This is a genomic window from Sphingopyxis sp. (assembly GCF_050725615.1).
Taxonomy (GTDB): domain Bacteria; phylum Pseudomonadota; class Alphaproteobacteria; order Sphingomonadales; family Sphingomonadaceae; genus Sphingopyxis.
This window is the reverse complement of sequence record NZ_JBOHHU010000019.1, coordinates 1-53,546: the sequence shown is the minus strand read 5'-3', so window position 1 is coordinate 53,546 and position 53,546 is coordinate 1. Positions and strand designations below refer to the sequence as shown.

The window sequence follows — 53,546 nt, the reverse complement described above, 5'->3', positions numbered from 1 at the left end:
GTCGAAGGGCGCTTCTCGGATAGGCGCCCTTCGACAAGCTCAGGGCTACGGTGTTTTTAGACTAGCGCGCCTCGAAATGCGTCGCCGGTTTGGCGTCGCGCGTCGTGACCAGATAATCGAAGCCGAGCAGCAGGAAGCGCGGGAAGCTTGCCAGCTCGCGCAGCGCCTTGCCCTGCAATTTGTGGCGCAGCGGCGCGAGCGGGATCAGTACATGGCCGGTCGCGGGCAGGCTGTCGCGCGCGATGCCGGCGGCATCGAGGATCGGGCCGATCGCTTCGTCCTCATAGGGCGCGACGGCGGTAAAGGCGGTCGGCGACGGCTTCACCGTGCGGACGCGGCCCGCCATCGGCACATAGGCGATGTGGAGCGAGGTCTTGCCATTGGCGGCGGCGAGGCCGGGGAGCAAAGATCCGATGTCATAGATCGACGTCGGCGTCGTGCCGCGCCCCATATGATAGGCGCCCATCTTGAACAGCACGGCCGGCCGGTTCGGCGCTGCATCGCGAAAAGCGCGGAGGAAAATGTCGCGCATCAGCGCCGCGCGCACCTCATTATTCTCCAGATAGCGGCCGCTGTCGTTGAGCTGGTAGATGGTGGCGCTGTTCGCGAGCGCGTCGATGATCGCCAGCGCCTCGACATCGCCGGTGAAGCGCCGGCGCAGGTCGGCGAAGTCGGCCGGCGTCGCGGTCTGGAGCAGGATCGTGTCGAACTGGCCAGCGCCCAGCGCCGCCTTGTCCTTGTCGCGCCAAGCGGCCAACAGATCCAACGTCGCCCGGTCCTTCGTGTGTTCGGCGAGCAGGTCGAGCAGGATGGCGGGTCCGCCGACAAATTCCTGGTCGATGCCCCATAGCCGCCCCGCGCGCGCGAAAGGCAGCGCGAGCGCCGCATCGTCGGCGTTCGACAGGAAGGGCATGGCATAGGGGCGTCCGGCGAGCGATCGGCCGAGCGCGTCAAGCCCGCCGTCGCGCAACCTGTGCGCGGCCCAGCGGGTGGTGACCGGTCCGACCTCGACGACATGATAGAGCGGGCTGGCACCCGGCAGCGCGGCGGCATCATGCGCCAGCGCCATGCCGAGTTCGGGCGACCCCGCAAAGCCATGATCCTCGCCGAGCGCGATGAATTGCGCATTGGCCAATTCGGCGCGCAGGCGCTCGCCACCCGGCCCCGACAGGCCGTCTGCGGAAAAGGCGATCGGCAGGATCTCGACGGGCTCGGCCGGGGCGGGATCGGCGGCGGCGAGCGAGGCAAGGGGCAGCGCCGCGACCAGCACGGCGGCGAATGCGGATTTCCAAATTGTCATGCCGCGCTCCTGTTTTTGCCAAACTGTATTGTTATAGCAATACAGTCAAGCGAAAAGCGGGGCGTGTCAGTCGCGGCGATGCGCGAGCGAGCGTGCGGTGGCGAAGCTCTGCGTCACGAACAGGGTGACCAGGATGCTCGAGATGACAAGGCCGAACAGGTCGAAGGGCGAAAAATTGGTGCCGCCGACGTCGGCGCCGCCGATGACCGGCATCAATGCAGTCATCGTCATCAGCATCAGCCGGAGTTCGGTGGGCCCGCCCGCCATGTAGGACAGGCGGAATTCGCCAACGACCTTCGCGGCGAGGAAGCTGTGGATGGCAAGCAGCAGATATCCGATCACCGCGATCAGCGCGACGTCGAAGCGCATATAGGGGCTGAGCCCGATGCTGCCGACCATGATGAAGATGGCGAGGCCGTCGACGCTATGATCGACGAAATAGCCATAGGAGGGCCGTTCGATGCGGCGCCAGCGGGCGAGGCTGCCGTCGAGCGAATCGCCGAACCAATGAACAAAATAGCCGCCGATCGAAAGCGAGAGCCACGCGGGACTCAGCCAGCTGAGCATATAGCCCATCGCGACCATCACTGCGCCGAGGAAGCCCAGCGTGGTCAGCTGGTCGGGGGTGACCCAGGCGGGAAGGCGCGGGCAGATCCAGTTGAGGACGCGGCGTTCGCCGCGTGCGAGAATATTCTGCTGGATGCGGACAGTGGGGGTCGCCGCCTGCGGGGGGATGCTGCTCATGTCGGCCTTTCGTCGGGACTGTCACATCTGTGTCAGCCAGACGTCACGCCCCTGTCATAGGCGCAATCCTGGGGCAGGGGAAGGGCAGCGCGGGCGGCTTCGTCGCCGCATCGTCCCGGTCGGGCGCGGATGACGGGGGTTTCGGGGGAATAGCCGATGCGCGGACGCGCCAGCACGCCCGGCGTCAGCCGTTTCGGGCCAGAGACCGAATGGCGCCGCTCAATCCTGCCAGGGGCCGATTTCGCCGACGTCGCCGATGACGCGGTAGCGCACGCCGTCGCCCTGCCAGGCCACCTCCCACATCGGCGCCGGGCGCGCCCATTCGCCGATGACGAACAGTGGAATCCGGTTGGCGGCGACGAAAGCGAGATCGTCGGCGGTCGGCCCGGGCACGACCGTTTCGGACCTTTGGTGCAGCCGGACGATCGCCAATGTGCCCGCAGGCGGCGCGGGCAGCGACTGGCGCACCGGCATCGCCAGGCTGCCGCCGATTTCGGGATTGCCGCGACCGTCGCGCGACAGGATCAGGATCTTGTCGGCGGTGGGATAGGGGCCGCCGACCGGACGCCCCGCGACCTTGCGCCCGTTGAGCGCCGCGAACAGGCGCATATCTTCCTCGGCGATCGCGGGGATCGCGACAGGCTGCGATACGGTCTCGACCACCGGCGGCGGTACGGGCGCGGGGTCGGCGGGCGACAGCATGGCGAGAAGCAGGGCGATCATGGAACGGGCCTTGTCGCGGCTTACATGAGCGCCGGCAAGATCTTGCTTGCCTGCGCCTCCGGTATTTCGGTCAATATCTCGTACAGGCTGCGCTTCGCGATGCAGACGTCGGCGTCGGGCGCGGTGTCCGTCCCGATCGCCGCGCGCAGCCGCGCTTCGGACAGGCCCGAACGATCGATGATCTTGCCGACGACCTCTCCCGGAATGCTGAAATTCTTGTGCACCAGCGGCCATTCGCGCGCGCCATATTCGTCGTGGACGACCGAGAACATCTGATAATCATAGTCGGGCGAGATGCCGGCATCATTGTTGACCTGCCGCAAATAGGAGCGCGGATTGGCGAGGAAAGCGGCGCAGGCTTGCGGGTCGCTCTGCAGTCCCTTGAGCGTGGCGGCGCGGAATTTGGCATCGGCGACCTGCAATTTATACGGCAGCTTATCGATGATGTAGAAATAGATCTCCTGGATTTCCTTCATCATCAAACGATCGCGTTCGTCGCCCATCGCGTCGAACCGGGCCCCGGCCTCCGCCAGCTTTTCATAGCTCTGTGGACTGTTTTTCTGCAGCGTGACGATGGTGCGCCCATCTTCGGCGGCCTGCGGAAACCGGCTTTGCAGGAATTGCAGGACATTGGCCTCCGCCGCAGCGGTCTTCGCGAGGCTCGACGCGGCCATTTCCTGCGAGCGCGTTGCCGCGTCCTCGCTGCCGATCATGCGGCCGACCGCCGAGAGGAAAAGCGCGACGAAGACCAGCCAAACCCATGGGTTCGGGCCGCTGGGCGTGCCGCCCGCCACCTTCTTTTCCCAGCGCGCGACCAGTTCGGGCTGCCAATGCTCCTGTTCGAGCCAGGGATAGTCGCGGCGGATCGTCCCGATCAGATTGGCCATGCGCGACTTGTCGACCGCGCGCGTCCACAACGGGCCCTGCGGCTTGCCGCGCGTGAGTTCGACCCATTCGCGGTGATAGGTGTGACCGGGGGTGCTGAGCTCGCGCACCAGGCTCTGGCCCTCATGCGCGTTGAACAGCCAGGGGATGGCGGGATGGATGCCGAGTTCGTGCGCGCGTTCGCCCCAATCGAAATGGGCGGCAATGCGCGGGAACAGGTCGGCGCCGCGCGGATAGCGGTCGGCCAGCAGTTGCGCGAGCCAGACTTCGACGCGCGCATAATGACCGAGGTCGCCCAGTCGGTCGTCGGCGAGCAGGGCGTCGAGATGCTGCCGGAGTTCGAGCGATTCGTCGCGCGTAAGCTCGCCATCGCCGAGAAACAGCGCGACAACGCGGTTGAACCTCTTGTCGTCCTCGTCGCTATATTCGACCGTGAAGACCGGTTTTTCGGCGGGCTCGGGTTGGGGAATCGGTTCGGCGGCGCGCGGCGCGTCGCTTTCGCCGTCGGGCAGCGGCGTGCCGAGCCCGAAATCATCCTCCTCGGCGCCATCGCCGGGGGGCAGCAGAAATTGCCCCGACAGCGCCGCGTCGCGGGCGTCGCGCAGCGCCATATAGGCCTCGGTCTCGGCCTCGTGGTCGAGCGCCTTGAGCTTGCGCGAATAGGTTTCGCGGATTGCCTTGCGATCCTCGGTCGGTTCGATCTCGAGGATGGTCCATGGCCAGTGCGGCGCGGTCACAGCCGGAAATCCTTTTCGAGCTCCTCCAGCGCGGCGGAGAAGGCGGTGCGCGCCTGTTCGATCGTGCGCGGGTCCTGCGTTTCGATCGCCCCTTCGAAATCGAGCAGCATACGGCCGATATGCTCGCGCCGCTCGTCGATGAATTCCTCGTAAAGCCGCGCGGCCCAGCCGAGCACATATTGATTTTCCGCCGCGTCGCGCGGGTGGGTCTTGAGCGCGGCGAGCTGGCCGCGCCGCGCCTCGAGCTGTTCGGGGCTCAGCGCATCGCTGTCGTCGGTGATCAGCATCGACCGGGTCTCGCCGGTCTCCGGGATCGTGACATCGACATCGAGCAGCCCCGAGGTGTCGTAGGTGAAACGGCAATCGATCGAGACATGCCCGGCGGGCTTCTTCGGGATCGGGAACTCCATCGTGCCGAGCAGGATATTGTTCGCGACCTCGCGCGATTCGCCCTGATAGACGTTGAGTTTGATGTGCGTCTGATTGTCCGACATCGACGAATAATTGTTCGTGCGGCTGATCGGCGTCGGGCTGTTGCGGCTGATGATCGGCGAAAACAGCCCGCCGCGCAGCCGTCCGTGGCTGTCATATTCGGTGACCTCGACCCCCAAAGTGAAGGGGCAGATGTCGGTCAGCCGCACCTCTTCGAGCGCGACATTGCGTTCGACCAGCCCGGCCTGGACCGCCGCGCCGATCGCGACGGCATGGTCGGGATGGACGACATGGTTCGGGAATCGCCCGAACATCTTGGTGATCGCCTTGCGCACGATCGGCATGCGCGTCGCGCCGCCGACGAGGACGATGTCGCTCAGCGCCTCGATGCGCAAATTGCTGTCGCGCAGCGAACGCAGGATCGGATCGCGCAGCCGGACGAGCAAGGGCTCGGCGAGTTTCTCGAAGGTCGCGGCGTCGATCGCCAGCTCGAACTGCCGGTCACCCAGGGTCAGCGTGACATTCGCCGCGTCATGGTCGGTCAGCGTGCGCCGCGCCGCATCGGCGGCCTGGAACAGCCGCGCCTGCAGCAAATTGCTGCGGATGTCGGCGGGGAATTGATAGGCGTCGGTCCAGTGGGTGACGATCGCATTGGTGAAATCGTCGCCGCCCAGCCGGTTGTCGCCCGACGAGGCGCGGACCTCGACGATCGAATCGAACATCTCGACGATCGAGACGTCGAAGGTGCCGCCGCCAAGGTCGAAGACGAGGAAGGGTTCGCGATCCTCGCGGTCGGCGATGCCGAAGGCCAGCGCCGCGGCGGTCGGTTCGTTGAGCAGGCGCGCGACCTTCAATCCGGCGAGCTCACCGGCGCGGCGCGTCGCCTTGCGCTGCTTGTCGTTGAAATAGGCGGGGACGGTGATGATCGCCTCGGTCACCTCTTCGCCCGTCGCGGCCTCGATATCTTCCTTCAGGCTGCGCAGCACGATCGCCGACAGATCCTCGGCGCGGAAGGAAAAGCGGCCGATCTTGATGGTGCGGTTGGTGCCGATGAAGCGTTTGAAGCTGGTCACCGCTTCGCTCGGCTTGACGGCCCAATGGTTGAGTGCGGGTTTGCCGACGAGCGTCGTCCCGTCGGGCAGGATCGCCACCGCCGACGGGGTGAGCAGGTCGCCGAGCGCGTTGGGGATCAGTCGGGCCTCGCCATCGTCGAAAACTGCTGCTGCGCTGTTGGTCGTTCCCAAATCGATGCCGACGATCATTCTACCCCCGCAATATCCCTCAAGCGCTGCGCCGCAAACCGGCATAGCCGCGCCATGGCGCGGTCATGCCTTGCGACCTGCAATATGTGGTGGCGGCAATCAATGCAAAGTTGGCGGCGAAATCAATGCGCTTCGCCCCAGCTTTTGCCGGTGCCGATCTCGACCTCGAGCGGGACCGACAGCGTCAGCACGGGTTCGGCGGCGCCCATCATCACGCGGCGGATCACCGCGCCCGCCGCGTCTGCCTTGTCCTCGGGCGCTTCGAAGACGAGTTCGTCGTGGACCTGCAGCAGCATCTTGACGTCGGCGAGGCCCGCTTCGGCCAGCGCCGCCGGCATACGCGCCATCGCGCGCTTGATCAGGTCGGCGCTGGTGCCCTGGATCGGGGCGTTGATCGCGGCGCGCTCGCTGCCCGCACGCTCATTCTGGTTGGGCGCCTTGATGCGCGGGAACCAGGTTTTGCGGCCGAACAAAGTCTCGGTGTATCCCTTGGCGCGGGCGCTTTCGAGCGTGTCGGTGATATAGTCCGAAATGCCGGGGAAACGCTCGAAATAGCGCGCGATCAGCGCCTGTGCCTCGTCGGGGGTGACTTCGAGCCGGGCCGCGAGGCCCCAGCGCGAAATGCCGTAGAGGATCGAGAAATTGACCGTCTTGGCCTTGCCGCGGGTGTCGCGGTTGCTTTCGCCGAACAGCTCGATCGCGGTCGCGGCGTGAATATCCTGCCCTTGGGCAAAGGCTTCCTTCAGCTCGGGAACATCGGCCATATGCGCGGCGAGCCGCAGTTCGATCTGGCTATAGTCGGCGGCGATCAGGACATGGCCGGGCGCCGCGACAAAGGCGTCGCGGATCTGGCGCCCGGTCTCGGTGCGGATCGGAATATTCTGAAGGTTCGGGTCGGTCGAGGACAGGCGTCCGGTCTGCGCGCCGACGAGGCTGTAGCTGGTGTGGACGCGGCCGGTTTTCGCGTTGATCTGTTGCTGCAACGCGTCGGTATAGGTCGATTTGAGCTTTGCCAGCTGGCGCCATTCGAGGATCTTGCGCGCGATCGGCACGCCGTCGCGCTCCAACCGTTCGAGCTCATTCTGATCGGTCGACCAGTCGCCCGACTTGCCCTTGCGCCCGCCCTTCAGGCCGAGCTTGTCGAAGAGGATTTCGCCGAGCTGCTTGGGGCTGCCGATCGCGAAGGGCTGGCCCGCCAGCTCGTGGATCTCGCCCTCGATGCGCAGCATTTCGGTTGCGAACTCGCCCGACAGCTTCGCCAGGTAATCGCGGTTCACCATGATGCCCGCGCGTTCCATCGTCTCGACGATGGCGGCCAGCGGCCGGTCGACCATCTCATAGACGCGCGTCCCGCCTTCGAGAGGCAGGCGCAGCTTGAGCAATTTCCACAGCCGCCACGCGACCTCGGCATCCTCGGCGGCATATTCGGTGGCGCGGTCGAGCTGGACTTCGGCGAAGCTGATCTGCGACTTGCCGGTCCCGCAGACGTCCTTGAACGCGATGCAGCTATGATCGAGATGAAGCTTCGCCAATTCGTCGAGCCCGTGTTGATGCTTGCCCGCGTCGAGCGCGAAGCTCATCACCAGCGTGTCGTCATAGGGCGCGACGGTGATGTCGTGCTGCGCGAGCACGCCGATGTCATATTTCAGATTATGACCGACCTTGAGCACCGCATCGTCGGCGAACAGGACGCGCAGCCGATCGAGCGCGTCGCGCATCGGAATCTGCTCGGGCTTCTCCGCGAACATGTCGGTGCCGCCATGACCGAGCGGGATGTAACAGGCCTTGCCGGCGCCGGTCGACAGGCTGACCCCGACGAGGTCGCCGGTGACGCTGTCGAGCGTCGCGGTTTCGGTATCGACCGCGACGACATGCGCGGCGCGGGCGTCGGCGATCCAGCGGTCGAGCGCTTCCACTGTCGTCACGCATTCATAGAGCGAGCGGTCGATCGCGGGCATCGGTGGCAGCGTCGGGGTCGAGGGCGCACCCGATGCGGCGACCGGCGCGGCGCTTGCGCGCGGCAGGGTCGGTGGGCCACCCGGGGTCGCGCCGACATCGATCTTGGCCGACAGCGAGCGGAAGCCATGTTCGTCGAGAAAGGCCTTGAGCGGCGCGGGCGGGATCGCGCCGAGCTTGAGCTGGTCGAGCGTGTCGGGCAGCGGCGTGTCGCGTTTCAGCTCGACCAGCACCCGCGACAGTCGCGCCATATCGGCATGTTCGATCAGATTGTCGCGCAGCTTCGACGCCTTCATCGTCTCGGCGCCGGCGAGAGCGCTTTCAAGATCGCCATATTCGACGATCAGCTTGGTTGCGGTTTTCGGGCCGACCCCGCGTACGCCGGGAACATTGTCGACGCTGTCGCCCATCAGCGCCAGCACGTCGCCGACGCGGTCGGGGGTGACCCCGAACTTCTCGTTGACCCCGTCCAGCCCGATGCGGACATTCTTCATCGTGTCGAGCATGTCGACGTGCGGCGAGCCGTCGGTGGGTTCACGCACGAGCTGCATCAAATCCTTGTCGGACGACACGATGGTGACGTCCCAGCCCGCCGCGACGGCGGCCTCGGTATAGCTCGCGATGAGATCATCCGCTTCGAATCCCTCGAGCTCGATACACGGCAGCGAGAAAGCGCGCGTTGCGTCGCGGATCAGCGGGAATTGCGGGCGCAGATCCTCGGGCGGCTCGGGCCGGTTCGCCTTATACTGGTCGTAGATGTCGTTGCGGAACGACTTGCTCGAGTGGTCGAGGATCACCGCGAGATGCGTCGGCCCGTCGGCGTCGTGCAGGTCCTTCGCCAGCTTCCACAGCATCGTCGTATAGCCATAAACCGCGCCGACCGGCGTCCCCTGCGGGTTGGTGAGCGGCGGCAGGCGGTGATAGGCGCGGAAGATATAGCCGGAGCCATCGACCAGATAGAGATGATTCTTTTCGGGCATGGCGCGGGATGTAGCAGGGGCGATGCGGCCTAGCGATAGTCGATCCGCAACTTTGCCGCCGCTACGACCGCTGCGGCGCGCGCGGCGTCGGTGGTGCCGCCCGCGACCTTGGCGAGGGTGACGCCCATGCGGCGGTACGGCCGCGTCACCGGCTTGCCGAAGATGCGGGCGTCGACCGAGGTTTCGGCATCGGGCGGGGTGAGCGCCTCGGCGAGGCCGGTGATCGCGAAATCGCTCGCGTCGCGGTCGGCGAGCAGGACAGCACTGGCGCTGGCGGCGGGAACCGCGATCGCGGGGATCGGCAGGCCGAGGATCGCGCGGGCGTGGAGGTCGAATTGCGTCAGCGACTGCGAGATCAGCGTCACCATGCCGGTGTCGTGCGGGCGGGGCGAAAGTTCGGAAAAGATCACCGCGTCGCCCTTCACGAAAAACTCGACCCCGAAGATGCCATGCCCGCCGAGCGCGTCGACGACCTTGGTCGCCATGTCCTGCGCCGATTGCAGCGCGGCGGTCGACATCGCCGCGGGCTGCCAGCTTTCGCGATAGTCGCCGCGTTCCTGGCGGTGGCCGATCGGCGGACAGAAGGCGACGCCCTGCGTGTGGCGCACGGTCAGCAGGGTGATCTCATAATCGAAGTCGATGAAGGCCTCGGCAATCACGCGCAGCCGGTCGCCGCGCATGCCGGCGGCGGCATAGTCCCACGCCGCATCGATGTCGGCCGCTGTCTTGACCGTACTCTGGCCCTTGCCCGACGAGGACATCACCGGTTTGACCACGAGCGGAAAGCCGATGCGGTGTGCGGCGGCGACCAGTTCTTCGCGCGTTTCGGCATATTCGAAGGTCGAGGTGGTGAGGCCCAGTTCGCTTGCGGCGAGGTCGCGGATCGCGTCGCGGTTCATCGTCAGTTGCGCGGCGCGGGCGCTGGGGACGACATGAAAGCCCTCGGCCTCGACCTCGGCGAGGATTTCGGTGCGGATCGCCTCGACCTCGGGGACGATATGGTCGGGGCGGTGCTTTTCGATCGTGGCGCGCAGCGCCTCGCCGTCGAGCATCGAGAAGACTTCGAAGCCATCGGCGACCTGCATCGCGGGCGCGCCTTCATAGCTGTCGCAGGCGATGACGCGGCAGCCGAGGCGCTTCGCCGAGATCACGAATTCGCGCCCGAGTTCGCCCGAGCCGAGCAGCAATATGGTGGCGGTGGGGGTCATGGCGCGCTCCGAAGCAAAGGACATGCCCGCGCTCTACTGAGGCGCGGGACGATTGGCCAGCCGATGCGTCACAGCGCGACGGCGCGAATGTCGGGAATGAGTTTCCACCACAGCAACGCGCCCAGCGCGGCGAGCGCGGCGGCCGATGCAAAGGCCCAGCCATAGCCGCCGAGATAGTCGATGATCAGTCCGGTGACGATCGGTCCGACGATGCCCGACACATTGCCCAGCGCATTTTGCACCCCGATCCAGCTGCCTGCGGCGCGCGGGCCGGCGAAGATCTGGCCGATGGCGAACAGGTTGGTTGCGATCAGCCCGGTGCCGACCCCGGCGAGCGCGAGCCAGGCGGCGAGGGCGAAAGCGCCGTCGCTGGCGCCGATCCCGGCGATCGCCGCTGCGGTCGACAGATGGCCCGCGATCATCAGCTTGCGGCGCAATTCGCCCTCTTCGGCGCCGCGCGCGACCATGCGGTCCGACAGCCATCCCGCGCCCAGCGCCACGATGCCCTGCGTCGTGAAGCCGAGCGTCGTCAGCGCCGTCATCTCGGGAATCGAATAGCCTTCGGTGTTGATGAGATAGAGCGGCAACCAGGCGAGGAGGAAGTAGAAGCCATAGTTGGAGAGGAAATGCACCGCCCCCATTTTCCACAGCGTACCGATGCGGAGCAGGTGCGCGAGGGGAACGCGTTCGGTGGCGGGCGCGGCGATGCTCCTGGCGCGCAGCGGCGCCGAGGCGATCTGCCAGGGGATCAGCCAGAACAGGGTGCCGAGGCCGAAGATCCAGAAAACCGGCCGCCATCCCCATTCGCCGAGGATCGCACCGCCGAACAGCACCCCCACCGCGGGGCCAAAGGCGAGCGCGGCGGAGACCGAGGCGTTGGCGATGCCGCGGCGCTCGGCCGGAACTTCGGCGGCGAAGATCTTGCTGCTGCCGGGAAAGGCGATGCTCTCGCCGAGGCCGAGGAACAGGCGGAGCAGGATCAGCGAAGCAAGCCCGCCGACAAAACCGGTGAGCGCGGTGCTGATCGCCCAGATGGCGACGCCAAAGGCAAAAACGCGGTAGACGCAGAAGCGGTCGCAGAGCCAGCCGACGAGCAGGCAGGCGGGCGCATAGACCCAGAAAAAGGCCGACACCGCGACGCCGAAACCGGTCGCCGACAGCTTCAGCTCTTCCTTCATCAGCGGCGCCGCGACCCCGATCGCGCCGCGATCGACATAGTTAAGCAGGACCGACAGCGCGATGAGCACGACGACCCAGGTCAGCCGCGCATTGCTATGGCGAGTGCCGTCGATGGTCGTTGCCATATTTGTCCCCTGCCCGGGGCCATGGCTATCACAGCGGCACGCCGAGGCCAGAAAAATCGGCCACAGGATTGGACGCAAGATACGGGACGCCATGGGCGTCGGACCTTGCCATAAGCCGGGCAACGCCGTTCAAGGATCGAGAGCATGACGCATATTGCCAAAACCATCTGGTCGCCGGTGGGCGAATTGACCCTCGTCGCCGACGCCGCGGGGCTCGCCGCCATTCTGTGGGAGAATGATCGGCCGGGCCGGGTGCCGCTCGGGCCGCTGCGGGAAGGGGGCGACCATCCCGTCCTCGTCGAGACCGAACGCCAGCTTGGCGAATATTTCGCGGGGGCTCGCCGCCGCTTCGATGTGCCACTGTCCTTTGCCGGGACCGATTTCCAGAAGCGCGTCTGGGCGGCGCTGCTGACCATCCCGTTCGGCGAAACGCGCAGCTATGGCGAGATCGCGACCCAGCTGGGCAAGCCGAGCGCCTCGCGCGCGGTCGGCGCCGCCAACGGCCGCAATCCCATCTCGATCATCGCGCCGTGCCACCGCGTCATCGGGTCGGGCGGGCAGCTCACCGGTTTTGCGGGCGGGCTGGAGGCGAAGAAATATCTGCTCGAACTGGAAGGATAGCGCGCCGCCACTCAGTCGATCCGACGCCAATGCCCCTTGCGGTCTTGAGCGGCGAGTCCGGCGCGTTGACCGTCTATCCGCCGAATTGGTCGCCCTGGAAGGTCGTCGAATAGGTCATCGCACGGTCCTGCATCTATCCGTCCGCATTGCCGACCCGCGTCGTGAAGCCGCCATCGACCGGCAGCAGCGCGCCGGTGATATATTTGGCCTCGTCCGACGCCAGGAACAGCGCGGCATAGGCCGTGTCCCATGCGTCGCCCATGCCGCCCTTTAGCGGCACGCGCGCGTCGCGCGCCGCCCGCGCCTGGGCAGCGGATGCGGAGGTCGCGGCCGCCGTCGCCGAAATCGCCATCGGCGTGTCCATCAGCCCCGGCAAAATCGCGTTGCAGCGCACGCCATGCGCGGCGTTCGAGCTCGCGACCGCGAGCGTCAGGCGGTTCACCGCCGCTTTCGAGACCATGTAGGCGATCGCGGTATCGCCCGCGACCGACGCGAGCGAGGAGATGTTGACGATCGATCCGCCGCCGCGCGCGCGCATGATCGGGATCGCCGCCTTGATCGTCAGCCACATGCCCTTGAGGTTGACGTCGAGCGTCGTGTCGAATGCCGCCTCAGACGCCATGTGCGGCGGGCCGTCGGCTTCGGCGCCGGTGATGCCGATCCCGACATTGTTGACGAGAATGTCGATCTCGCGCCACCGCGCCAGCGCAGCGTCGAAGATACCCGCGACATCATCGGCGCGGACGATGTCGGCGGCGTGGCTCCACGCCGTGCCGCCCTCGGCGGCGATCGCCGCGACGGTGTCGTCGGCGCGCGCAAGGTCGCGGTCGACGCACAGGACGTCGGCGCCTTCGCGCGCGAACAGCATTGCCATCGCGCGGCCATTACCGATCGTATCGCCCGGGGTTTGCCCGGCGCCGATGATGATCGCGGTCTTGCCTTCCAGTCTTGCCATCATACTTAACCTTTCAGATCGGGATCGAGCGTCAGGCCAGGGTCGAGCTGGACCCCGAAGCTGTTCAGGAACATCGACACCTGTGTGTACTGACCCGCCGTATAGACTGCGTCCATGCACTGGGTTTCGTCGAACTGCGCGCGCAGCTGCGCCCAGGTCGCGCCGCTGACGAAATGATCGGCGATCAGCTCGTCGGCCATATGGATCAGCGCGGCTTCGCCCGGTTCCCATCCCGCCTCCGCGCCTTGCTTGATGCGTGCGATCTCGTCGGCCGACAGCCCCGAATGGAGTCCGATCTGCTCATGCTGGGCGAATTCATAGCCTGATTTGCACAAGAAACCGACGCGCAGGATAACGATCTCACGCTGGCGCGGGGTCAAACTGCCGTTCGGGGCGAGGATATAATTGCCCCAGGCGAGGAACGCCTTCAGCGCTGCGGGGGTGCGAACAAGGGTCGCGAAAATGTTGAGCAGCGGCATTTGAGCGAGCAGCGGCGCGAGGATCGCACGTTGTTCTTCGGTCAGTTCGTCTTCGCGCAGCGGCGCGATGCGGGGGGCGTCTAATCGCATGAATCTCTCCGTATCTTTATGTCAGTGGGCGAGGCGGCGCGCGATCCACGCGCCGGCTTCGGCGATCGCGGCGGGGCCTGATGTGGGCAGCGCGAGGTGGAAGAGCGGCCAGGCGTGGACCATCTCGGCCCAGACATGCAGCTCGACGTCGAGCCCCGCGAGCGCGGCGCGCTCGGCGAAGGCGGTGGAATCGCTGAGGAACAGCTCGTCGGTCCCGACCTGGATGAGCAGCGGCGGCAGCCCGGCAAGATCGGCCTTCACCGGCGACACCAACGGATCGTCCGCCGAAGCGCCATCGCCCAGATAGGCGGTGACGCATCGGTCGAGCGCCGCGCGCGTGATCATCGGGTCGTGCGGCGCGCGGGCTTCATAGGATTCGCCTGCGAGGGTCAGGTCGAGCCACGGGCTGAGCAGATAGGCCCCGGCGGGCAGCGGCAGGCCGAGTTCCCGAAGCTTCAGCAGCAGCGCGACGGTCAGATTGCCCCCCGCGGACTCGCCGCCGACAACCAGCTGGTCGGCGGCGAACCCCTGACCCAGCACATAGCGATAGGTCGCGACCGCATCGTCGAGTCCCGCCGGATAGGGATGCTCTGGCGCCAGCCGATAATCCATGTTGAACGCAACGACCCCGGCTGCGACGGCGAGGCGCGACACCAGATGCCGGTGGCTGAGCGCGCTGCCGAAAATGTGGCCGCCGCCATGATGATAGAGCAAGGCGCGGCTCGTGTCGGCGCCGTGCGGGGTGATGCGCTCGCCGCGCACGCCGTCGGCGACGATCGGCTCGATCACGCAATCCTCTGCGAGCGGCATCGCGCCATGGAAGGCGTCGAACTGCGCCCGTTCTTCTTCGACACTCACGGGCTCCGCCGCGCGAAATGCGGTCATCGCGGCCATTTGTTCCTTGAACGCGGCTATGTCTGGATCACGTCCGATCATCTCACCCTCATATATGTTTTTTACAATTGAGTGCAAACAGTCTCCTATTCGATATTTCGTGTCAAGCGAATAGACGCAGCCCGGCTATCCGCGCCGGCGATATGCTGGCGCGGATAGGAAAAGATCGGTTCTTGGCGTGTGAGATCAGATCGCGCGGAGGCCCAGCCGGATCAGGTCGGCAATCTCGCGCGGCGCAATCTCCCGCTCGGCGGGGGAGAAGCTGTCGTGCCACTTGGGCAACCACTGAAAAGTCCCGGGCGCCATCGCCATGAACGCGCGCGCGTTGGGCACCGCGATCGAACCTTCCTTCTGCCCGGTCGTGTGTATTTGCAGATAGGCGTTCATCAACCGGATGGCCGATTCATCGACTTCGGTACGGGCTTCCACGGGCAGCGCCTCGAAACCCGCGAGCGACGATAGCGGCGCCCAATCCTCGCGCAGGCTGGCTTCGGTGTTGGCGTACATAGCCATGCACATCGCCTCGAGCCGTGACCCGTCATAAGATAATGCCGCCTGCGCGATATCCTCCCAGATACGGAACGCGCGGCGATTGCAGGCGACGAGCAATGTCTCCTTGTCGCCGACATTGTGATAGATGACCTTTTTGGTCACCCCGACGCGCATCGCGATCTCCTCAAGCGAGGTCGCATCGACCCCTTTGAGGTTGAACAGCCATGACGCCGACGCGAGCAATGCCTCCTGCTTCGCCGCCGCCATCGCTTCGGCGTTGAAGACATTGTCGGCGCGCATCGCGCTGCGCGACATGTCGATCGGGCGATAGGCGACCAGCGCCTTGCGATCGGCGGCGATGCCGCCGTCGAGCAACGCCTTGATCGCGGCGACCATGTCGGCCTGCGTCAATTCGGTATTGGAACCCCAGCGCTTCGCCATCGAAATCCACGACACCAGGCCGATGATCGCCTGCGCCGCGATGCCGGGCGCACAGGAACGCAACTCACCGCTGCGCGCCCCGCTGTTCAATATCTCGACGATGGTCGCGAGGATCGCTTCATAGAGACCGAGGATCGTGTTGCGCTGGTCGGGGTGCAGAAACGCCGCTTCGCTGAGCGAAGCGAAGTCGGGTTCGTCGACGCCGAGCATCCCGTCGATGAAATCATTGAGGATCGTCAACGCGCCGCCGCCGCGATGCACCGCCTCGCTCAGTCGCCGCGCCATCATCTCGCACGAACGGCGATAGCTTTGGAACACCAGATCCTGCTGGTCCTCGAAATAGTAATAGAGCGCGGCGCGCGACACGCCAATCGTCTGCGCCAGATCGGCGAGCGAGGTCTGTGAAATGCCGCGACTGTTGAGCGCGCGCGCCGCCTCTTCCAGGAACAGCGCGCGCTTGCTGCCTCGCGTCGCGCGCGCCTTGCTTTTGGATGCTGTCATGGGACGCGTCTCACCACGCATATTCCCTTACGTCAACACGTCCCATGACACCCATATGTCAGAAACTGGCGCCTATTGCGGCACGCAGATCATCCCCGGGAGGTCGCCCGCAGCGCGCCATGCGTCGATCTTGTGCGTGAACAGGATCGGCCCGCCGCCATAGAAACCGGCGCGCGCGGTCTGGTCCGACGGCATGCCTTCATTGTTATAATAGCCCGGCGTGCATTCCTCATCGAAGGAGCGGCGCATGCCCGCGAAGGAGAGGACATCGGCGACCCACGCCTGCTCGGCTTCCTCGCTGGGTTCGACCGACGCCAGTTTCCGGTCGGCGCAATGGCGCACAATATAGGCGACATGGCGGCTGGAGATGTTGAGCATGTGGGTGAAGTTCGGCGTGTTCGCGGTCTGCGCATTGCCGAGCACGAACAGATTGGGGAAGCCGTGCGTGGTGAAGCCGTGCAGCGTCGAAATCCCGTCCGCCCATTTCTCGGTCAGGGTCAACCCGCCGCGACCATAGGTCTGGAACCCCGTCCGCCGCGCATAGTCGGTCTGGAATTCAAAGCCGGTGCTGTAAATCAGGCAGTCGAGTTCATATTCGACGCCATCGACGACCACGCCGCGCTCGGTGATCCGGTCGACGCCCTGTCCCCTGGTGTCGACCAGCGTGACATTGGCGCGGTTGAAGGTCTCCAGGTAGCTGTCGTTGAAGCACGGCCGCTTGCACATCTGGTCATAATAGGGCTTCAGCGCCTCGGCGGTCGCGGGATCGGCGACGATCGCGTCGACGCGGGCGCGAATCCGCTCCATCCGTTTGAAGTCGTTCATCTGGATGCGCGCGAGTGCGTCGCCCTGCGCGAGCAACTCGACCCCGACGCCGCCCAAAATCTCGGTCCAGCCATCGGCGACCAGATCCTCGTCGGCGACCCCGCCGCTGACCAGCGCGTTGAAATTGTCCATCCGCCGCTGCTGCCAGCCCGGCGTGAGGCTCCGCGCCCAGTCGGGGTCGGTCGGCTGGTTATGGCGCGCATCGACCGACGACGGGGTGCGCTGGAAGACATAGAGATGCCCGGCGGCCTCGCCGAGGTGCGGCACCGCCTGGATCGAGGTGGCGCCAGTGCCGATGATCCCGACGCGTTTGCCGGCGAGGCCGGTCATGCCGCCTGTCGCATCGCCGCCGGTATAGGCATAGTCCCAGCGGCTGGTGTGGAACATATGCCCCTTGAAGCTTTCGACCCCGGGGATGCCCGGCAGTTTGGGGCGCTGGAGCGGGCCGGTCGACAGGATCACGAAGCGCGCCTTGATCGCGTCGCCGCGATCGGTCGAGACAATCCAGCGGGCGATGTCCTCGTCCCAGCGCAATTCGGTCACCGCAGTCTGGAAGCAGGCCTTGTCATAAAGACCGAAATGGCGACCGATCGCCTGGCTGTGCGCGAAAATTTCGGGCGCGCGGGCGTATTTTTCGGTCGGGATCGCGTTCAGTTCCTCGAGCAGCGGCATATAGACATAGGATTCGATGTCGCACGCCGCGCCGGGATAGCGATTCCAATACCAGGTGCCGCCAAAGTCGCCGCCGCGTTCGATGATCCGGACATCGTCCACCCCCGCTTCGCGCAGCCGCGCCGCCGCCATCAGCCCGCCAAAGCCGCCGCCGACGACCACCGCCTCGACGTCGTCGGTCAGGGGGGCGCGCGTGAAGCCCGGTGCGACATAGGGGTCATCGAGGAAGTGCGCGAAGGCGCCATCGACCGCGACATATTGCGATGTGCCCTCGGTGCGCAGCCGCCGGTCGCGCTCTTCGCGATATTTCGCCCGCAGCGCAGCGGGGTCGAAAGCCGGTTCGGCGGTGTCGCCGTCCTTGTCCATGTGCGTCATTCTACTCTCCTCATTGCCGCGCATTGCGTCGCTGTGTCCATTTCTACATATGAGTGCATATGATCCCTTATGTATATAATTTCGTCAAGAGCTTTGCGTGAGGACGTCGGCAAGGATGGATTTTCTCTCCTCAACCAGGTGACCATCCTTCAGAATATCGTGGGAAGTCAGCCAATAAGCGACAGAACGGCGACCGGGGAGAAGAACGGATCAGGGTCTAATTGCACTCATTCGTAAAAAATTATTGACTCAAGGCTGACATTTTGAGTTATGAAGGTCCCGAAATGTCAAAAGCCCTGTAGAGGCGAATCAGGAGAGGGATGTCATGCGGCACAAATCCAAAATCATGTTGAGCGGCGCGGTTGCCACGATGGCACTGGCGCTTTCGCCCGCGGCGCTGGCCCACGCAGCCGACGCGGCGGATGCCGCTTCGGCGGACAGCGAAACGGCGGCGGCGGAAGCGCCCGCCGACAGCGGAGAAATCGTCGTCACCGCCCAGAAACGCTCGGAAAGCGTCCAGAAGGTTGCCGCCTCGATCACCGCGATCGGCGGCGAGGTGCTGACCCAGCGCGGCATCACCAGCGCGGCGGACCTGCAATTTGCCGTGCCCAGCATGCAGGCAGGCAAGATTCTCGGCAATACCGCGATCAACATCCGCGGGGTCGGACTCAACCAGGGGGCGCCGGGCGTCGCGATCCATATCGACGGCGTCTATCAGGCGCAGCCGACGATGGGCGACCTCGCACAGGCCGATATCGAGCGCGTCGAAGTGCTGCGCGGGCCGCAGGGGACACTCTATGGCCGCAACGCAACGGGCGGCGCCGTCAATTTCATCACCAAGGCGCCGACCGACCGGTTCGAGGGCTATGCGCTCGCCGGCTATGCCGAATATGATGAAACGAAGCTGCAAGGGATGATCAACGTCCCGCTCGGCGACCGGGTCCGGGCGCGGCTTGTTGCCGACTGGACGCGGCGCGGCGATGGGTTCGTCAAGAATGTGACGCCCGGCGGTCCCGATCTCGACAAGGGCGAGACGGTCTCGGGGCGGCTGCGCGTCGCGATCGACCTGGCCGACAATCTGACCCTCGACCTCAGCGGTGCGGCGCTACACGGTTCGGGGCCCAGCCTCTACTTCACGTTGCACAACAAGCCGTCGGCCGACGCGATCGCCAAGAACCCGTATCTGGTGAACGCGGTCGTCCCGCTCGATCCCTGGCGCACCAGCGCCAACGGACCGATCACGTCGGACCGCGACTATGTTTCCGGCGGCGCGACGCTGACCTGGAACGTCGGCGACGTGACGGTGAAATCGATCACCGGCTATGCGCGCAACGACGGCAAATATGTCGGCGACGACGACGCGACGCAGCTCGACGCCTTTCCGGTCTTCCGGCATTTCCGGTCCAAGACCTTCACGCAGGAACTGAACGTCAGTGGCGAGATCGGACCGGTGCGCGCGGTCGGCGGGCTCTTCTATCTGGCCGACAACAACTTCTATTTGCAGGAATATAATTTCAAGCTCGGTATCTTTCCGTTGCCGCCGGGGACGATCCTGCACTTCACCGCGAACAACAATAATACGCGCAGCAAAGCGGCGTTCGCCGACCTGACCGTCGATCTGACCGAGCGGTTCCGCTTGATCGGCGGCATCCGTCTGTCGAAGGACACGCAGCGGATCGAGCAGGACAATTATTTCCAGCTCAATATCGGCGGCAATGCCTTGCCGCGAACCTCGACCTGCCCGGTGCCGTCGAACGAAGTGTCTTGGTCGTCGACGACGCCGCGCGTCGGCGCGCAGTTCGACCTCGCATCGAACGCCAATCTCTACGCGACCTTCTCGAAGGGCTTCAAGGCGGGCGGGTTCAACGCCTTCGCGTGCAACAATGTCTTCAATCCGGAAAAGGTGACCGCCTATGAAGGCGGTGTGAAGAGCCGGCTGTTCGACAATATGCTGACGCTCAACGCCTCGGCCTTCTATTACGATTACACCAATCTGCAGATTTCGCAGGTCATCGGCCTGTCGCGCATCATCACCAATGCGGCCGGTGCGAAGGTGAAGGGCTTCGAACTCGAAGCGGCGCTGCGGCCCGACGACAACTGGACGATCAACGGCAATATGTCGCTGCTCGACGCCGAATATAGCAATTTCAGCAACGTCGATTCGCTGAACACCGCTGCCGGTCTCCAGAATCTGCGCGGCAACCGGCTCAACAATGCGCCGAAATTTTCGGGCAACCTCGGGGTCGCTTATCGCACCGACGAGATGTCGTTCGGCCGCATCACCGGGCGCGTCGACCTCAGCTATCGCTCGACCCAATATTTCCGCGAATTCAACACCGCGCTCGATTCGCAGCCGGGCTATGCGCTGCTCAACCTGGCGCTGATCTGGGACAGCCCCGACGACAATTATCGCGTCCGCCTCTATGCCAATAATGTCACCGACAAGGCCGTTATCGGCCAGTTGCAATCGTCCGACCAGTTCGGCGCGCGCTATGTGACCTGGGCCGCGCCGCGCCAGATCGGCGCCGAGGTTCGCGCGAAATTCTGACAAGGCCCGATCACTCGGAGGCGATTGCCATGACCGACCATATTTCCAGCGCCATGCTGCAATCGCCTCTGTCGCGGCGCAAAATGATCCAGGCGGGCGCGGCGCTGTCCGCGACCGCGCTCGTCGCCGATCCGCTACGCGCGGCGGCGCCGAAGGACGACGTCCTGGCGACGCACGACATGACCGCGCTCGCCGAACTGGTCCAGCGCCGCAAGGCGTCGCCGACCGAGTTGCTCGAAGCCGCGATCGCGCGGGCGGAAGCGCTCAATCCGCGCTTCAATTTCATGGCGCAGAAACATTATGACTATGCCCGCGCCGCGATAGCCAGGGGCTTGCCCAAGGGGCATTTCACCGGCGTGCCCTGGCTGCTCAAGGATCTCAACACCTATATTGCCGGCGAACTGACCGAACAGGGCAGCCGTTATTACAAGGGCAACCGCGCGACCGTCACCTCGGAACTGGTCCGCCGCCACGAACGCGCGGGCCTCGTCATTTTCGGCAAAACCACCGTCCCCGAATTCGGGCTGTCGGGCACCACCGAATCGCGCGCGACCGGGCTGACCCGCAATCCCTGGAACCCCGAACATACGTCGGGCGGGTCGAGCGGCGGCGCCTCGGCCGCCGTCGCGGCAGGCGTCGTTCCCGGCGCGCACGCCACCGACGGTGGCGGATCGATCCGCGTCCCCGCCTCGTGCTGCGGGCTGTTCGGGCTGAAACCGAGCCGCGGCCGCGTGCCGATGGGGCCGCCCAGAACCGAAGGCTGGGGAGGCATGTCGACGCATCACGCCGTGACGTGGAGCGTGCGCGACAGCGCCGCGCTGCTCGATGCGACCCATGGGATCGAGCGCGGGTCGCGCTATGGCGCGCCGACCCCCGAGCGCAGCTTTCTGGAGGAAGTGTTGCGCAAGCCCGGCCGCCTGCGCATCGCGCTCAACGTCGCGACGCCAATGGGCACCCCGGTCGATCCCGAATGCGTGGCGGCCGTCCGCGACGCCGCCAAGCTATGCGAAAGCCTGGGCCATCATGTTGAGGAAGCCGCGCCCAAGGTCGACAATGCCGCGCTCGGCCGCGCGGTCTTCACGATGATCTCGGCGTCGATCGCCGCCGATCTGCGCGCACGCGAAGCGGCGACCGGCATCGTCGCAGGGCCCGAGATGATCGAGACGGTGACCCGCGCCTTTTACGACATGGGGATGAAGACCAGCGGGGTCGATTTTGCGCAGGCGAACAGCGATCTGCAGGTTGCCGCGACGACCGTCGCCAACTTCATGGACCATTACGACCTGCTGCTGTCGCCGACGCTGGCGTCGCCGCCGGTCAAGCTCGGCATCCTCGGTCTCTCGCCCGCCGATCTGAACAGCTATTACAAGGCGGTCACCGAATTCGGCCCGTTCAGCGCGCTATTCAACCAGACCGGCCAGCCGAGCATGTCGGTGCCGCTCGCGATGTCGAAATCGGGCCTGCCGATCGGCGTGATGTTCAGCGCGCGCTATGGCGACGAAGCGACATTGTTCCGCCTCGCCGGCCAGCTCGAGCGCGCCGCGCCCTGGACCGGCCGCCGACCGGTCCTGACCTGAAGGCTGGCAGATGCAGCGTTGCGGGCGGATATGTGACCGGGCAGGGCATCGTCGTCGATCGCGGCCAAGTCTACGGACTGCGGTCGTCCGCTCTCTCCGCCTCCTGCCAGAAAGCCGACTGCCGGCAAACCGCCAATTGCCGTCCATCTTGAGCAGGCCATCAAATTCAGCGAGATACAGCTCGGTGATGATGCAGAATGCATCAACATGGTTCGATATGTAACTACCTAAAAATAAAGGTAATTCACCGACATTCCGCTGCTTTTTACTCCCACTCGATCGTGCCCGGCGGCTTCGACGTATAGTCATAGACCACACGGTTGATCCCCTGCACCTCGTTGATGATCCGCGTCGCGCAGCGGCTCAGGAAGCTCGCCTCAAAGGGATAGATGTCGGCGGTCATGCCGTCGGTCGAGGTCACCGCGCGTAGTGCGCAGACATGGTCGTAGGTGCGGTAGTCGCCCATCACGCCGACGGTCTTGACCGGCAGCAGCACCGCGAAGGCCTGCCAGATCTCGTCATAGAGCCCGGCGTTGCGGATTTCCTCAAGATACACCGCGTCGGCCTTGCGCAGGATATCGCAACGATCCTTCGACACTTCGCCCGGAATGCGGATCGCGAGGCCGGGGCCGGGGAAGGGGTGGCGGCCGACGAAGACGTCGGGCAGGCCGAGTTCCTTGCCGAGCAGGCGGACTTCATCCTTGAACAATTCGCGCAGCGGTTCGACGAGCTTCATGTTCATGCGTTCGGGCAGGCCGCCGACATTGTGGTGGCTCTTGATCGTCACGCTCGGCCCGCCGGTGAAGCTGACGGACTCGATCACATCGGGATAGAGCGTGCCCTGCGCGAGGAAATCGGCGCCGCCGATCTTCTTCGCTTCTTCCTCGAAGACATTGATGAATTCGCCGCCGATGAATTTGCGCTTCGCTTCGGGGTCGGTGAGCCCCGCGAGGCCGGCCATGAAGCGTTCCTCGGCATCGACGACGACGAGCGGGATATTATAATGGTTGCGGAACAATTCCTCGACCTGCGTCCGCTCGTTGAGGCGGAGGAGGCCGTGATCGACGAAGACGCAGGTCAGCTGCTCGCCGATCGCTTCGTGGATCAGCACCGCAGCGACCGCGCTGTCGACGCCGCCCGACAGGCCGCACAGCACGCGCTGGTCGCCGACCTGCGCCCGGATTTCGGCGATCTTGGTGGCGCGGAATTCGGCCATCGTCCAATCGCCCGCGAGCCCGCAGATCTTGTGGACGAAGTTCGACAGCAGCTTCGCGCCGTCGGGGGTGTGCACCACCTCGGGGTGGAACATCGTGGTGTAATAACGCTTCGCCTCGTTGACGCAGATCGCGAAGGGCGCGTTGGGCGAGGTGCCGACGATCTCGAAGCCTTCGGGCGCTTCGGTGACGCGATCGCCATGGCTCATCCACACCGGATATTGGTTGCCGACCTCCCAGAAGCCGTCGAACAGGGGGCTGGGTTTCAGGATTTCGACGTCGGCGCGGCCGAATTCGGCGGCGTGGCCGCCCTCGACCGTGCCGCCGAGCTGGACGGCCAAGGTCTGCTGGCCATAGCAGATGGCGAGGATCGGCAGGCCGCTGTCGAGGATGACCTGCGGCGCGCGCGGGCTGCCCGCGTCGGTGACCGAGGCGGGGCCGCCCGACAGGATGACGCCCTGCGGCTTCATCCGCGCAAAACCCTCCGCCGCGTTGTTGAAGGGGACGATTTCGCTATACACCCCGGCCTCGCGGACGCGGCGGGCGATGAGCTGGGTGACCTGCGACCCGAAGTCGACGATCAGGATGGATTCGGTCGGTTGGATGGACATGGCGCCACCTAAGGAGGCGTCCGGTTCCTGTCCAGTATTTCTAGGTCGCGATCCCGGCGGGCGGCCGGGGAACCGGGCGCGGTCGCTCAACGGCGCCTGGCCCCCGTTCGTGGAACATTTGTTGCCCTGCCATATTGTTGCGACAAACGCCGCCTAGCTGAACGCTCGGCTTCACGGACGTCAGGGGGCGTTCAGTCCGCGTCGCTAAACAAATGCAAAGATAAAAGAAAAAGGCTCTCCTCTCCCATGAATACATTTGCTTCCCCGCTATCGGTCAAGGCCGCGCTGCTCGCGGCGGGCGCTTCGCTCGGCACCCCGGCCATGGCCGAGGTGATCGACAACCCCGTTGCGGTGACCGCCGTCGCGGCGGCCGATCAGCCGGCCGATACGGGGGCGGCGGGTCCGGCGGACGGCGCCGACGACTATGACGACGAAGAGATCATCGTCACCGCGCCGCGCCTCGCGGGCCAGCTCGAGACCGATTTCAGCGCCGAGGCCGAACTCGATGAGGCGGCGATCGCCAGCTATGGCGTCTCGAATGTCGAGGAACTGCTGACCGCGCTCGGGCCGCAGACGCGCTCGGGCCGCGGCCGCGGCAGCGGGCGGCCGATCATCCTCGTCAACGGCCGTCGTATCGGCGGCTTTGGCGAGGTGCGCAACCTGCCGCCCGAAGCGATCGCCAAGGTCGAGATTTTCCCCGAGGAAGTCGCGCTGCAATATGGCTATGCGGCCGACGAGCGCGTCGTCAATTTCGTGCTCAAGCCCAATTTCCGCCAGGTCGCGGTCGAGGCTGAGGGCGGTATCCCGACGCAGGGCGGCCGGTTCCAGAGCGAAATCGAACCCAGCTTCTTGATGATCGGCAAAAATGGCCGCTTCAACCTCAATGCGGGCTGGGAGCATCAGACGATGCTGCGCGAAAGCGAGCGCAACCTGGTCTATGACGATCCGCTGCAGGCGGCCGAGGCGCCCGCGCGCAGCCTGCTCGGCGCCAGCGATGCCTACAAGATCGACGGCACGATCCAGCGCAGCCTGAACAAGCTGACCGACGCGTCGCTCAACGTCCGGTTCGACCAGACCGATGCGCTGTCGTTGCTCGGCCCCGGCGTCGGGGGGGTGGCCGATCCGCTGCGGCGCGACAGCCGCAGCCGCAACCTCGCGTCGACCGCCAGCATCAACGGCATGATCGGCAACTGGCGCTGGTCGGCGGGCGCCAACTATGCCGACGCCGATTCGCTGATCTTCACCGACCGCATCAGCGGCGTGCGCGACCGCTTCGACAGCAGCCAGCAGAGTTTCGGCGGCAACGCCAATATCTCGGGCGGGCTCGGCGACGGCTGGGCCGGGCCGATCCGCCTGTCGGCCACCGCGAGCTATGCGGGGCTACGCTTCGACAGCCGGTCGGAAACCGCGCAGGGGATCACGACGACCGATCTGGCGCGCGACCTGCCGGGCGTGCTCGGCTCGCTCACCATCCCGCTGCTCGACCCCGAATATGGCGTGGGCAAGATCGGCCGCGTGTCGCTGACGCTGAGCGGGCAATATCAGGATCCGAGCGATTTCGCCGCGCTCAAAAGCTGGGGCGCCAACGTCAATTGGGGTTTGACCGACAATCTGTCGCTGGTCGCAAGCTTCAACAATGACGAGGCGGCGCCGGGCATCCAGCAACTCGGCGCCGCGCCGCTGGTGACGCCCGCGGTCACCTATTATGATTTCGCGACCGGCCAGACGGTGCAGATCACGACGACGACGGGGGGCAATCCCTTCCTGCTTGCCGAACAGCGCCGCGATTTGAAGCTGGGCGTCAACTGGTCGCCGCCGATGCTCGAGGGACTGAATTTTTCGGTCAATTACAACAAGAACAAAAGCTATGACACGGCGAACAGCTTTCCGCTGCTGACCCCCGAAATCGAGGCGGCCTTTCCCGACCGCGTGACGCGCGACGCCAATGGCGTGCTGATCGCGCTCGACCAGCGGCCGGTCAATTTCGACCGCACCGAAAATTCGCAGATCCGCTGGGGCTTCAATTTCGGCAAGAGCTTTGGCCAGCCGGCGCAGGGTGGGCCCGGCGCGGGCGGCGGTCGCGGCGGCGCAAGGCCCGAAGGCGCCGGCGGACGTCCGCCCGGCGGCGAAGGCGGACCGGGTGCGCGCGGTCCGGGTGGCGGCGGCCCGCGCATGGGCGGCGGTGGTCGCGGTCCGGGCGGGCCCGGCGGCATGTTCGGCGGTCCGCAGGGCGGGCGTTGGCAGGTGTCCCTCTATCACACGATCAAATTGACCGACACGGTGCTGATCCGCCCCGGTGTGCCCGAGCTCGACCTGCTGGACGGGTCGGCGACGGGCAATGGCGGCGGCAGCAACCGCCATTTGCTCGAACTCGACGGCGGCGTCTTCAACAAGGGGCTCGGGGTACGGCTCAGCGCGAAGTACGACAGCGGGAGCACGGTAACGGGCGGCACTGCGGGCGACCTCAACTTCGGCGACCTCGCGACCTTCAACCTGCGCGTCTTCCTGGACTTCAGCCAGAAACCGAAGCTGATTGAGAAGATGCCCTTCCTCAAGGGATCGCGTCTGCGCCTTGCGGTCGACAATATCTTCGATGCCCAGCGCAAGATCACCGACGGCAACGGCATCGTGCCGCTCAATTACCAGCCCGGCTATATCGACCCGCTGGGCCGCTATATCGAGCTGGAGTGGCGCAAGGCCTTTTAGGCGGAGAGGACCGTCGGGCCGCGCGCGGCGCTTTGCGGGGTGGCATCGGCGGGAATGAAGGTCAGCGCGGTGAGGAACTGCGCGGTGCAGGCGGGCCAGTTGTAGCGCGCGCCTAACGCGGCCGCATCGCTGCGGTCACACCCCAGCGCGGCGGCGATCGCCTTGCCCAGATCCTCGTCGAGCGCGCCCGCGCCATCGCGCAGGATATCGCCCGGACCCGGCACCGGATAGGCGGCGACCGGCGTTCCGGCGCTCAGCGCCTCGATGATCACCAGCCCGAAGGTGTCGGTCCTGCTCGGGAAGACGAAGACGTCGGCGCCTGAATAGACCGAAGCGAGCGCCTCGCCGGTCTGTTTGCCGAGGAAGGCCGCGCCCGGATAGCGGCTTTGGAGTTCGGCGAGCGCGGGACCGTCGCCGACGATTACCTTGGTGCCGGGCCGGTCGGTATCGAGGAACGCCTCGATATTCTTCTCGACCGCGACGCGGCCGACATAGAGCTGGATCGGGCGCGCCAGCCCGACCAGTGCCGGATGCGGGGCGCGGTCGGGACGGAACAGGTCATGGTCGACCCCGCGTTCCCACAGCATCGTTTGGCCCAGCCCCTCGTCGGCGAGTTCGCGCGCCAGGCTGCGCGTCGCGACCATGATGTGGCGCGCCGGACGATGGAACCAGCGGATGAAGCGCCAGACAAAGGCGGGCGACAGCGGCAGCCGCGCCGCGACATAGTCGGGAAAGCGCGTGTGATAGGCGGTGGTGAACGGAAAGCGGTTGCGGAGGCACCAGCGCCGCGCCGCCATGCCGAGCGGCCCCTCGGTCGAAATATGGATCGCCTGCGGGGCAAAGGCGCGGATATGCCGCCCGACCTTGCGCCAGCCGGCGAAGGCGAGGCGGATTTCGGGATAGGAAGGGCAGGGGATCGAGCGGAACAGGTCCGGCGAGATCACCCCGACCTCATGCCCCTCGCGGCGCAATTCGGCGATCGTCGCCTGCAGCGTGCGGACGACGCCATTGACCTGCGGCTCCCAGGCGTCGCTGACGATCAGGATGCGCATCAGGCCGCCCGCGCCGGTGCGGGCAGCGCAAGCGGGGTCGGCGCGGCGCGGTTTGCGACTTCGTCGGCCCAGTGCAGAATCTCCATCGTGCCGTCGTGATGCTCGACCAGCGCGGTGCAGCCCTCGACCCAGTCGCCGTCGTTATAATAATCGACGCCGTCTATGGCGCGCATCTCGGCACTGTGGATATGGCCGCACACCACCCCGTCGACCCCGCGCGCGCGCGCGGCATGGGCGACGACTTCCTCGTAGCGCCCGATGAACTGGACGGCGTTCTTGACCTTGTGCTTGGCGACCATCGACAGCGACCAATAGGGCAGGCCGAGTTTGCTGCGGATGCGGTTGACCACCACATTGCACTTCATCAGCGCGGTGTAGGCGGCGTCGCCGACGAAGGCGAGCCAGCGATGCGCGAGCATCACCGCATCGAAATCGTCGCCATGGACGACGAGCAATTTCTTGCCGGTCGCGGTCTCGTGGATCGCCTCGCGGCGGATTTCGACCCCGCCGAAATCGAAGCCGTCGAACGGCTTGATCATCTCGTCATGGTTGCCGGGGACATAGACGACGCGGGTGCCGCGCTTAGCGCGCTTGAGCACCCGCCACACGACGTCATTATGCTCGGGCGGCCAGAAGTGGCGCTTCTTGAGCCGCCAGCCGTCGATGATGTCGCCGACGAGGTAGAGCGTTTCGCAATCGACATGGTCGAAAAAATCGATGAGCATCGCGGCGTTGCAGCCGCGGGTGCCGAGGTGGATGTCGCTGACCCACACCGTCCGATAGCTCCGCCGTTCGCCGATCAGCCGTTCGGGAACATGCGGGTCGGTGGTAAAGGGGTCGGGAAAGCGCGCGGGGATCGGCAGGGTGGAAATCGATGCCATGTCATGCTCCGAAAGCAGCTTTTGCTGCCATCGGCCTAGACAGGAGTTTTGTTACACGGCGGGAATCGAAGCCGCGACAATTTGGAGAAAGTTTCGGGGCGGTTGTGTGACGGCCTTGGCGGTTTCAATCCTCGTCATTGCGAGGAGTCCCGGACTTGATCCGGGGCGACGCGGCAATCCAGAGCGTGCGTAAACCGCCCTGGATTGCTTCGCTACGCTCGCAATGACGAGATTTATTGGAGGGCTAGACCCGCCGGATCACCAGATTCCGGATCTCGCTCATATCCTCGATCGCGAAACGCACACCCTCGCGGCCCAGCCCGCTGTCCTTGACCCCGCCATAGGGCATATTGTCGACGCGGTAGGACGACACGTCGTTGACGACGATGCCGCCGACGTCGAGATGGTCCCACGCCTCGAGGACCTTATGCAGGTCGCTGGTGAACAGCCCCGCCTGGAGCCCGAACTTGCTGTCGTTGACCTCGGCCAGCGCCTCGTCCCATTTGGCGAATTTCGACAGCACGACCACGGGGCCAAAGGCTTCCTCGACCACGACATCGGCGTCGCGCGGGACATTTTCCAGCAGCGCGGCTTCGAGCATATTGCCCGCGCAGCCCCCGCCCGCGAGCAGGGTCGCGCCCGCCGCGACCGCGTCATCGATCCAGCCTTTCAGGCGCTGCGCTTCCTTGACCGAAATCATCGGCCCGATGAACGTGTCGTGAAGTTTCGGGTCGCCCGATTTCAGCGTCTTCACCTTCGCGGTGAGCATGTCGCGGAAGGTCTCGTAGATATCCTCATGGATGATCACGCGCTGGACGTGGATGCAGCTCTGCCCCGACTGGTAATAGCCGCCGAAGATGATCCGCGCGAGCGCATGGTCGAGGTCGGCGTCCTTGTCGACGACGACCGCCGCATTGCCGCCGAGTTCGAGCACGACCTTCTTCTTGCCGGCCTTGGCCTTCAGATCCCAACCGACGCCGGGCGATCCGGTAAAGCTCAGCAGTTTGAGGCGCTCGTCGGTGGTGAACAGATCGGCGCCGGCGCGGCTCGCGGGCAGGATGCTGAATGCACCCTCGGGCAGGATGTCGCATTCGGCGAGCACCTCGCCCATGATGATCGCGCCGAGTGGCGTCATCGATGCGGGCTTCATCACGAAGGGACAGCCGATCGCGATCGCCGGGGCGATCTTGTGCGCCGCGAGGTTGAGCGGGAAGTTGAACGGCGAAATAAAGCTGCACGGGCCGATCGGCACGCGCTTCCACATCCCCATATAACCCTTGGCGCGGGCAGAAATGTCGAGCGGCTGGATCTCGCCATAGTTGCGCACCGCTTCCTCGGCGGCGATGCGGAAGGTGTCGATCAGGCGGCTGACCTCGCCCTCGGCATCGGCGATCGGCTTGCCCGCCTCGACACACAGCGCAAAAGCGAGCTCGTCGAACCGCTCCTGGAAGCGCGCGACGCAATGACTGAGCACGTCGCGCTTCTCGAAACTCGCGAGCCGGGCCATCGGCTCGGCAGCGCGCACGGCGCCAGCGATCGCCTCGTCGATGACGTCGGGGGTCGCGAGCGCGGTGCGGAACGCGACTTCGCCGGTATATTTGTCGATCACCTCGAGGTCGGTGTTCGGCTGCACCGCCTTGTTGTTGAGGTAGAGCGGGTAGACGTCCTTGAGTTTCATTCAGCTTCTCCGTCCCCCCGCAGGCGGGAGGGGGCTTTCAGAGGCGCGTGACTCTGAAAGCGGGTGGGCCAGCAGCGGTGCAGATGCCCACCCCGCTGCGGCTAGGCAGCAAGCTGCCAAGCCTCGCTGCCCCTCCCGCTTGCGGGAGGGGGCCAGAATTACATTTCCTTCGATATCTTCTTGATGTCGATGTTCAAAATCTGGTCGTTCTCGGTGTAGTCGACCGGGCAGTCGATGAGGTGCACGCCCGGCGTGTCGCGCGTGAGCGCCAGCAGTTCCTTCAGGTGCGCCGCGCTTTCGACGCGGTGGCCGTGGGCGCCATAGGCTTCGGCATATTTGACGAAATCGGGGTTGCCATAGGTCAGGCCCCAGTCCTTGAAGCCCATGTTCGCCTGTTTCCAGCGGATCATGCCGTAGCTCGAGTCGTTGAGGATCAGCACCGTCATGTTGAGGCCGAGGCGGACCGCGGTCTCCATTTCCTGGCTGTTCATCATAAAGCCGCCGTCGCCGCAGATCGCCATCACCTTGCGGTCGGGATAGATCATCGACGACATCATCGCGCTCGGCAGGCCGGCGCCCATCGTCGCCAGCGCATTGTCGAGCAACACGGTGTTCGGACGATAGGCGGTGTAGCCGCGCGCGAACCAGATTTTGTAGACGCCATTGTCGAGGCAGATGATGCCGTCGTCGGGCATCGCGTCGCGAATCGACTGCACCAGGTGCGGCGGGAAGATCGGGAAGCGTTCGTCCTTGGCGAGCGGCGCGGTATGGTCGACTTCGCCCTGGCGGAACTTCAGCATATGGTCGAATTTCCAGCTGCCGCTGGGGACGATGTCTTCCTTCATCTGCCATACCGCATTGGCGATGTCGCCGATGACCTCGATATGCGGGAAATAGACCGGATCGACCTCGGCGGTCTTGCTCGAGATATGGATCACCGTCGGGCCGTCTTCCTTCATAAAGAAGGGCGGTTTTTCGATCACGTCATGGCCAAGGTTGACGATACAATCGGAGGCCTCGACCGCGCGGTGGACGAAGTCGCCGGCCGACAGCGCCGCGCAGCCGAGGAATTTCGGGTGCCGCTCGTCGATCACGCCCTTGCCGAGCTGGGTGGTGAGGAAGGGGATGCCGGTCTTTTCGATGAATTGCAGCAACATGCGGCTGGTCATCGTGCGGTTGGCGCCGGCGCCGATGACGAGGACGGGGGACTTGGCCTCTTCCAGCGCCTTCACCGCTTCGCGGACCGATTTGACGTCGGCGGTCGGGCGGCGGCTATGGCTGCGCTTGATCGGGTGGCTGTCGGTATGTTCGTCGGCGATATCCTCGGGCAGTTCGATATGCACCGCGCCGGGCTTTTCCTCTTCGGCGAGGCGGATCGCTTCGCGCACGCGGCTCGGGATATTGTCCGACGAGGCCATCTGGTGCGTATATTTGGTGATCGGCCCCATCATCGAGCAGACGTCGAGGATCTGGAAGCGGCCCTGCTTCGATTTCTTGATCGGTTTCTGTCCGGTGATCATCATCATCGGCATGCCGCCCAATTGCGCATAGGCGGCGGCGGTCACGAAATTGGTCGCGCCGGGGCCGAGCGTCGCGAGGCAGACGCCGGTCTTGCCGGTGTGGCGGCCATAGGTGGCGGCCATGAAACCCGCGCCCTGTTCGTGCCGGGTCAGGATCAGCTTGATCTTGGTCGACCGCGACAGGCTGTCGAGGAAGTCGAGATTTTCTTCACCCGGAACGCCGAAAATATATTCGACGCCTTCTTCCTCCAGGCATTCGATGAACAGGTCGGATGCTTTTTTCATGTGACAGTCGCCCCCTCAGCCACGCACCTACTGGGTGCGGCCCTACGTCCGTGCCGGCGACCCTCAGCACAATGATCGATACAGCGGCTCTCGTCGTCAGGCCGCGAGTCCCTGCTGCATCGGGAAGAGGTTGTAACGAGGGGATAAGGGCTTGTCACCCTAGGGTCCGGACTCAATTACAGCGCCGTCGAGGTTTGAAGCAAAATGGCCCAGTGCGAGGAGAGAAGGCGAAGACATATGTCGATATTTCGAGACTTCTCGACGAAGCAATGGGCCATTTTGCTTCAAATCCCTTCGGACGTCCAAATGGCTTCCATCTCGGGCCGAAAGACGCTTGGAAGGGCCACCCGCCCTCCCGGCGCGTCTTTCGGCCCGATATGTTCGCCATTTGGGCGCCTCGACGGCGCTGTAATGGAGCCCGGACCCTGGCGCGGGCGGCGCGGCCCGATCAGCGCCGGTCGATCCACAGGTCGCGGTCGAGGCGGCCTGCGACTTCGGATCCGGCGGGGATTTCGGCGCTGCGGCCCGTCGCGATGAAGGGCATGAACAGAAAGGCGGCGGCGGTCGCCACGCCATCGCCGGCGTCGCCCTTGCCGCGCGCCTCCAACGCGCCGCTGACGCGCAGGCTGCCGCCCGGCAATTCGGCATAGAGCAGTTGGATGTCGAGCTTGCCCGATTTGCCAAAGGCGCCGCGCGGATCGGCGCGGGTCAACTGGGCGACGACGACGGTGTCGGTCGCGATGGCGATGACCCCGTCGATCATAACCGGCGCCGCGACCTTCAGGTACAGGAGGTCGCCCTTGGCGCTTTTCTTGCTCGAAATCGCGTTGGTGGTCACCAGCTCGATGACCGTCCCGGCGGGGACCAGGGTCCGCGTTGCGGACGATGTCGCCATCGGCGTCGCGACGATGACGTCCTGCGCGGCCGTCGGCATCGCCAGCGCCGCGCAAAGACTCAGCGCGAGCGCGCCGCGCAGCGTCACAGCCCCGCCGGCGCCGGCAAAGCGGTGTCCTGTTCGACGAAGCCGGTCATCAACTCGCCCGCCTTGATCTTGGCGTTATTGCCCTTGGCGAACAGGCCGAGCGGGCCGAGCGCGAGGACGCCGAGCACCGTCTCGCCCGTGCCGCTCGATCCCTTGGCGTCGTTGTTGCCGCTGATCGGCACCTGGATGCCGCCGATATCGACATAGAGCAATTTGGCGCTGAGCGTTCCCGACTTGCCGGCATTGCCGCTCTTCTCGGCCTCCAGCACTTCGCCCCAGGCCGTCGTCCCGACCGGGATCACCATCACGCCGTCGATCGACACCGGCTTGTCGACGCGCAGCTTGAAACGGTGGCCTGCGGTGTGCGTCTTTGTCGTCACCTCCGACACCACCATGAAATGGATCGGCGTGTCGCGCCGCAGCACCAGCGCGGAGGCACTGGGCGCGGCGGGCGCAGCCACCGGTTCGGCGACGATCAAGTCGGCGGTCGCGGCGGCTGGCGCCGCGTCGTCGGCGGGTGCCGCCTGCGCCGCCGCTGCGAGCATGAGCGCCGCCGCAGCCATATGGTTCGAAAGCATAAAATCCCCCTGCAACCCCTTTTGAGGCTACGCGATCCATGCGGTGAATTGAAGAGAGAATATGGTTGACGCCATGCGGCCGGAGCGCAAATTAGCCGGATCATTTGGGGGAGCAGAAAATGAGCCGAATCAAGATTCTCGCGGGCGTGGCGATCGCGGCCATGCTGGTTTCGACGCCGGTTTTGGCGAAGAAGGACAAGACCTATGTGATGGTCAACGAGGAGATGGGCGTTCCCGTTTTCCCCTATGACATCACCGACAAGCCGTACAAGATCGTCGGCGTCGTCACCGCCGGCGTGCGCAAGGCGACGATCTTCAGCAAGGAACCGTCGCAGCAGAAAATCTACAACGAGCTGTGGGAGCGCGGCGAGAAGCTGGGCGCTGACGCCGTGATCGGCGCGAAATATGGCGACAGCCACATGACCGCGATGAGCTGGGGCAGCACCAAGGCCGGCGGCGTCGCGATCAAATTCCTGACCGCCGAAGAAATCGCCGCAGGCGCCAAGGGCGACACGCTCGAGGGCTTCAACCCCGAAACCTGGGCCGGCAAGAAGATGTAAGCGACGCCCGGCTTCGGCCGGGGTGTCTTTCGGACCGACATAAAGGGGGAGCGGTGCAAGCCGTTCCCCCTTTGCTGTTCCGCTCAATCGATATCGAACAACCCCGCGAGCTGTTCGACCATCGTGCCGCCGAGCTGTTCCGCGTCCATGATCGTCACCGCGCGGCTGTAGTAGCGCGTCACGTCATGCCCGATGCCGATCGCGCACAGCTCGACCGGCGAGCGATTCTCGATCCATTCGATCACCTGGCGCAGATGCTGATCCAGGTACGCGCCATGATTGACCGACAGCGTGCTGTCGTCGACGGGGGCGCCGTCGGAGATCACCATCAATATGCGGCGTTCCTCGGGGCGGTTGACGATGCGGCTGTGCGCCCAGATCAGCGCCTCGCCGTCGATATTTTCCTTGAGCAGCCCTTCGCGCATCATCAGCCCGAGCGACTTGCGCGCGCGGCGATAGGGTTCGTCGGCGGGCTTGTAGATGATGTGGCGCAGGTCGTTGAGGCGTCCGGGATGCGCGGGACGCCCCGCGGCGAGCCAATCCTCGCGGCTCTGCCCGCCCTTCCACGTCCGCGTCGTGAAGCCGAGGATCTCGGTCTTGACGCCGCAGCGTTCGAGCGTGCGCGCGAGGATGTCGGCGCTGATCGCGGCGATGCTGATCGGACGGCCGCGCATCGAACCCGAATTGTCGATGAGCAAAGTGACGACGGTATCGCGAAAATCGGTATCGCGCTCGATCTTGTAGGACAGCGACTGGCCCGGCGAGACGATGACGCGGGCGAGGCGCGCGGCGTCGAGCTGGCCTTCCTCCTGGTCGAAATCCCAGGCGCGGTTCTGCTGCGCCATCAACCGGCGTTGGAGTCGGTTGGCGAGCTTGGTCACCGCGCCCTGCAGATGCTGCATCTGCTGGTCGAGATAGGCGCGCAGCCGGGTCAGTTCGTCGGCGTCGCACAGGTCGGTCGCGGCGATGATCTCGTCATGCTTTTCGGTGAAGCGCAGATAGTTGAAATCGGGGACGTCGGTCGGCAGGCGGTTGGGGCGCACCGGCAGCATGCCCTCGTCGCCTTCGCCGCCCATTTCGGGCTCGCCGTCGGCCTCCATCTCCTGCGCGTCGGGATCGCTGTCGCCGTCGTCGGCCTGGTCGCCGGCGGTCTCGGCGCGCGCATCGACCTGGCTCTCGCCGGTGCCGCCGTCTTCGCTGTCCTGCTCGTCGGGCGACTCCTCGGGCTCGCTCTGGTCCTCGTCGCCGCCGTCCTCGGCGCCTTCGTCCATTGGCTCGTCGCCATAGATCAGGTCGAGATGGCGCAGCGCGAGTTTCGCGGTTTCGGCGAACGCCGCCTGATCGTCGATCTGCATCGCCAGCGCGGTGATGTCGCCGCCGGCCTGCTGCGCGATCCAGTCGCTGATCAGGCCGAGGCCGGTTTCGGTTCCCGGTGGCGGCGCCTCGCCGGTCAGCGCCTCGCGCAGCATCAGTTCGAGCGCCGAGGACACCGGCACATCGTCGCGGCTCTGCGCACGCGCGATCGGGTCCGAGCGCATCCGCATCGCGAGGCTTGCCGACAAATTGGCGCGCATCCCGTCCATGTGGCGCGCGCCCAGCGCTTCGATCCGCGCGCGCTCCATCGCGTCGAACGCGGCGGCGGCGAGCGGTTCGCCGGGACGCGCGGCGGCGTGCAGCTTTTCGCTGTGATGCTTCATGCGCAGGGCATAGCCGTCGGCGAACCCGCGCGCTTCGGCGACCTGATCGGCGGGCAGGGTGCGCGACGGGGTGGGCACCTTGATCGTCTTGCCGATCTGCGCGGGGGCGTCGGCGGTAAAGCCGACCTCGACCTCGCCATCGCGCGTCACCGCGCGCGCGACGCTCGACAGTGCGGCCTTGAAATCGTCGAGGGGAGAGGAGGCGGTCATGGTGACTCGAGGCTGTAACCAGCTTTGGCGCTCGAAGAAAGAGAGACCGCGAAGGAAAAATGGGCGGTGGCGACGACAATCCATCGTCACCCCGGACTTGATCCGGGGCCTGCCTGTCTTGAAGAAAAAGGTGGGTCCCGGGTCAAGCCCGGGATGACGGATATATAGCGATGCTTGCTTGACGCGTGCCAACGGCAAGAGCATCCGCCCGGCATGACCTCTCCCATGAAAAAGCCCTGGATCGTCATCCTCTGCGCCGCGTTCATCGTCACGCTGGCGATGGGCGTGCGCCAGTCGTTCGGCCTGTTCCTGCCGCAGATGAGCGTCGATATCGGGATCAGCCGGTCGGACTTCGGGCTGGCGATGGCGCTGCAGAATCTGCTGTTCGGACTGGTCCAGCCCTTTGTCGGGGCGTTGGCCGACAAGCATGGCGCGGGGCGCGTCGTGCTCGCGGGCGCGTTGCTCTATGCGCTCGGGTTGATCGGCGCGGCCTTCGCGACCGACGCGATCGGGCTGCACATCAGTTTCGGCATCTTCATCGGCATGGCGCAGTCGGCGACGACCTTTGTCGTCGTGCTGGGCGCGGTCGGGCGCGTCGTCAGTCCCGAAAAGCGCAGCAGCGCGTTCGGCATCGTCACCGCGGGCGGTTCGCTTGGACAATGCCTGATGGTGCCGCTTGCGTCGATGCTGCTCCGCGACATCGGTTATCACGAGACGTTGTGGATCATGGCGGGGCTCGTCGCGCTGTGCGGGCTGCTGGCGATCGGGGTTGCGGGGCGGACCGACGGCCCCAGCCTGGTCGAGGAGGTCGAACAAAGTGCGCGCGAGGCGCTGCGCGAGGCGTCGGTCCATCGCGGATTCTGGCTGCTCAACGCTGGGTTCTTCGTCTGCGGTTTCCACATCGCCTTCATCGCGACGCACCTGCCGGCCTATCTCAACGACAAGGGGCTGGGCATCGAAATCGGTGGGAACGTGCTCGCGCTAGTGGGATTGTTCAACATTTTTGGTTCTTATGTCTTTGGCCGTGCGGGCGATATGCTGCGCCAGAAATATGTACTGTCGGGGCTTTATGTCGCCCGCTCTGTGGTGATCGCACTTTTTCTCTTACTCCCACTCACCCACGCCAGCGCGCTCGTTTTTGCGGGGGCGATGGGTTTCCTGTGGCTCGGCACCGTGCCGCTGACCAGCGGCATCGTCGGGCGCATTTTCGGCATCCGTTACCTGTCGATGCTCTATGGCATCGTGTTCCTCAGCCATCAGGTCGGCAGCTTCTTCGGCGCGTGGCTGGCGGGGCCGATTTTCGATACGACCGGCAGTTACAATATCGCGTGGGGCATTGCGATCGCGCTCGGGATCTTCGCCGGGCTCGTCCACTTGCCGATCGCCGATGCGCCGGTCAAACGGTTGCAAACCGCATGAAACTGCAGCGGCAAGACGGCATCGCGCTGGCCGCCTTTGCGGTCATCGCCGTGGGCGGGCTGTGGCTGTGGACGGGCGAGGGGCCGGTCGTCTGGCTCACCAACTTCGCGATCATGTGCGGCTTCGGCTGATCGTTCAGCGAAGCAATTCCAGCGGGGTGCGGTTGCAGATCGCCTCGTCCTGCTCCTTCGGAGCGGCCGGATCGGGCATCAGGCGGAACACATGCGCCGATGAGGTCGCAACGCGCTCGGGGCGCGTCCTTTTGCCCGCCACGACATCGACGAAATCGCGGCACGCCACCGCGCTGCGCAGGAAATTGCTGTGCCCCGTCGACCCGCGCGACACGTCGGTGGTGTCGACGATGGTCAGCCCCGGCACCGCATTGGCATAGCAGCGCACCGGCAGGCCCTTCGCTTTCAGATCGGCCGCCTCGAACGGGTCGAAGCAATAGGGCGAACCGAGCCGGGGATAGCCGTGCAGCGTCCGCGACGCCGCGAGCGCCTTGTCGCTGGCCGAGACATAGACGGTGATCCGCCGGTCGCGCGCCACGCGGCGGGCGGCGAGCACCTCTTCCTCGATATCGCGCTCAAAGGTCTCGCGGTCGATGTCGGGCGAGGCGAGGATGATGTTCGAGATATTGCTGCTGTCGGCGCTGCTCGACGTGCGATCGACATAGGAAATCGCCGGGATGACGAGCCGTGCGCCGAGCGAGTGCGAGACGATGACGATTTCCTTGACCCAGGTCTGCTCGGCCAGCGTCTTCAGGAAATCGCGGAAATTGCGGACGTCGTGATACATGTTGGTTTCGTCGACGGCGTAGCTCAAGATCTTGTGCTGCGACGGCCAGCTATATTCGATCACCGGCCCGTCGAAGCCCGTCATGCGCGCGATCTGCGCCGCATCCTTCGAAGTCGTCTCGAAACTCTCGCGATAGCCATGGACATAGAGCAGGACGCGACCCTGCCGTCGGTCGGTCTCGGCCTGCAAACTCCGCCACCAGTCGCCGGGCGCCTGAAAGGCCATCGGGGTCAGCAAGGTCTCCTTGCCGGCGATTTCGGTTTCTTGCGGCGCGTTGAAGCGCCCGTAGCGCAGGTGATCGCCGCGGTGCGTAAGCAGGCGAATGGCGGGCGTGCGGCAATCGGGCAGGCGGCTGGTCGCGAAGAACAGCGGCAACGCCCCCTCGTCAACCACCGCGCCCGGCTGCGCGGTGCAGCGCGCATCGGCGACATAGTCGGCATGCCGCACCTCGCCATAATCGACCGCGACGGCGCAGCCCGTAAGCACCAGTGCGAAGGACGCCACCGTCAGGTGGCGTATCGGCCTCACTTGCCGACAACCCCCTCGGGCAAATCCTCGCCGAACACGCGCTGATAATATTCGGCGACGATCATCCGCTCGGCTTCGTCGCATTTGTTGAGGAAGGTCAAGCGGAAGGCGAAACCGAGATTGTTGAAGATCGCGGCATTCTGCGCCCAGCTGATCACGGTGCGGGGGCTCATCACGGTCGAGATGTCGCCGTTGATGAAGCCCTGGCGCGTGAGATCCGCGACCTTGACCATGTTCGCCACCGTCGTGTCGTCGGTGTCGGGCACCTTGGCGAGGATGATCGCGCTTTCGGTCGCGGCGGGCAGATAGTTCAGCGTGACGACGATGTTCCAGCGGTCCATCTGGCCCTGGTTGATCTGCTGCGTGCCATGATAGAGCCCGCTCGTGTCGCCGAGCCCGACGGTGTTCGCGGTCGAGAAGAGGCGGAAGTGCGGGTTGGGGCGGATCACGCGATTCTGGTCGAGCAGGGTCAGCTTGCCCTCGGTCTCGAGCACGCGCTGGATCACGAACATCACGTCGGGGCGGCCCGCGTCATATTCGTCGAAGACGAGCGCGGTCGGGGTCTGCAGCGCCCAGGGGAGCAGGCCTTCGCGAAACTCGGTGACCTGCTGGCCGTCCTTGAGCACGATCGCGTCGCGACCGACCAGGTCGATGCGGCTGATATGCGCGTCGAGGTTGACGCGGATGCACGGCCATTTCAGGCGGGCGGCGACCTGTTCGATATGCGTCGACTTGCCGGTGCCGTGATAGCCCTGCACCATGACGCGGCGGTTATATTTGAACCCCGCGAGGATCGCGAGCGTCGTGTCGCCGTCGAAGACATAGGCGGGATCGAGGTCGGGCACCCGCGCATCGGCCTCGCTGAACGCCGGGACCATCATGTCGATATCGACCCCGAACATCTCGCGCGCGCTGACCTCGACATCGGGCGCCGCGAGCAGCGTCGAGCCGTGGTGGTCGGGGAGGCTGTTGGGGATATCGGTCATTGTCGCGTCCATTGTTTCATGCTCGCCATGCTGAACTTGTTTCAGCATCCATGGCCCTGGCTCTCGTTCGACGCCGCGTCGGCGGAAAGGTCGGGCCATGGACCCTGAAACAAGTTCAGGGTGACGGGGAAGAGGAGTCGGCGCGTTTCCGCCGACTGTCCGAGCGCGGTATCGTCAAGGGTTTCGCCTTGCAACGCCTTTTCAGACGAGACCGATCGCCCGCATCACCGCCGACTGGTCGTAATAGGGGCGTTCGCAGATGATCTTGTCGCTGCCCGGTGCGAACAGGAAGCTTGCGGCGATGCGGATGCGGAACGCCTTGCCGGTCGGCTCGATCGTGCGCAGGCCGAGCTTGAGCGGGCCGAGGTGGGTGCCGGTGAGCCAGAATTCGACCAGTACGGTGTCGGTCGCGGCGTCGGCGGCGATCGCGATGACTTCATTGGCCTGGTCGGGAAATGGCTCGCGCGATGCCGCAAAATAGGATCGCACCGCCGCCTCGCCGTCGAATATCGTGCCGGGGCCGAGCAGTTCGTAGCGCGGATGGTCGAAGGTCGCGATCACCCCGTCCCAGTCGTGGGTGATCTCCAGCGCCATATGGCGGCGGACCATTTCGATGCGCCGGTCGTCCAGATCGCTCATCGCCGCTCTCCCCTATGTGAAGGCCCCTTAGGCGAAGGCCTTGGCCTTTCTCAGCAGCTGATATGCCGCAACAACCTCGCCGAGTCTCGCTTCATGGCTGCGGTCGCCGCCGTTGCGGTCGGGATGATATTTGCGCACCAGCTCGCTGTAGCGGCGGCGCAGCGCCGAGCGGTCGGTGCCGCCCTCGAGGCCCAGCACCTGCAACGCGCGATGCTCGTCGCGGGTGAAGCGTGGATCGGCGGCCTCGCGCCGCGCCTCGTCCATCCGCTGGCGGAAGCGCGCGCCGAGCGCATCGATCGGATCGCGAAAATCGGCCCAGCGCGGGGGCAGGTCGGCGCTGCCGGCGGGGCGGAAGCTGCGGCTTTCGGTTTCCCAGCCCGCGGTCGGCGCCTGCGCGGCCATGATCTGGTCGGCGCTCATCCCCTCGAAATAATTATAGCCGCTGTTGAACTCGCGGACATGGTCGAGGCACAGCCAGCGATATTGCGGCGGCCCGTCGGGCGATCGGGTGCTCGAAATTGGGGCGCGAAACTCGCCGCATTCGCGGCATCCGGGCGCGGCGCAGCGCTCGTCGCGGGGAACGCGGCCTTGGAATCTTGTGGGACGGGTCGGGGACGGCAAGACAGGCTCTCGGGTCGTTTGAAGCGTTGGGGGAGGTCTTATCATTTGGCGACGAAGCGCTTATGGTCAACCCCATGAGCACCCCCGGACCCGTACAAAAAGAGATGGAAGAGCTGCTCGCCGCCGCTTTTCCCGGCGCCGATTTCACCCTCAGCAACGACAGCGCCAAGCATCATGGCCATAGCGGCGACGACGGCAGCGGCGAGTCGCATTTCAGCCTGAGCATCGAATGGGCGGGCTTCGCCGGCCTCAATCGCGTCGCGCGCCAGCGCGCGGTGAACAAGGCGCTCGGCGACCTGCCCGGCCAGCGCGTCCATGCGCTCGCGATCCGCGCGACGGCGCCGGGCGAATAAGGTGCGGCCCAAGCGTCCCGCCGCCCGGCTGCTGGTCACCGACCCGGCCGGCCGGTTGCTGCTGTTCCGCTTCACCCCCGAAGGACGCGCGCCTTTCTGGTGCACACCCGGCGGCGCGGTCGATCCCGGCGAAAGCTTTGAACAGGCGGCGCGGCGCGAGCTTCGCGAAGAAACCGGGATCGACGCCGACCCCGGATCGGCGGTCGCGGTTCGCCATGTGCGTTTCGTCACGCTCGAAGGCGTCGATGTCGATGCCGAGGAACAATATTTCGAGGTCGCGATCGTGCGGGCCGAGATCGACACCGGCGGGCATACCGAACTCGAACGGCGGGTGATGCTGGATCATCGCTGGTGGACAGCGGACGAACTGCAGGCGCAGGATGAAGTCTGGTTCCCCGACAATCTGGTCGACATCTGGCGCGAGGCGCTCGATCGCAAGGCGATGGGGGAGGGGCGATGACGGACAAGGTCAACCTGGCGGAGGCGTTCGCGCGCTTCGACGATCACTGGAACCCGCGCGTCGCGGGCGACATCAACAATTTCCAGGTCAAGCTGGTGAAGTTTGCAGGCAAGTTCGACTGGCATCATCACGACGCCGAGGACGAGCTCTTCCTCGTCGTCGCGGGGCGGATGAAGATAGGGCTCAGGACCGGTGACGTGATCGTCGAACCCGGCGAGTTCATCATCGTGCCGCATGGCACCGAACATTGCCCCGAGGCGCTGGACGGCGAGTGCCATGTGATGCTGCTCGAACCGGGTTCGACGCTGAACACCGGCAATGTCGAAACCGAAAAGACGCGAAAGACGCTTGAAAGGCTGGACTGACCCATGGACATCATTACCCCCTCGACCCACGACCTCGGCGCGTTCGAGGTACGGCGCACGCTGCCCAGCAAGGCGCGGACGATGGTCGGTCCCTTCATCTTCGTCGATCAGTTCGGCCCGGCGCATTTCGACATCGGCAAGGGCATGGACGTGCGCCCGCACCCGCATATCAACCTCGCGACCGTGACCTATTTGTTCGAGGGCGCGATCGAGCATCGCGACAGCCTCGGCACGCTGGCGACGATCCGTCCCGGTGCGTGCAACCTGATGACCGCCGGGCGCGGCATCGTCCATTCGGAGCGCACCCCCGCCGCCGAGCGCGCTGCCGGCTCGCCGATCTCGGGGATGCAGACCTGGCTGGCGCTGCCCGACGGCAAGGAAGAGATCGACGCGGCGTTCGAACATGTCGCGCAGCAAGACCTGCCGCTGATCGAGGGCAGCGGGGTGTCGGCGCGGATCATCATGGGCAGCCTGTGGGGCAAGACGTCGCCGATCACCCAGCATGCCGCGACCATCTATGCCGACATATCGATGCTCGCGGGCGCGACGATCCCGATCGACGCCGAGGCTGACGAACGCGCGGTGCTGGTGGCGCTCGGCGATGCGAGCCTCGGTGGCGAACGGCTCGACCGCTACAGCCTCTATATTCTCAAACCCGGGCAGGCGATGACGCTGCGCGCCGACAGCGATGCGCGGGTGATGCTGCTCGGCGGCGAGGCCTTTTCGACGCCGCGCCATGTCTGGTGGAATTTCGTCAGCTCGTCGCGCGACCGGATCGACCAGGCGAAGCAGGACTGGAAAGACGGCAAATTCCCGCTCGTCCCCGGCGACAGCGACGAATTCATCCCGATCCCCGAGGTACCGAAGACGGTCAGCTATCCGTGACCCTGCTGCTGGCTCGCGTCGCCGCGGTTTTTGGGGTGGAGAGCGGACGCCTATTCCATCGTCATCCCGGGCTTGACCCGGGACCCGCCTTCCTTCTGTCGCCGTCGGATCAAAGACAAGGCAGGCCCCGGGTCAAGCCCGGGGTGACGGGAAGTGGAACAGCGCGTTTCGCCCGAAGCCGATATCGTCTGAGAAAAGGCTTTCCTAAAAAAGGATCGGCATGATCTATCCTGCCGGATGGCCATGTCGCTTGCCTCGCGGACTATGTCGTCCTTGATCCGCCGGACCCGCTTAAAGCCACAAAGGTCACATTCTCCATGCGTCCATGCGGGGCTTTTGTATTCTTAAGCGGGATATCGGACCTTCGACCCCGCTTCATCGAAACATGGCTTGCCAGCCGCCGCGATCCGCGCCAATCGGGTAGCGAAAAGCAACCTATGGAGCGGATATGATCGGCGATTTCGAGCAGCAGCGGGTGAAGCTTGCGACCGGCGTCGAACTCGACGTCGTCGATATCGGCCCGCGCGATGCGCCGGCGCTGATTTTCCTCCACGGCTTTCCCGAATCGCACCGCACCTGGCGCAATCAACTGCCGCATTTCGCGACCCGTTTTCGCTGCATCGCCCCCGACCAGCGCGGCTATTGCGGATCGTCGAAGCCGCAGGATGTCGCCGACTACACGCCCGACAAGCTGATCGCCGATGTCTTTGCGCTCGCCGATGCGTTGGACGTCCAGACTTTCACCATCGTCGGTCACGATTGGGGCGGGGCGATCAGCTGGGGGGTCGCGCTCGGCGGCCAGCCGGGCGGGCTGCATCCGGGCTGGGCGGGACGCGTCACCCGCGCGGTGATCGCCAATGCGCCGCACCCGGGCATCTTCGGCCGGCTGCTTCAGGCCGACCCCGCGCAGCGCGCCGCCAGCCAATATATCCGGCTGTTCCGTGATCCCGCCACCGATGCGCTGGTCCGCGAGCAAGGCCTGGCCGGGGTGCTGGCCAAGGCGTTCGAGGGGCGGCTCGAAGGCGCGCCGACCCCGCCCGAGGAAATCGCCCGCTCGCTGGCGTGGTGGGAGGATCGCGACGCCTGTTTCGGGATGCTCAACTGGTACCGCGCCTCGCCGATCGAGGTGCCGCCGATGGATGCGCCTTTTGCCGAACCGCCCGCGATCCCCTTTCCGAAGCTCGAAATTCCGACGCTCGTCATCTGGGCGACCGATGACGTCGCCCTGCCGGTCAGCAACCTCGATGGCATGGACGAACTCGTCCCCGACGCGACGATCGTCAAGGTGCCGGGCTGCGGCCATTTCGTGACCTGGGAAGCGCCCGAAGCCGTCAACGCGGCGATGGATGCGTTCCTCGTCTGATCAGCGTTGAAGGAAGCAGCGGGCGGCCCCGGGAGGGGGGTGGGGCCGCCCGCCGCGGGGGCTCTATTTGGTCGTATAGCCCCCGTTGACGAGGATCGTCTGGCCGGTCATCCACCAACCCTCGGTCACCATAAAGCGGATCCACGGTACGATATCTTCGATATGCGTCAGCCCGGTCGGGCTGAACGGCGACAGCGCCGCCGCCGTCTTGTGATAGGCGACCGCCTCCGGCCCCTCGGCGGGGTAGAAGAAGGGCGTGTCCATCGGACCAGGTCCGATCGCGGTCACCGAAATGCCGCGGGCCCCGAATTCCTTCGACGCGGCACGGGTATAATGTTCGACCGGCGCCTTGGTGCCGGCATAGCTCGCATAAAAGGGCGTATAGGCGCCGAGCAGCGAGGTGACGAGCGTGCAGACCCTGCCATGGTCGCGGACCTGTTTTCCCGCTTCCTTCAGGAAGAAGAAGGCCGATTTGCTGTTCACCGCGCTCATTTCGTCGAATTCGGCTTCGCTGGTCTCGGCCATCGGTTTCTTGAGCACCTTGCCGACCGTGTTGATCGCGATGTCGATGCCGCCCATGGCGGCCCCGGCCTCAGCGAAGAGCTTTTCGACCGCAGCGGCGGTGGTCAGGTCGGCCTGAAAGGCGAATCCCTTTGCCCCGGCCGCCTCGATCGCGGCGACGGTGTCGTCGGCTTCGGCGCTGGCACTGTGGCTGTTGTAATGGACGGCGACGGCGGCGGCGCCATGGGCGGCAAAGTCACGCGCGATCAGGCCACCGAGATTCTTCGCGCCGCCGGCGATAAGGACGGTTTTTCCGTTGAGACTATGGTCGACCATCGACTGTTTTTTTCCGAAGAATATGAGGGCTCGGGATTCGAACCTAGGCGTGCCGAAAAAACGAGGCTTTCAGATTCTCCCAACATTGGCATGATGCGCGCATGAATGGGGTGGGGATCAGCGCGGCCCGCATCGTCGACCGGATCGACGGCCCCGAAAGCTGGGCGATCGAAACCGACGTTCACGCGCTGATGCTGCACGAAGCGGGCAGTTATCACCGGCTGGAGACCTGGCTCGACGGGCAGCGCACGTCGCTCGGCGATCCCTTGCCCGGCGAACTGTGGCTCGCACCCGCCGGCCGTCATTATCGCGGCCGCGCCGAGGGCGGGGCGGTGCGCTATGTCCGCGTCGCCATCGATCCCGACCTGTTGCCGATCGGCGCGTTGGGGCGCCCGATCGCCGGCCATGGCGACCCCGCGATGGCGACGCTGGTCCGCGCGCTGGCCGACGATGATGCGACGGCGGCCGAGCCGCTGTTGGCGCTGCTCGCGGCCGCGGTCGACGGTGCCCCGGCGGCACGCGTCTCGGCGCGAACGGTGCACCGGATCGACGCGCTGCTGCCCTTGATCGAGGCGCGGATCGAGACGCCGCTGACCGTCGAAGAGATGGCAGCGGAAGCGGGCATGTCGGTCAACAGCCTGATCACCCATTTCGCCCGCACGACGGGGCGCACGCCGCGGCAATATCTGTTGCGCCAGCGGTTGCGGCGCGCCTGCTGGTATCTGATGAACCGGCCGCTGTCGGTCGCCGAAATCGCCTTTGCCACCGGCTTTTCGAGCCACGCGCATCTGTGCGCGGCGTTTCGCGACAAGCTTGGCCTGTCACCGGGCGAATGGCGACGACGGCATGTGGGCGATGCACGCGCGGAGGAGGAATGATCATGTCTCATACGGCCATCATGCTGATCGCAGGTGTCGCGCTGCTGATCGTCCTGCGACTGACGATCCGCGATGTGCGCCGCGCGACGCGGCTGTTCATCCTGTTGTGGCTTGCCGTCTCGATCGGCAATTTGCTCTTTGGCGTCCTCTCCGCCGGTTACGGCTGGGGCGAGGAAGCGGCGATCTGGATTCTCGTCTTCGGCACGCCCGCCGCGGTCGCCGTCGGGGCGGCGATTTTCGTCCCTAGTCCTCGGGCCTGAGCAGGCAGCCGCTGGCCCCGGCATAACGCGCACTCCGCGACGCCAGCAACGGCACGCTGCCGGTGATCGTCTTGGTCGCCGGGTCCTCGGTGACCGACACCAGCTCCATGCCGGGCTCGAAATCGCTCTGGCAGCTTTCCAGGCTGCGCCCCTGCACATAGCGGCACGAACAGCCGACGCGCGCGGCATAGGCCGACCCCAGTTCGGCCTGCGCCTTGAACGAGGGGAATTTCCAGATCAGCAGGATCGCCGCGATCACCGCGAGGATCAGTACCCAGGGCAGGCATCCGCCCCAGCGGCTCGGGCGGCGCGGCTTGCGGAGATGGTCGGGGACGATCGGCGTCGGCGTCGGCGACGCAGGGGGCGGGCCCGGGTCGGGCGTTGCGGCTGTGGGCGGATCGGTGTTAGTCACTGCACCCATGATCACGAAAAAAGCCATGCTGGCAAGTGCCGCGCTCGCGCTGCTCGGGGCCTGGTCGCTCACCCATGCGGCGGGGCAGGGCCATATGGCGCCGCCGGCTCCCGGCCCGACGATGGGATTGTCGGCGCCGACCGAGGCGGTCGAAACCCTGCCGCCGCTCCCGGCGCTGGCGCCCGCGATCAAGGCCAGGGCCGACGCGCTGTTCGACGATGCCGACACCGTCGGCGAAACCCGCGCCCTCTATGTGCTGCGCGATGGCCAGCCGATCTACGAACGTTATGGCGAAGGGTTCGGACCCGACAGCAAGCTGATCAGCTGGTCGATGGCGAAAAGCATCACGGCGGTGCTGACCGGCTTCCTCGTTGCCGACGGGCAATTGTCGCTCGATGGTCCGGCGCCGGTCGCGGCCTGGCAACGCAGCGGCGACCCGCGCGGTGCGATCACGCTGAAACATCTGCTCCACATGTCCTCGGGGCTCGAGCATGTCGAAAATGGCGACCCGGTGTGGGACGGCGACACGGTGACCATGCTGTTCGGCGCCGGCGCCCCCGACATGGCGGGGTTCGCGGAGGCCAAGCCGGCGGCGGCGCAGCCCGACGAAATCTTCAACTACAGCTCGGCGACCAGCGTCATCCTTGCCGATATCCTGGCCGACACGCTGACCCCGTCGAAAAGCCCCGATGCGCGGCGCGACGCAATGCGCGACTTCATATCGGGGCGTCTGACCGAGCCGCTCGGCATGACCAGCCTGACCCCCGAGTTCGACGCGGCGGGGACGATGATCGGCGGGTCGGTGATGCACGCGACCGCGCGCGACTATGCGAAGTTCGGCGAATTTCTGCGCAATCACGGGGTCGTGAACGGCCAGCGGCTGCTTCCCGAAAGCTGGATGAGCTTCATGCTCGCGCCGTCGCCGAAGGATCCGGGCTATGGCGGCCATATCTGGCTCAACCGCCCGCGCCCGGCGGGGGCGGATGCGGCGCTATGGCCCGACCGCGGCCCGAATGACCTGTTCGCCTGCATCGGCCACCAGGGGCAATATATCATCGTCTCGCCGTCGCAGCGGGTGACGATCGTGCGGCTCGGGGTCACCAAGGACGACCAGTTTCCCGAACTGCGGCGACGCCTCGCCGATCTGACAGAGGCGTTATAGCAGGAACTCACCCACCAGCGTCGTGACGCACGTCCCGCTGAGCTCGACCATATCGCCATCCATCCGGCACCCGACATGGCCGCCACGCTGGCTCGCCTGATAGGCGGCGAAACGGTCGCGGCCGAGCGTCGCCGCCCAATAGGGGGTCAGCACGCTATGCGCCGACCCGGTCACCGGGTCTTCGTCGATCCCGGCGCCGGGGGCGAAGCAGCGGCTGACGACATCGGCGCCCGACGCGTCACCGTCGCCGCGCGCCGTCGCGATGTAGAGCAGGTCGCCGCCCTCTTTGAGCGTGCGCAGGTCGGGATCGAGCGCGCGGACGCTTGCGGCGTCGGCATAGACGATCAGCGCATAGCCGCCTTCGTGCCACAGCGTTTCGATCGGCGCGCCGCCCATCGCCTTGACGATATCGGGCATCGATTTGGGCGCCGCTGGATAGGCGGGCAGCGCCATCCTGTACCCCTCGTCGCCGTCGCGCGCGACGCGCAAGATGCCGGCCTTGCGTGTGCGAAAGCGCATATCGTCGCGCCAGGGTGCGGCGCTGAGCAGCACATGCCCGCTCGCCAGCGTCGCATGACCGCACAGCGCCACTTCGACTCCGGGCGTAAACCAGCGCAGCTCATAATCGGCGTCGCCGCTCTCGTCGGGGATCAGGAAGGCGGTTTCGGCGAGATTATTCTCGGCGGCGATCGCCTGCAGCACCTCGTCGGCCAGCCATTCGTCGAGCGGCATCACGGCGGCGGGATTGCCCGCGAACGGGCGGTCGGCAAAGGCATCGACCTGGGTGATCGGAAAACGGCGCCAGCTCATGGGTAGAGAAATCCTTTCGACCAGCCGTCGCCCTCGCGCACGAACAGGGTGCGTTCGTGCAGGCGATGTTCGCGATCCTGCCAATATTCGATACGCTCGGGCGTGACCCGCCAGCCCGACCAGCGCGGCGGGCGCGGCACGTCCTGCCCCTCGAACCGCGCCTGCATCTCGGCGAAACGCGCCTCGAAGGTTTCGCGGGCATCGAGCGGGCGCGACTGGTCGCTGGCCCAGGCGCCAAGCTGGCTGTCGCGGCTGCGCGTCGCGAAATAGGCGTCGGCGGTGGCGTCATCGACCGGCGCCACCGGCCCTTCGATGCGGATCTGGCGGCGCAGCGATTTCCAGTGGAAAAGCAGCGCGACATGCGGGTTCGCCGCAAGCTCGCCCCCCTTGCGGCTGTCGAGATTGGTGTAGAAGATGAAGCCGTCGGGGCCGTGTCCCTTGAGCAGCACCATGCGTAGCGACGGATGGCCGTCGGCGGTGGTGGTGGCGAGCGCCATCGCATTGGCGTCATTGGGCTCGCTGCCCCGCGCTTCGGCAAACCAGGCGTCGAATTGGGGAAAGGGATCGTGCGTCATGCGCGGGCTTCTAATCCGAAGTGCTACGCCGGTCGAGGCTGGAACTTGACCGCCTTTTGCACCGTTCCCACATCGACGCACAATCGGGCCTTCCCGGCCAACATCTTATCGGGCTATTGGAGCAGCATGGCAGATCCCTATTCCACCCTCGGCGTCGCAAAGAACGCGGACGAAGCGGAGATCAAATCCGCGTACCGCAAGCTCGCCAAGGAATTGCACCCCGACAAGAACAAGGACAATCCCAAGGCGTCGGAGAAATTCTCCGACGTCACCAAGGCCTATGACATATTGTCGGACAAGACCAAGCGCGGCCAGTTCGACCGCGGCGAGATCGACGCCGAGGGCAATCCGGCGATGCCCTTCGGTTACGGCGGCGGCGGCGGATTTCGCGGCGATCAGCGGACGGGCCCGGGCGGTTTCAGCGGCTTCGGCAACGAAAGCAGTGACTTCGGCGGCATTTTTGACGAGTTGTTCGGCGGTCGCGGCGGCGGCGGCGCGGGCGCCGGTCCCTTCGGCGGTTTCGGCGGGCGCAGCGCGCCGCCGCAAAAGGGCGCCAATGTCGCCTACCGCCTTTCGGTCTCTTTCGTCGATGCCGCGACGCAGGCGCCGCAGCGGATCACGCTTGCGGATGGAGGAACGATCGACCTGAAATTGCCCGCCGGGGTCGAAACCGGCACGCAGATGCGCCTCGCTGGCAAGGGCCAGCCCGGACCCGGCGGCGCCGGCGACGGCATCGTGACGATCGGCGTCAAGGACCATCCCTTCTATGTCCGCGAGGGCGCGAACATCCGCCTCGACCTGCCGGTGACGTTGAACGAGGCGGTCGCGGGCGCGAAGATCAAGGTGCCGACCGTCGACGGCCCCGTGATGCTGTCGATCCCCGCAGGATCGACCTCGGGCAAGGTCATGCGCCTGAAGGGCAAGGGCTTCAGCCAGAAGAGCGGCGGACGCGGCGATCAGCTGGTACGGCTCGTCGTCGACTTGCCGGCGGGCGATGCGGCGCTGACGCAATTCGTCGGCGAATGGACCGATACCCGTGCGGTGCGCGCGGACCTGGGCGTGTGATGCGTGGCTGAATCCGGCGACAAGGCGGCCGTCGCCGCGATCGAGCGCGAGGTTGCCGAAGAGGTTACCCAGCAGTTCGTTGCCGAAGGCCATTCGCCGCACTCGCCCGAGGCCCGCGCCGAACGCGCCAAGCGGATCAAATTGCGCGCGCGGGCGCAGGGCGTCATCGATCGCGGCCGCGAGACGCTGGGTCCCGGGACGCGCGTCTTCCGGATTTTGCGCCGTGTCGTCGTCGGCACCTATACCGACGGCTTCATCCACGCCGGCAATCTCGCCTATCTGGCGCTGATCGCGCTTTTCCCCTTCTTCATCCTGCTCGCTGCGGCCTTTTCGATTTTCGGCGGCAGCGTCGGCGGTGAAGCGGCGATCGAGGCGGTCTTCTCGACGATGCCGCCGACCGTCGCCAAGGCGCTGTCGGGACCGATTCGCGAGGTGATGACCGCGCGCACCGGCATTTTTCTGTGGCTCGGCGCGCTGGTCGCCTTGTGGACGGTGGGCAGCCTGATCGAGACCGTGCGCGACATATTGCGCCGCGCCTATGGCACCCATTTTTCCAAGGGTTTTTTCCACTACCGGCTGCTGTCGATCGGCATCATCACCGGCGCGGTCGTGCTCATGCTGCTGTCGTTCAGCATGCAGGTGCTCATCGTCGGCATCGAACAATTCGTCACCCGCGTCCTGCCCGAACGTTTCCAATCGGTCGGTGTCGTCGCGATCTCGCGCGGGGTGTCGGGTTTGGGGTTGTTCGTCGCCATCTATATGCTGTTCTACAGCCTGACCCCGTCGAAATATCGGCGGAGGCAGTTCCCCAAATGGCCCGGCGCCCTGTTCACCACCCTGTGGTGGATCGGGGTGACGCTGGCGCTGCCGCCCTTGCTTGCCAGCCTGCTCAGCTATGACGCAACCTATGGCAGCCTCGCGGGTGTGATGGTCGCGCTGTTCTTTTTCTACCTCGTCGGATTGGGTATGGTGATGGGCGCCGAACTCAACGCCGCGCTCGTCGAGGTTGAGGATTTGGGCCACGACGCTATTGGGCGCGTCGACGATATCATTATTGAAAAGACCGGAGACACAAAATGACGGGTCTGATGCAGGGCAAACGCGGGCTGATCATGGGGCTCGCCAACGACAAATCGCTCGCCTGGGGTATTGCCAAGGCGCTCCACGGCGCGGGCGCCGAACTGGCGTTCAGCTATCAGGGCGATGTGATGCTCAAGCGGGTGAAGCCGCTCGCCGACGAACTGGGCTGCGATTTCCTGATCGATTGCGACGTGTCCGACATGGACAATCTCGACGCCGCCTTCGCGACGCTGTCGGCGCGCTGGCCGACGATCGACTTCGTCGTCCATGCGATCGGCTATACCAACAAGGAAGCGCTGCGCGGGGCCTATGCCGATGTCACGCTCGACGATTTCCTGATGACGATGAACATCAGCGTCTACAGCTTCACGGCGGTCGCGAAGCGCGCCCAGGCGATGATGACGCCGTTCGATCCCGAAACCGGCAAGGGCGGCGGCTCGCTGCTGACCTTGAGCTATTATGGCGCCGAAAAGGTGATCCCGCATTACAACGTCATGGGCGTCGCCAAGTCGGCGCTCGAGACCAGCGTCAAATATCTCGCCAATGATTATGGCCCGCAGGGGGTGCGCGTGAACGCGATCTCGGCCGGCCCGATCAAGACGCTGGCCGCGAGCGGCATCGGCGATTTCCGCCTGATCCTGAAATGGAACGAGTATAACGCTCCGCTGCGCCGCAACGTCACCATCGACGATGTCGGCGGTTCGGCGCTCTACCTGCTCAGCGACCTTGCGAGCGGCGTCACCGGCGAAACCCACCACGTCGACGCGGGCTATCACACGATCGGCATGAAGCAGGAAGATGCGCCCGACATCGCTTTGGCTTAAACCCCTCTCCCCTTGAGGGAGAGGGAGGGGCCCGTCGCGAAGCGATGGGAGGGTGAGGCTATGACCACCACGATAAGGCCCGCGACCGCAAACGATGCCGACGCGATCGACACCGTCATTCGCGCCGCCTTCGCCGGCACCGATTTCGGTCATCAGGGTGAAGCCGAACTGGTGCGGATGGTGGGCGAGGACGGCGACACGCTGGTGTCGCTGATTGCCGAGCGGGGCGGCGCGGTCGTCGGGCATGTGCTGTTCAGCCGGATGGACGTCGAGGCCGATGGCGCTGCGCGATCGGGCGCCGGTCTCGCGCCCGTGTCGGTCCTGCCCGGCCTGCAGGGGCAGGGTATCGGCGACACGCTGATCCGCGCCGGTCTCGATGCGCTGCGGAAACAGGGCGTCGCGATCAGCTTCGTGCTGGGCCATGCCGATTATTACCCGCGTTTCGGCTATTCGCCCGACCTCGCCGCGCGCTTCGCGTCGCCCTTTGCAGGGCCGCATTTCATGGCGATGATGCTGGACTCGGACGCGGCTTGGCCGCTAGGCGGACGGGCGGACTATGCACCCGCATTCGGTCGCTTGGGGTAGGCTATGAGTTTCAACAGCTTCGGACGCGTCTTTCGCTTCACGACCTGGGGGGAAAGCCATGGCCCCGCGCTCGGCGCCGTCGTCGATGGCTGCCCGCCGCGTCTTTCGCTCAGCGAGGCCGACATCCAGCCCTATCTCGACAAGCGCCGCCCCGGCCAGTCGCGCCACACGACGCAGCGGCAGGAACCCGACCAGGTGCGCATCCTGTCGGGGGTGTTCGAGGGCAAGACCACCGGCACGCCGATCAGTCTGATGATCGAGAATGTCGACCAGCGATCGAAGGATTATGGCGAGATCGCGCAGGCCTATCGCCCCGGCCACGCCGACTATGCCTATGACGCGAAGTATGGCATCCGCGACTATCGCGGCGGCGGCCGGTCGAGCGCGCGCGAGACCGCGGCGCGCGTTGCCGCAGGCGGCGTCGCCCGGCTCGTGATCCCCGAAGTGCAGATCCACGCCTGGGTCGCCGAAATCGGCGGCGATGCGATCGACCCGGCGAACTTCGACCTCGAGGAAATCGACCGCAACCCGTTTTTCTGTCCCGACCCCGCCGCCGCGCAGCGCTGGGAAGGGCTGATGGACGCCGCGCGCAAATCGGGGTCGTCGCTGGGCGCGGTGATCGAATGTGCGGCGAGCGGCGTGCCCGCCGGCTGGGGCGCGCCGATC

General features: G+C 65.6%; 49 protein-coding genes. 20 read left to right on the top strand and 29 right to left on the bottom strand.

What is annotated here, in order from left to right; all coding sequences use genetic code 11:
* Nucleotides 1–61: 61 nt before the first annotated feature.
* From ACREB7_RS06575 to ACREB7_RS06540, 8 genes are all read right to left on the bottom strand, one after another.
* Nucleotides 62–1,300: a hypothetical protein gene (locus ACREB7_RS06575; RefSeq protein ID WP_431591493.1), complete on the bottom strand. Its 1,239-nt coding sequence runs from the start codon at nucleotides 1,298–1,300 to the stop codon at nucleotides 62–64.
* Nucleotides 1,301–1,366: 66 nt separating this feature from the next.
* Nucleotides 1,367–2,044, bottom strand: a complete 678-nt coding sequence (locus tag ACREB7_RS06570; protein WP_431591492.1) for a CDP-alcohol phosphatidyltransferase family protein — start codon at nucleotides 2,042–2,044, stop codon at nucleotides 1,367–1,369.
* Between the two features lie 219 nt (nucleotides 2,045–2,263).
* Complete coding sequence (locus ACREB7_RS06565; RefSeq protein WP_431591491.1) at nucleotides 2,264–2,767, bottom strand: hypothetical protein; 504 nt, start codon at nucleotides 2,765–2,767, stop codon at nucleotides 2,264–2,266.
* Nucleotides 2,768–2,787: 20 nt separating this feature from the next.
* The gene (locus tag ACREB7_RS06560; RefSeq protein WP_431591490.1) at nucleotides 2,788–4,389 is read right to left on the bottom strand and encodes a hypothetical protein; all 1,602 of its coding nucleotides are present in this window, start codon (nucleotides 4,387–4,389) and stop codon (nucleotides 2,788–2,790) included.
* Nucleotides 4,386–6,083 carry an Hsp70 family protein gene (locus ACREB7_RS06555; protein WP_431591489.1) on the bottom strand — a complete coding sequence of 566 codons (1,698 nt, stop codon included), beginning with the start codon at nucleotides 6,081–6,083 and terminating at the stop codon, nucleotides 4,386–4,388. The genes ACREB7_RS06560 and ACREB7_RS06555 overlap by 4 nt, the downstream gene beginning before the upstream one ends.
* A gap of 122 nt (nucleotides 6,084–6,205) precedes the next feature.
* Nucleotides 6,206–9,019, bottom strand: a complete 2,814-nt coding sequence (polA, locus tag ACREB7_RS06550; protein ID WP_431591488.1) for a DNA polymerase I — start codon at nucleotides 9,017–9,019, stop codon at nucleotides 6,206–6,208.
* A gap of 29 nt (nucleotides 9,020–9,048) precedes the next feature.
* Nucleotides 9,049–10,227, bottom strand: a complete 1,179-nt coding sequence (purT, locus tag ACREB7_RS06545) for a formate-dependent phosphoribosylglycinamide formyltransferase (protein ID WP_431591487.1) — start codon at nucleotides 10,225–10,227, stop codon at nucleotides 9,049–9,051.
* Nucleotides 10,228–10,295: 68 nt separating this feature from the next.
* The gene (locus ACREB7_RS06540; protein WP_431591486.1) at nucleotides 10,296–11,531 is read right to left on the bottom strand and encodes an MFS transporter; all 1,236 of its coding nucleotides are present in this window, start codon (nucleotides 11,529–11,531) and stop codon (nucleotides 10,296–10,298) included.
* Between the two features lie 144 nt (nucleotides 11,532–11,675).
* Between ACREB7_RS06540 and ACREB7_RS06535 the strand changes: the two genes are divergently transcribed.
* Nucleotides 11,676–12,152 carry a methylated-DNA--[protein]-cysteine S-methyltransferase gene (locus ACREB7_RS06535; protein ID WP_431591485.1) on the top strand — a complete coding sequence of 159 codons (477 nt, stop codon included), beginning with the start codon at nucleotides 11,676–11,678 and terminating at the stop codon, nucleotides 12,150–12,152.
* A 133-nt stretch (nucleotides 12,153–12,285) separates the two neighbouring features.
* On the opposite strand, the gene ACREB7_RS06530 is transcribed toward ACREB7_RS06535, so the two are convergent.
* The 5 genes from ACREB7_RS06530 to ACREB7_RS06510 form a co-directional block, all read right to left on the bottom strand.
* Nucleotides 12,286–13,107 carry an SDR family NAD(P)-dependent oxidoreductase gene (locus ACREB7_RS06530; RefSeq protein ID WP_431591484.1) on the bottom strand — a complete coding sequence of 274 codons (822 nt, stop codon included), beginning with the start codon at nucleotides 13,105–13,107 and terminating at the stop codon, nucleotides 12,286–12,288.
* Nucleotides 13,108–13,112: 5 nt separating this feature from the next.
* Nucleotides 13,113–13,676 carry a carboxymuconolactone decarboxylase family protein gene (locus ACREB7_RS06525; RefSeq protein ID WP_431591483.1) on the bottom strand — a complete coding sequence of 188 codons (564 nt, stop codon included), beginning with the start codon at nucleotides 13,674–13,676 and terminating at the stop codon, nucleotides 13,113–13,115.
* A 21-nt stretch (nucleotides 13,677–13,697) separates the two neighbouring features.
* The gene (locus ACREB7_RS06520) at nucleotides 13,698–14,561 is read right to left on the bottom strand and encodes an alpha/beta hydrolase (protein ID WP_431591482.1); all 864 of its coding nucleotides are present in this window, start codon (nucleotides 14,559–14,561) and stop codon (nucleotides 13,698–13,700) included.
* 195 nt (nucleotides 14,562–14,756) lie between these two features.
* Nucleotides 14,757–16,004: a TetR/AcrR family transcriptional regulator gene (locus ACREB7_RS06515; protein ID WP_431591481.1), complete on the bottom strand. Its 1,248-nt coding sequence runs from the start codon at nucleotides 16,002–16,004 to the stop codon at nucleotides 14,757–14,759.
* A 72-nt stretch (nucleotides 16,005–16,076) separates the two neighbouring features.
* On the bottom strand, nucleotides 16,077–17,876 hold the full coding sequence (locus ACREB7_RS06510; RefSeq protein ID WP_431591480.1) for a flavin-containing monooxygenase: 1,800 nt from the start codon (nucleotides 17,874–17,876) through the stop codon (nucleotides 16,077–16,079).
* Between the two features lie 325 nt (nucleotides 17,877–18,201).
* Here ACREB7_RS06510 and ACREB7_RS06505 point away from each other — a divergent pair, with 325 nt between their 5' ends.
* Together ACREB7_RS06505 and ACREB7_RS06500 are read left to right on the top strand one after the other, a co-directional pair.
* A complete protein-coding gene (locus ACREB7_RS06505) occupies nucleotides 18,202–20,424 on the top strand; it encodes a TonB-dependent receptor (protein ID WP_431591479.1) in 2,223 nt (740 codons plus the stop codon).
* A gap of 29 nt (nucleotides 20,425–20,453) precedes the next feature.
* Nucleotides 20,454–22,001: an amidase gene (locus ACREB7_RS06500; RefSeq protein WP_431591478.1), complete on the top strand. Its 1,548-nt coding sequence runs from the start codon at nucleotides 20,454–20,456 to the stop codon at nucleotides 21,999–22,001.
* Nucleotides 22,002–22,266: 265 nt separating this feature from the next.
* Here the strand turns inward: ACREB7_RS06500 and guaA are convergent, their stop codons facing one another.
* A complete protein-coding gene (guaA, locus tag ACREB7_RS06495; protein WP_431591477.1) occupies nucleotides 22,267–23,826 on the bottom strand; it encodes a glutamine-hydrolyzing GMP synthase in 1,560 nt (519 codons plus the stop codon).
* A gap of 246 nt (nucleotides 23,827–24,072) precedes the next feature.
* Between guaA and ACREB7_RS06490 the strand changes: the two genes are divergently transcribed.
* Nucleotides 24,073–26,532, top strand: a complete 2,460-nt coding sequence (locus ACREB7_RS06490; protein ID WP_431591476.1) for a TonB-dependent receptor plug domain-containing protein — start codon at nucleotides 24,073–24,075, stop codon at nucleotides 26,530–26,532.
* Here the strand turns inward: ACREB7_RS06490 and ACREB7_RS06485 are convergent.
* From ACREB7_RS06485 to ACREB7_RS06460, 6 genes are all read right to left on the bottom strand, one after another.
* Nucleotides 26,529–27,584: a glycosyltransferase family 4 protein gene (locus ACREB7_RS06485; protein WP_431591475.1), complete on the bottom strand. Its 1,056-nt coding sequence runs from the start codon at nucleotides 27,582–27,584 to the stop codon at nucleotides 26,529–26,531. The two genes, ACREB7_RS06490 and ACREB7_RS06485, sit on opposite strands and share 4 nt — an antisense overlap.
* Nucleotides 27,584–28,465: a UDP-2,3-diacylglucosamine diphosphatase gene (locus tag ACREB7_RS06480; protein ID WP_431591474.1), complete on the bottom strand. Its 882-nt coding sequence runs from the start codon at nucleotides 28,463–28,465 to the stop codon at nucleotides 27,584–27,586. The genes ACREB7_RS06485 and ACREB7_RS06480 overlap by 1 nt, the downstream gene beginning before the upstream one ends.
* A gap of 244 nt (nucleotides 28,466–28,709) precedes the next feature.
* Nucleotides 28,710–30,143, bottom strand: a complete 1,434-nt coding sequence (locus ACREB7_RS06475; RefSeq protein WP_431591473.1) for an aldehyde dehydrogenase family protein — start codon at nucleotides 30,141–30,143, stop codon at nucleotides 28,710–28,712.
* A gap of 158 nt (nucleotides 30,144–30,301) precedes the next feature.
* Nucleotides 30,302–31,948 (bottom strand): acetolactate synthase large subunit, encoded by a 1,647-nt coding sequence (locus ACREB7_RS06470; RefSeq protein ID WP_431591472.1) that lies wholly within the window; start codon nucleotides 31,946–31,948, stop codon nucleotides 30,302–30,304.
* A 448-nt stretch (nucleotides 31,949–32,396) separates the two neighbouring features.
* Nucleotides 32,397–32,930: a hypothetical protein gene (locus ACREB7_RS06465; RefSeq protein ID WP_431591471.1), complete on the bottom strand. Its 534-nt coding sequence runs from the start codon at nucleotides 32,928–32,930 to the stop codon at nucleotides 32,397–32,399.
* A complete protein-coding gene (locus ACREB7_RS06460; protein ID WP_431591470.1) occupies nucleotides 32,927–33,508 on the bottom strand; it encodes a hypothetical protein in 582 nt (193 codons plus the stop codon). Before ACREB7_RS06460 ends, ACREB7_RS06465 begins: the two co-directional genes overlap by 4 nt.
* Nucleotides 33,509–33,627: 119 nt before the next feature.
* On the opposite strand from ACREB7_RS06460, the gene ACREB7_RS06455 reads away from it, so the two are divergent.
* Nucleotides 33,628–34,068, top strand: coding sequence for a hypothetical protein (locus tag ACREB7_RS06455; protein ID WP_431591469.1), 441 nt, complete (start codon nucleotides 33,628–33,630; stop codon nucleotides 34,066–34,068).
* A gap of 83 nt (nucleotides 34,069–34,151) precedes the next feature.
* On the opposite strand, the gene cobT is transcribed toward ACREB7_RS06455, so the two are convergent.
* Nucleotides 34,152–35,975 carry a cobaltochelatase subunit CobT gene (gene cobT, locus ACREB7_RS06450; protein ID WP_431591468.1) on the bottom strand — a complete coding sequence of 608 codons (1,824 nt, stop codon included), beginning with the start codon at nucleotides 35,973–35,975 and terminating at the stop codon, nucleotides 34,152–34,154.
* A gap of 225 nt (nucleotides 35,976–36,200) precedes the next feature.
* On the opposite strand from cobT, the gene ACREB7_RS06445 reads away from it, so the two are divergent.
* Together ACREB7_RS06445 and ACREB7_RS06440 are read left to right on the top strand one after the other, a co-directional pair.
* On the top strand, nucleotides 36,201–37,394 hold the full coding sequence (locus tag ACREB7_RS06445) for an MFS transporter (RefSeq protein ID WP_431591467.1): 1,194 nt from the start codon (nucleotides 36,201–36,203) through the stop codon (nucleotides 37,392–37,394).
* Complete coding sequence (locus ACREB7_RS06440) at nucleotides 37,391–37,525, top strand: hypothetical protein (protein ID WP_431591466.1); 135 nt, start codon at nucleotides 37,391–37,393, stop codon at nucleotides 37,523–37,525. The genes ACREB7_RS06445 and ACREB7_RS06440 overlap by 4 nt, the downstream gene beginning before the upstream one ends.
* A gap of 4 nt (nucleotides 37,526–37,529) precedes the next feature.
* Here ACREB7_RS06440 and ACREB7_RS06435 read toward each other — a convergent pair whose 3' ends face one another.
* From ACREB7_RS06435 to ACREB7_RS06420, 4 genes are all read right to left on the bottom strand, one after another.
* Entirely contained in the window at nucleotides 37,530–38,720 is a 1,191-nt protein-coding gene (locus tag ACREB7_RS06435) for an alpha/beta hydrolase (protein ID WP_431591465.1), read from the bottom strand.
* A complete protein-coding gene (gene cobS / locus ACREB7_RS06430) occupies nucleotides 38,717–39,706 on the bottom strand; it encodes a cobaltochelatase subunit CobS (RefSeq protein ID WP_431591464.1) in 990 nt (329 codons plus the stop codon). The genes ACREB7_RS06435 and cobS overlap by 4 nt, the downstream gene beginning before the upstream one ends.
* A 201-nt stretch (nucleotides 39,707–39,907) precedes the next feature.
* Complete coding sequence (locus ACREB7_RS06425) at nucleotides 39,908–40,345, bottom strand: nuclear transport factor 2 family protein (RefSeq protein ID WP_431591463.1); 438 nt, start codon at nucleotides 40,343–40,345, stop codon at nucleotides 39,908–39,910.
* A gap of 27 nt (nucleotides 40,346–40,372) precedes the next feature.
* Complete coding sequence (locus ACREB7_RS06420) at nucleotides 40,373–40,966, bottom strand: J domain-containing protein (RefSeq protein ID WP_431591462.1); 594 nt, start codon at nucleotides 40,964–40,966, stop codon at nucleotides 40,373–40,375.
* A 74-nt stretch (nucleotides 40,967–41,040) separates the two neighbouring features.
* On the opposite strand from ACREB7_RS06420, the gene ACREB7_RS06415 reads away from it, so the two are divergent.
* The 5 genes from ACREB7_RS06415 (at nucleotide 41,041) to ACREB7_RS06395 (ending at nucleotide 44,392) form a co-directional block, all read left to right on the top strand.
* On the top strand, nucleotides 41,041–41,319 hold the full coding sequence (locus ACREB7_RS06415; protein ID WP_431591461.1) for a BolA family protein: 279 nt from the start codon (nucleotides 41,041–41,043) through the stop codon (nucleotides 41,317–41,319).
* 1 nt (nucleotide 41,320) lies between these two features.
* The gene (locus ACREB7_RS06410) at nucleotides 41,321–41,779 is read left to right on the top strand and encodes an NUDIX hydrolase (RefSeq protein WP_431591460.1); all 459 of its coding nucleotides are present in this window, start codon (nucleotides 41,321–41,323) and stop codon (nucleotides 41,777–41,779) included.
* On the top strand, nucleotides 41,776–42,144 hold the full coding sequence (locus ACREB7_RS06405; RefSeq protein ID WP_431591459.1) for a cupin domain-containing protein: 369 nt from the start codon (nucleotides 41,776–41,778) through the stop codon (nucleotides 42,142–42,144). Before ACREB7_RS06410 ends, ACREB7_RS06405 begins: the two co-directional genes overlap by 4 nt.
* Before the next feature lie 3 nt (nucleotides 42,145–42,147).
* Nucleotides 42,148–43,029, top strand: a complete 882-nt coding sequence (locus ACREB7_RS06400; RefSeq protein ID WP_431591458.1) for a pirin family protein — start codon at nucleotides 42,148–42,150, stop codon at nucleotides 43,027–43,029.
* Between the two features lie 448 nt (nucleotides 43,030–43,477).
* Nucleotides 43,478–44,392 carry an alpha/beta fold hydrolase gene (locus ACREB7_RS06395; protein ID WP_431591457.1) on the top strand — a complete coding sequence of 305 codons (915 nt, stop codon included), beginning with the start codon at nucleotides 43,478–43,480 and terminating at the stop codon, nucleotides 44,390–44,392.
* Between the two features lie 63 nt (nucleotides 44,393–44,455).
* On the opposite strand, the gene ACREB7_RS06390 is transcribed toward ACREB7_RS06395, so the two are convergent.
* Nucleotides 44,456–45,229, bottom strand: coding sequence for an SDR family oxidoreductase (locus ACREB7_RS06390; protein WP_431591456.1), 774 nt, complete (start codon nucleotides 45,227–45,229; stop codon nucleotides 44,456–44,458).
* A 101-nt stretch (nucleotides 45,230–45,330) separates the two neighbouring features.
* Between ACREB7_RS06390 and ACREB7_RS06385 the strand changes: the two genes are divergently transcribed.
* On the top strand, nucleotides 45,331–46,107 hold the full coding sequence (locus ACREB7_RS06385; protein ID WP_431591455.1) for a helix-turn-helix domain-containing protein: 777 nt from the start codon (nucleotides 45,331–45,333) through the stop codon (nucleotides 46,105–46,107).
* A gap of 2 nt (nucleotides 46,108–46,109) precedes the next feature.
* Nucleotides 46,110–46,367 (top strand): hypothetical protein, encoded by a 258-nt coding sequence (locus tag ACREB7_RS06380; protein ID WP_431591454.1) that lies wholly within the window; start codon nucleotides 46,110–46,112, stop codon nucleotides 46,365–46,367.
* Here ACREB7_RS06380 and ACREB7_RS06375 read toward each other — a convergent pair.
* On the bottom strand, nucleotides 46,351–46,788 hold the full coding sequence (locus ACREB7_RS06375; RefSeq protein ID WP_431591453.1) for a hypothetical protein: 438 nt from the start codon (nucleotides 46,786–46,788) through the stop codon (nucleotides 46,351–46,353). The genes ACREB7_RS06380 and ACREB7_RS06375 overlap by 17 nt on opposite strands.
* Between ACREB7_RS06375 and ACREB7_RS06370 the strand changes: the two genes are divergently transcribed.
* A complete protein-coding gene (locus tag ACREB7_RS06370; RefSeq protein ID WP_431591452.1) occupies nucleotides 46,787–47,941 on the top strand; it encodes a serine hydrolase domain-containing protein in 1,155 nt (384 codons plus the stop codon). The two genes, ACREB7_RS06375 and ACREB7_RS06370, sit on opposite strands and share 2 nt — an antisense overlap.
* Here the strand turns inward: ACREB7_RS06370 and ACREB7_RS06365 are convergent.
* Both ACREB7_RS06365 and pdxH read right to left on the bottom strand, forming a co-directional pair.
* A complete protein-coding gene (locus ACREB7_RS06365) occupies nucleotides 47,936–48,751 on the bottom strand; it encodes a PhzF family phenazine biosynthesis protein (protein WP_431591451.1) in 816 nt (271 codons plus the stop codon). The genes ACREB7_RS06370 and ACREB7_RS06365 overlap by 6 nt on opposite strands.
* Nucleotides 48,748–49,326 carry a pyridoxamine 5'-phosphate oxidase gene (gene pdxH / locus ACREB7_RS06360; protein ID WP_431591450.1) on the bottom strand — a complete coding sequence of 193 codons (579 nt, stop codon included), beginning with the start codon at nucleotides 49,324–49,326 and terminating at the stop codon, nucleotides 48,748–48,750. Before pdxH ends, ACREB7_RS06365 begins: the two co-directional genes overlap by 4 nt.
* Nucleotides 49,327–49,452: 126 nt before the next feature.
* Between pdxH and ACREB7_RS06355 the strand changes: the two genes are divergently transcribed.
* The 5 genes from ACREB7_RS06355 to aroC all read left to right on the top strand — a co-directional run.
* Nucleotides 49,453–50,391 carry a DnaJ C-terminal domain-containing protein gene (locus ACREB7_RS06355; RefSeq protein WP_431591449.1) on the top strand — a complete coding sequence of 313 codons (939 nt, stop codon included), beginning with the start codon at nucleotides 49,453–49,455 and terminating at the stop codon, nucleotides 50,389–50,391.
* Nucleotides 50,392–50,394: 3 nt separating this feature from the next.
* The gene (locus ACREB7_RS06350) at nucleotides 50,395–51,471 is read left to right on the top strand and encodes a YihY/virulence factor BrkB family protein (RefSeq protein WP_431591448.1); all 1,077 of its coding nucleotides are present in this window, start codon (nucleotides 50,395–50,397) and stop codon (nucleotides 51,469–51,471) included.
* Nucleotides 51,468–52,295: an enoyl-ACP reductase FabI gene (gene fabI, locus ACREB7_RS06345; RefSeq protein WP_431591447.1), complete on the top strand. Its 828-nt coding sequence runs from the start codon at nucleotides 51,468–51,470 to the stop codon at nucleotides 52,293–52,295. Before ACREB7_RS06350 ends, fabI begins: the two co-directional genes overlap by 4 nt.
* 60 nt (nucleotides 52,296–52,355) lie before the next feature.
* On the top strand, nucleotides 52,356–52,880 hold the full coding sequence (locus tag ACREB7_RS06340; protein ID WP_431591446.1) for a GNAT family N-acetyltransferase: 525 nt from the start codon (nucleotides 52,356–52,358) through the stop codon (nucleotides 52,878–52,880).
* 3 nt (nucleotides 52,881–52,883) lie between these two features.
* A partial coding sequence (gene aroC, locus ACREB7_RS06335; protein ID WP_431591445.1) for a chorismate synthase occupies nucleotides 52,884–53,546 on the top strand: 663 nt, incomplete at its 3' end.

Coding starts and splice junctions, on each gene's coding strand:
- ACREB7_RS06440 (WP_431591466.1), top strand. CDS start 37,391: ATGAAACTGCAGCGGCAAGACGGCATCGCGCTGGCCGCCTTTGCGGTC.
- ACREB7_RS06575 (WP_431591493.1), bottom strand. CDS start 1,300: ATGACAATTTGGAAATCCGCATTCGCCGCCGTGCTGGTCGCGGCGCTG.
- ACREB7_RS06535 (WP_431591485.1), top strand. CDS start 11,676: ATGACGCATATTGCCAAAACCATCTGGTCGCCGGTGGGCGAATTGACC.
- ACREB7_RS06555 (WP_431591489.1), bottom strand. CDS start 6,083: ATGATCGTCGGCATCGATTTGGGAACGACCAACAGCGCAGCAGCAGTT.
- ACREB7_RS06405 (WP_431591459.1), top strand. CDS start 41,776: ATGACGGACAAGGTCAACCTGGCGGAGGCGTTCGCGCGCTTCGACGAT.
- ACREB7_RS06470 (WP_431591472.1), bottom strand. CDS start 31,948: ATGAAAAAAGCATCCGACCTGTTCATCGAATGCCTGGAGGAAGAAGGC.
- ACREB7_RS06490 (WP_431591476.1), top strand. CDS start 24,073: ATGAATACATTTGCTTCCCCGCTATCGGTCAAGGCCGCGCTGCTCGCG.
- ACREB7_RS06445 (WP_431591467.1), top strand. CDS start 36,201: ATGAAAAAGCCCTGGATCGTCATCCTCTGCGCCGCGTTCATCGTCACG.
- ACREB7_RS06400 (WP_431591458.1), top strand. CDS start 42,148: ATGGACATCATTACCCCCTCGACCCACGACCTCGGCGCGTTCGAGGTA.
- ACREB7_RS06395 (WP_431591457.1), top strand. CDS start 43,478: ATGATCGGCGATTTCGAGCAGCAGCGGGTGAAGCTTGCGACCGGCGTC.
- ACREB7_RS06380 (WP_431591454.1), top strand. CDS start 46,110: ATGTCTCATACGGCCATCATGCTGATCGCAGGTGTCGCGCTGCTGATC.
- ACREB7_RS06570 (WP_431591492.1), bottom strand. CDS start 2,044: ATGAGCAGCATCCCCCCGCAGGCGGCGACCCCCACTGTCCGCATCCAG.
- cobS (WP_431591464.1), bottom strand. CDS start 39,706: ATGACCGATATCCCCAACAGCCTCCCCGACCACCACGGCTCGACGCTG.
- ACREB7_RS06365 (WP_431591451.1), bottom strand. CDS start 48,751: ATGAGCTGGCGCCGTTTTCCGATCACCCAGGTCGATGCCTTTGCCGAC.
- ACREB7_RS06485 (WP_431591475.1), bottom strand. CDS start 27,584: ATGCGCATCCTGATCGTCAGCGACGCCTGGGAGCCGCAGGTCAATGGC.
- guaA (WP_431591477.1), bottom strand. CDS start 23,826: ATGTCCATCCAACCGACCGAATCCATCCTGATCGTCGACTTCGGGTCG.
- fabI (WP_431591447.1), top strand. CDS start 51,468: ATGACGGGTCTGATGCAGGGCAAACGCGGGCTGATCATGGGGCTCGCC.
- ACREB7_RS06530 (WP_431591484.1), bottom strand. CDS start 13,107: ATGGCAAGACTGGAAGGCAAGACCGCGATCATCATCGGCGCCGGGCAA.
- ACREB7_RS06475 (WP_431591473.1), bottom strand. CDS start 30,143: ATGAAACTCAAGGACGTCTACCCGCTCTACCTCAACAACAAGGCGGTG.
- cobT (WP_431591468.1), bottom strand. CDS start 35,975: ATGACCGCCTCCTCTCCCCTCGACGATTTCAAGGCCGCACTGTCGAGC.
- ACREB7_RS06565 (WP_431591491.1), bottom strand. CDS start 2,767: ATGATCGCCCTGCTTCTCGCCATGCTGTCGCCCGCCGACCCCGCGCCC.
- ACREB7_RS06390 (WP_431591456.1), bottom strand. CDS start 45,229: ATGGTCGACCATAGTCTCAACGGAAAAACCGTCCTTATCGCCGGCGGC.
- ACREB7_RS06505 (WP_431591479.1), top strand. CDS start 18,202: ATGCGGCACAAATCCAAAATCATGTTGAGCGGCGCGGTTGCCACGATG.
- ACREB7_RS06415 (WP_431591461.1), top strand. CDS start 41,041: ATGAGCACCCCCGGACCCGTACAAAAAGAGATGGAAGAGCTGCTCGCC.
- pdxH (WP_431591450.1), bottom strand. CDS start 49,326: ATGACGCACGATCCCTTTCCCCAATTCGACGCCTGGTTTGCCGAAGCG.
- ACREB7_RS06340 (WP_431591446.1), top strand. CDS start 52,356: ATGACCACCACGATAAGGCCCGCGACCGCAAACGATGCCGACGCGATC.
- ACREB7_RS06385 (WP_431591455.1), top strand. CDS start 45,331: ATGAATGGGGTGGGGATCAGCGCGGCCCGCATCGTCGACCGGATCGAC.
- polA (WP_431591488.1), bottom strand. CDS start 9,019: ATGCCCGAAAAGAATCATCTCTATCTGGTCGATGGCTCCGGCTATATC.
- ACREB7_RS06375 (WP_431591453.1), bottom strand. CDS start 46,788: ATGGGTGCAGTGACTAACACCGATCCGCCCACAGCCGCAACGCCCGAC.
- ACREB7_RS06540 (WP_431591486.1), bottom strand. CDS start 11,531: ATGGCAACGACCATCGACGGCACTCGCCATAGCAATGCGCGGCTGACC.
- ACREB7_RS06510 (WP_431591480.1), bottom strand. CDS start 17,876: ATGACGCACATGGACAAGGACGGCGACACCGCCGAACCGGCTTTCGAC.
- ACREB7_RS06370 (WP_431591452.1), top strand. CDS start 46,787: ATGATCACGAAAAAAGCCATGCTGGCAAGTGCCGCGCTCGCGCTGCTC.
- ACREB7_RS06455 (WP_431591469.1), top strand. CDS start 33,628: ATGAGCCGAATCAAGATTCTCGCGGGCGTGGCGATCGCGGCCATGCTG.
- ACREB7_RS06520 (WP_431591482.1), bottom strand. CDS start 14,561: ATGACCGCATTTCGCGCGGCGGAGCCCGTGAGTGTCGAAGAAGAACGG.
- ACREB7_RS06460 (WP_431591470.1), bottom strand. CDS start 33,508: ATGCTTTCGAACCATATGGCTGCGGCGGCGCTCATGCTCGCAGCGGCG.
- ACREB7_RS06480 (WP_431591474.1), bottom strand. CDS start 28,465: ATGGCATCGATTTCCACCCTGCCGATCCCCGCGCGCTTTCCCGACCCC.
- ACREB7_RS06525 (WP_431591483.1), bottom strand. CDS start 13,676: ATGCGATTAGACGCCCCCCGCATCGCGCCGCTGCGCGAAGACGAACTG.
- ACREB7_RS06515 (WP_431591481.1), bottom strand. CDS start 16,004: ATGACAGCATCCAAAAGCAAGGCGCGCGCGACGCGAGGCAGCAAGCGC.
- ACREB7_RS06500 (WP_431591478.1), top strand. CDS start 20,454: ATGACCGACCATATTTCCAGCGCCATGCTGCAATCGCCTCTGTCGCGG.
- purT (WP_431591487.1), bottom strand. CDS start 10,227: ATGACCCCCACCGCCACCATATTGCTGCTCGGCTCGGGCGAACTCGGG.
- ACREB7_RS06425 (WP_431591463.1), bottom strand. CDS start 40,345: ATGAGCGATCTGGACGACCGGCGCATCGAAATGGTCCGCCGCCATATG.
- ACREB7_RS06355 (WP_431591449.1), top strand. CDS start 49,453: ATGGCAGATCCCTATTCCACCCTCGGCGTCGCAAAGAACGCGGACGAA.